We start from the raw sequence: 51,431 nt of genomic DNA, 5'->3' as shown, positions 1-51,431 counted from the left end.
GTCGGGCTTGAGCTGGATCAGGTAGCCCGAGACGAAGCGGGCCGCGAGGCCGAGGTTGCGCAGGATCTGGACGAGGAGCCAGGACGTGTCGCGGCAGGATCCGGTGCCGCGCTGGAAGGTCTCCTCGGGCGTCTGCACGCCGGGCTCCATGCGGATGACATAGCCGATCTCGCGGGCGAGGCGGGCGTTGAGATTGACCACGAAATCCACCGTGCGCAGGCGTTCGCGCGGGGTGGCGTCGAGGAAGGCCTGCAGATGCGGGCCGACCGGATCGGCGCGCCGGTAGATCACCAGGTCGTCGTGCAGCTCCTCGGGATAGTCGAAGGGCCATTCCTCGGCGCTGTCCTCCACGAAGAAGTCGAAGGGGTTGTAGACGGTCATATCGGCGACGAGGTCGACCTCGATCTTCAGCTCGCGCACCGGCTCGGGAAAGACGAAGCGCGAGAGCCAGTTGCCGTAGGGATCCTGCTGGTGATTGACGAAATGCTCCGCCGGGCCGACCCGGAGGCTGTGCGAGATCACCCGCGTGCGCGAATGCGGCGCCGGGCGCAGGCGGATGACCTGCGGCCCGAGCACAACCGGGCGGTCGTAGCGGTAGTGGGTCAGGTGATGAATGCTGGCCTTGATCGACATGGCTCCGGCCCCCGTTCGGACCGGACGACGGTTTCACACTTCGCCGCGATGCACCACGATTCCTTGGCCCCGCCTGCGCCGGTCGTGGCGGGCATGGTTGGCAAGGCGGGGCAATTCCCGATACGGGGTCGGGTCGGGCCGGCGGTCCGGAATCAAGGAGGGGACAAATCCATGGGCTTTCCCGAAGGCTATTGCGTCGCGGTCACCGGGGCGGCGAGCGGCATCGGCCGCGCCACGGCGCTCCTGCTCGCCGGGCAGGGGGTGCGGGTCGCCTGCCTCGACCACGCCGATCCGGCGGAGACCGCGGCGAGCGCGGGCGGCGGGGCGGCGGCGCATCTGCTCGACATCGCCGATGCCGCGGCCTGCCGGGCGATCCTCGGCAAGGTCATCGCGGATTTCGGCCGGCTCGACGGGCTGGTGAACTGCGCCGGCGTGGTCGGGCCGACCAACATCCGGTCGGAGGCGCTCGACCCGGCCGATTTCGAGGCGGTCTGCCGGGTCAATCTCTTCGGGGCGCTGCATGTCAGCCAGGCGGTGCTGCCGCATATGCGCGGGCGCGGCTACGGGCGCATCCTCCATGTGGCCTCCATCGCCGGCAAGGAGGGCAATGCCGGGATGGCGGCCTATTCCGCCTCCAAGGCCGGGCTGATCGGCCTGGTGAAATCCATGGGCAAGGAATATGCCGAGACCGGCGTCACCGTGAACGCGCTCGCCCCGGCGGTGATCCGCACGCCCATGGTCGCCGCCATGCCCGAGGCGCAGGTGGCCTACATGACCGACCGGATCCCGATGAAGCGCTGCGGCGAGCTCGACGAAGCGGCGCGGATGATCGCCTGGATCGTCGGACCCGATTGCAGCTTCACCACCGGCTTCACCTTCGACCTCAGCGGCGGCCGGGCGGTCTATTGAGCGGCCGTCCCCATGGGGACAGCTTGTAACAGGCTGATATCGAACGATTAAAGTGTTAACGCGGGTTTGTGTCCCCGGGTGCCGCGGCCGGGGACGCCCATCTGGGGGGCCGGGCCATGTGCAAGGCATGGTGCGGTCCGGTGCCGGACGGCGGGCGGATATGCCTGGTTTGCCGCGGGTGGCTGATGCCGACGGCCCTTCTGCCTGACCGACGCCGCGATCGCCGAGCCGGTATCTGTCCGGCTCGGGACCCCGTGCCGCAACAGCAGAGGGGCGGCGGCGAGGGCCGCTGGCATGTGCGGCAAGTCGTGCCGACGTTCGTGGAATCGGCGCGATCGGCGCCGCGCCTGCGGGGCGGGCGAAAGGGAGGGCGGAAAGTGGACATCCGCCGTATGAGGTGCGAATGGCAACGGTGCGGACGGAGCGGACAGTGCCACCAATGCCCGGCCGGAGACGCTTCCGCTCGTCTTTCCGACCCCGAGTCTCGGAACACCCCTGCCGGGAATTCCTTCCGGCGCATCAGCCCCGCGGTGTCAGGTCTTCGATATCCTGGGCCTTCTCGCGGTCGAGCGGAATGTGCCGGATCCCATTCCCGGAGAAATTCACACCGTCGAGGCTCACCTTGCGCAGCCGTCGGTCGTGCTGCGTGTGGAAGTACAGCACCCCTTCGTCGAGATCCCAGACCGTCGTCCAGATCGTCGAGCTCCGCATGTCCCCGGTGTCGCCGGCGGCGTCCGAACCCTCGGCGGCGCCGAGCGGCAGGTTGAAGTTGTCGAGGATGCGAAGCGCCTCGTAGACGGTCTCGCCCGAGTCCGGCGTCGGGCGGGCGGTCTGGGTCCAGGCGACCGCGCGGACGAAGCGGGACGGAGGTGTGTTGTCGCCCGGCAGCCCGATCATGCCGCTGCCCGCTCCGAGCGGCGCGAAGTTCATCTCGGCGATCGATCGGGTCGGCAGCGCGACCGCGGACAGGTTCAGATAGTTGCGCAGGTTCGTCATGTGCCAGTCGTAGGTCGGCGCGTTGGTGATGACGCCGAGCGAATTGTCGAAGAAGCGCACCTCGCCGCCAGCGTACTCGATGACGATCGACCGGCCGGACGGCTCGGTCACCATCCAGTGCGCCGGGTCCGGGACTCCCACGAGCGCCTCGGTGACGCCGGCCACGCGGACGTCCTCCATCGCTGCCTTCACCTCGTCGATCGTCGCGAACTGCGTGAGCAGGTAGGCGACGACATCGGGGGCGCCGATGGTGTTCGCTGCCTCCGCGGGATCGTACTTGGGATACTCGGCGAAGCCCGGATGGTAGAACAAGCCGACGGCGAGCCCCGCCTCGTTCATGCCATCGGCGAACCAGTCTTGCCCGAGCATGTCGAGGGCGACCACGCCGTACTCGGCCGTCCAGGACTTGCCGTTGAGGCCCTCCGGGGTCTGCCCGGTGAAGCTGTGGCCTCGCGGGACGATCGCGACCCGGGAGTTCAGGTCGAAGGCGCCCCATTCCATCGTGCGCCCGTAGACGGCCGATCCGTCCGCCGCGATCAGGCGGATGCCCGTGCATCCGAGGGCAGACGTTGTCGAGTATACGACCAGTGCGGCGGCCATGCTGATAAGCGCCAGCGGCATCGGGGGCGGTTTCAGCTTCATGAACATCCCTCCCAGGTTTCTGTTTGATGCCGTATCCATAGCAGATCCGGCGCCGGCCTCCTTGATCAGCGTCAAATGTAGCCCGCCCCGTAGGGCGCAGCGTCTCGTCCGCCCGAAGTGCAGCTTGGGGCTTGGAACTGCCGTTCGCCGCGGCGTGCGGCGCGGAGATTCGTCACTTCACGCGCCGCGCCATGAGGATTTCGTCGATTTCCTGGCCTTCATGGATCATCCCGGCGGGAATGAGCCCGATCCTGCGGAAATCGCTGCGCTCGTAGAAGCGGATCGCTCGGTCGTTCCGGCTGTTCACGGTCAGCTCGATCTGGGAGATCCCGTTCCGCGCGGCGAAGTCGACGACCGCATCCAGAAGGCGCCTCGCCAGTCCCTTTCCCCGCTCGCTGGCCCGCAGGTAGACCATGACGAGCGTGGATCGGTGCTTCATCTTGCTCGGCTGTTGCCGCAGCAGGCCCATGATGCCGACCGGCTCCCCGGAGCTGAAGGCGACGAAGACCGGCACCTGCAGCCTCTCGCGCCATTCCTCGTCGGGCAGGGACGCCCAATCTTCCGGCTTGCTTGCATAGGCTGCCGGCTCCAGCCGGAGCGCTTCGAGCCGAATGGCCCTGAAGGCATCGACATCGTCCGCGTTCAACTGGCGAATCTCTGTGTCGTGCATGGCCTGCTCCTGTTCGGAGCAGGCTCTATGAGAAATCGCCGTTGCGCGGCAATACGCCCTATTCGCTCTGGGCGGCGTTTCGGCCATTTGCCGCGTGAGGGGGTGAAGGACGGCGATCTGCGGGGACGGAGCGACCGTTCCGGAAGGCGATCGGGCCTCAGGCGCGGCCTGCGACGCCTACGGGGAGCGGCCTTCGGGCTCCGTCGACGCCGGCTCCGCAAGGCCGACGACAAGACAAGGCATGCGAACCGGATGGAGGCAGCGGCTGCCGCATCGTCGGCGTGATCGAGCGGGACGGCGCTGGACGGTGCGCGAAGCGCGCCGGCCCCCGGCCACGGCAGAAACGAGGACCGCGGGTGTCGTACCGGCCGAGATGACGCTGCGGTTGCCCGGTTGCCGGGCGGCCGGGCTCGCTCTACCTTCGCCCGGTCTCGCGCGTGGAGCGAATGCATGGACAGTCCGACCGACGGCGCCTCCCGGACCGAGGCGCCGCTCCATCCCCGGCAGGCCGACACCTTTCCGACGCTGAGCGGGGAGGAGGTCGAGCGCATCCGCCCCTACGGTGCGACCCGCCGCTTCGCGCCGGGCGAGGCGCTCTTCGAGGCCGGGCGACCCGGGCCGGGCATGTACCTCCTGCTGCGCGGCCAGGTGGCCGTCACCCTGCGCGACGGGCTCGGCCGCCGGCAGCCTCTGGTCGAGCAGGGGCCGGGTCAGTTCCTGGCCGAGACCGGCCAGATCTCCGGTCGCCCCGCCCTCGTGGACGCTCACGCCGAGGGGCCGGTCGAAGCGATCCTCGTGCCGCCGACCGGGCTGCGGGCGCTGCTCGTCGCCGAGGCGCTGCTCGGCGAACGGATCACCCGGGCGCTGATCCTGCGCCGCGTCGCGCTGATCCAGAGCGGCCGCGGCGGACCGCTGATCGTCGGCGCGGCCGATGACGCCGCCGTCGTGCGCCTCGCGACCTTCCTCGACCGCAGCAACCATCCCTATTCGGTCGCCGACCCCGGCGATCCGGTCGCTGCCGACCTGATGGCGCAGTACCGGCCATGCCGGGGGCCGCTGCCGCTGGTGATCCTCCCGACCGGGGCGGTGCTCCACGACCCGACGATCGCCGACCTCGGGCGGGCCCTCGGTCTTTCGGGTCGTGCGCCGGCGCGGGCGCTCTTCGACGTCGCCATCGTCGGCGCCGGCCCCGCCGGGCTCTCGGCGGCGGTCTATGCGGCCTCCGAGGGGCTTTCGGTGACGATCCTCGACGCAGTCGGCTATGGCGGCCAGGCCGGCGCCAGCATGCGAATCGAGAACTACCTGGGCTTTCCGACCGGCATCACCGGCAGGGCGCTCGCAGGCCGCGCCTTCGTCCAGGCCGAGAAGTTCGGCGCCGACATCGCCTTCCCGGCCCGCGTGACGGAACTCGTCGGTCTCGGGCCGTCCGGACCCTACCGGCTCGACCTTGCGGACGGCGGCTCCGTGACGGCGCGCACCGTCGTCATCGCCAGCGGCGCGCGCTACCGCCGCCCGGCGATCCCGGGCATCGAGCGCTTCGAGGGCCGCGGCATCTGGTACTGGGCGTCCCCGCTCGAGGCACGGATGTGCACGGGCGCCGAGGTGGCGCTGGTCGGCGGCGGCAACTCGGCCGGCCAGGCCGCGGTCTTCCTCGCGGGGCATGCCGCAAAGGTGAACCTGCTGATCCGCAGCGACGACCTGCGCCGGAACATGTCGCAATACCTTGTCGACCGGATCACCGCGACCGCCAATATCGCCTTCTGCCCCGGGACCACGGTGACCGCCCTCGACGGGGACCCGGCCGGCCATCTCGCCGGCCTGACCTGGGCCTGCCGCCGCGACGGCAGCACGGAGCACCGGCCGATCCGCGACCTCTTCCTCTTCGTCGGCGCCGACCCCGAGACGAGTTGGGCCCGTCCCTGCGCGCTCGAGCTCGACGGGCACGGCTTCGTCCTGACCGGTGCCGCCGTACCGGGTGCCGCCGCAGGCAAGCCCGCGCTCGAGGCGAGCTTGCCGGGTGTCTTTGCGATCGGCGACGTTCGTGCCGGTTCGGTCAAGCGCGTCGGCGGCGCGATCGGAGAGGGCGCCGCGGTGGTTGCGTCCATCCATGCCGCACTCGCATCCGCCGGGCATTCCCGAGCCGGCGATCGCCGGCCGACGTGAACCGGCTGGCCCGAGGCCAACCCATGCCCCCGGGGGGACGAAGCGCGCGCCGCGCCTGCTCCTCGGGACTGGCCAGCGGCCGCCAGCCGCCGGCCTGGCCGCGTTCGTCCAGGATGACGGGGTCGGGATCGTGTCGCGCGATCGCGGCGGTGCCAAGGCCCGGGCGGTCGCCGGTGCGGCGCGGGCACCTTGCACGCCTGCGGAGGGTCGTCGAGGGCCGAGAAGTGGTCGAGCAGCGCCCTGCCGGATAGGGGAAAGCTCTCGAGCTTCGGGGCTTCCCAAGGATCGCAGCGAATCCCGTGCCGGAATCCCCCGCCGCTTCGAGCGATCGTCCTGGCCAGTCCTGCGCGCCGATCGACACATCGAGGACTGGCGCCGCATCGCCACGCGCTACGGCCGAGGCACCGATCGCCTGTGCCCTCGCGGCCGTGGCGCTTCGTCGCTCTGAATCCCGAGCCCGCGTCGCCTCTTTCGAACGCTGCTTGCCGGCGTCGGCCGTCGAGTGGCCGGCTTTCGTCGAAGGCCGAGAAAAATCATCGGCGACGCCGGCGATATTGGATTAGGGTGTCGGGGCGCCACCGGTCACCGCAGCGGCAACCCGGTCGGCGCAACCCGGCAGGACCCTGGCCGTGCCGGCTCGATCGAATGGAGCACCGCAATGAACCGCATGATCGGCTGCTGCACCTGGATCTTCGGCCCGGCACCGCTCGAGGACATCGCCGTCCGGGCGGCGCGCGCCGGTCTCGACGGCGTCGAGCTATTCGGGGACGTGGAGCGGACCGACCCGGGGCGCGCGAAGGCGACGCTCGAAGGCCGGGGGTTGTCCGTCTTCTCGATCACGCCGGCGGATGCGGACATTTCGCATCCCGATACCGCGGTCCGCGAGGCGGCGCTGGCCTATTACGATCGCCTGATCGACTGGGCCATGCAGCTGGGTCGCCCGCTGATCTCCTGTCACGGGCAGGTGACCCGGATCGAGCCGGTGTCCTCGCAGGAGGAGGAGGATGCGCTGCTTCTCGATGCCGTCCGCCGGATCTGCGGCGCGGCCGAGAGGCGCGGGCTCGAGGTCGTCTTCGAGATCCTGAACCGCTACGAGACCCATCAGGTGCGAACGGTTCGGGCGGGGCTCGAGCTTCTCGCCCAGGTCGGCGCGGGCAATCTCAAACTCCTGCCGGACGCCTATCACATGAACATCGAGGAGGCCGATCCCGTCGCCGCCCTGCTGGCCGGCGGCGGGAGCATCGGTCTCTATCACGCCGCCGACAGCAATCGCTGCGGCATCGGCGAGGGCCATACCGACTTCGCGGCTCAACTGGCCGCCCTGGACCGGATCGGCTATGGGGGGCCGATCATCCTCGAGACCAATGCTCCCGGACCCGACCCCTTCACGCCGGTCAAGGGCAGCGACACTCCGGACGTCGTCGAGGCGCAGCTCGCGGCTTCGGTGCTGGCGCTGAAGGAAATGGGCGCATGAGATTCGGCCGATGGGCCGAAGGAGAGGGCCGCCCGGGCGGCCTCAAACAGCAACCCAGAAGGGGGGAAAGCATGAAGCATTTCGTCAGAGGCGCACTCGCGGCGAGCGCGATCGCCGTCGCAGCGCCGGCTCTCGCGCAGAACATCATCGTGGTGGCGCATGGACAGGCCAACGACCCGTTCTGGTCGGTGGTGAAGAACGGCGTCGACAAGGCTGCCGAGGATACCGGCGCCAGCGTGGATTTCCGCTCGCCCGAGACCTTCGACATGGTGGCCATGTCGCAGCTCATCGACGCCGCCGTGAACCAGGAGCCCGACGGGCTCGTGGTGTCGATCCCCGACGCCGACGCGCTGGGGCCCTCGATCGAGCGGGCGGCGCAGGCCGGCATCCCGATCATCTCGATGAATTCGGGATCCGACGTGGCCCACGACCTCGGCGCGCTGCTCCATGTCGGGCAGGACGAGTTCACCGCCGGAAAGATCGCGGGTGAAGCGCTGGCCGAGATGGGCGGCACCAAGGGCATCTGCGTCAACCAGGAAGTCGGCAACGTGGCGCTCGACCTCCGCTGCGAGGGCTTCATCGAGGGCTTCGGGGGCAACGCCGAGGTCCTGCCGACGGGCAACGATCCGACGGAGGTCGAATCGAAGGTCCGCGCGGCGCTCGACGCCGATCCCGAGGTCGACACGGTCATGGCGCTCGGCGCGCCGACGGCGGGCGAGCCTTCGGTCGCGGCGGTGAAGGCGGTCGGCCGCGGTGGCGGCGACGTGAAGTTGGCGAGCTTCGATCTCTCGGCCGGCTTCCTGCAGGCGATCGTCGACGGCGACGCGGCCTTCGCCATCGACCAGCAGCAGTTCCTCCAGGGCTACCTTCCCGTGGTCTTCCTGGCGCTCAACGCCCAATTCGGTCTCGTCCCGGGCGGCGACGTGCCCTCCGGCCCGAACCTGATCACCCAGGACAAGGCAGAACAGGTGATCGAGCTGTCCGCGCAGGGCATCCGCTGACCGGCGGAATCGTCTGAAACCGGGGGCGGCGCCGCGGCGGTCCGCCCCCGACCGGAAATGACGGGGGGAAACATGACCCAAGCAGATGCTCATACCGTCGACGAGCGGCTCAAGGCGGAATCGTTCGGCTCGAAACTCATGAAGCGGCCGGAGCTCGGCGCGATCGCGGGCGTGGTCCTGGTCGTCCTCTTCTTCCTGGTCACGGCCGACCGGTCGATGTTCACCATGGCGGGCTTCATGAACTTCATGACCCCGGCGGCGCAGCTCGGCATCCTCGCCATCGGCGCCGCGCTCCTGATGATCGGCGGCGAGTTCGACCTCTCCATCGGCTCGATGGTGGCCTTTGCCGGGCTGTTCTTCGCGGTCTGCGTGGTGAACTGGGGATTGCCGCTGATCGTCGCCATCCCGGCGACCTTCATCTTCGCGGCCCTGGTCGGTTCGATCAACGGAACCATCGTGATCCGCTCGGGCCTGCCGTCCTTCATCGTGACGCTGGCCTTCCTCTTCATCCTGCGCGGCCTGTCCCTGGTGGGGCTGAAGCTCGCGACCGGCGGCTCGACCCAGCTCCGCGGCGTGCGCGAGGCCGTCCAGGACGACTGGCTCGCCCCGGTCTTCTCGGGCGACGCCTTCAAGGGCCTCTTCGAGGCGCTCGGCCGCGCCGGACTTGTGGAGACCTTCAACAACGGCGCGCCGAAGGTGCCCGGCGTCCCCGTCGAGATCGTCTGGTTCATCGCGATGGCGATCGCGGCGACCTACGTGCTGCTGCGCACGCCCGTCGGCAACTGGATCTTTGCCAGCGGCGGCGATGCGAACGCGGCCTCGAACTCCGGCGTCCCGGTGAAGAAGGTCAAGGTCTCGCTCTTCATGCTGACGGCCTGCTGCGCCGCGCTGGTCGCGATCATCACGGTGATGGATTCGGGCTCCACCGACGCCCGCCGCGGATTCCAGAAGGAGTTCGAGGCGATCATCGCCGCGGTGATCGGCGGCTGCCTGCTGACCGGCGGCTACGGTTCGGCGATCGGCGCCTTCTTCGGTGCGATCATCTTCGGCATGGTGGTCATCGGCCTGACCTATACCGATTTCGATCAGGACTGGTTCCAGGTCTTCCTGGGCGCCATGCTCCTGATCGCGGTCCTGTTCAACAACGCGATCCGCAAGCGTGTGACGGGGGAGCGCTGAGATGACCCAGGACTCGACCTTCCATCACGGCGACGCGCCGAACATTGCCTCCATCATCGAAATGCGGGACATCGAGAAGCATTTCGGCAACATCATCGCGCTCGCCGGCGTCAGCTTCGACGTGCGCCCCGGGGAATGCCATTGCCTCCTGGGCGACAACGGCGCCGGCAAGTCGACCTTCATCAAGACCATGTCGGGCGTGCACAAGCCGAGCGCCGGCGAGATCTTCTTCGAAGGCAAGCACATGGACTTCGACAGCCCGCGCGACGCCATGGAGGCGGGCATCGCCACGGTGTTCCAGGATCTGGCGATGATCCCGCTGATGAGCGTGACGAGGAACTTCTTCATGGGGCGCGAGCCGACCAAGGGCAGGGGGCTCTTCAAGCGCCTCGATGCCGCGAAGGCGAACAGGGTGACGGTGGAGGAGATGCGCAACATGGGCATCAACCTCCGCGGGCCCGATCAGGCGGTGGGGACGCTCTCGGGCGGCGAGCGCCAGACCGTGGCGATCGCCCGCGCGGTCTATTTCGGCGCGAAGGTGCTCATCCTCGACGAGCCGACCTCGGCGCTCGGCGTGCGGCAGACCTCGAACGTCCTGGCGACCATCGACCGGGTCCGCAAGCAGGGCATCGGCGTCGTCTTCATCACACATAACGTGCGGCACGCCATGTCGGTGGGCGACCGCTTCACCGTGCTCAACCGCGGCAAGACGCTCGGCACCGCCAAGCGCGGCGACATCACGCCGGAACAGCTCCAGGATCTCATGGCGGGCGGCCAGGAACTCGCCCAGCTGGAGGGGTCGCTGGGCGGGACCGTATAGGACGATCGGCGCCCCGGCCGGGGCGCCGACCTCAACCAAGCGGCATCGCTTGAGCCGCGGAACATGACGGAACGCCGCCCATGGCGGCCTCACGCCGGACGCGGTCCGCCTCGACCCCGCGCCAGGGCGCCACAGCCACCCGGACCGCTCCGCCGTCCGGATGCTCCCGGCGGAGACAGAGTTCCGCCATCGACACCGAGGGCTCCTGCGATCGGTCGATGAGCCGGAGGGCGGCAGGGCAGAGGATCTCGCCGCGTGGCATGAGATCGCGGCCGCCTTCAGGTGTTTGCGGGCGGCTCGCGCTGCCCTCCGTCGATCTCGGAACGCCGACCGAGCGGTCTCGGGAGAGCGGGTGGTCAGCCTGCCTTGGGAAGGTTGCCGTAGGCGAGCTTGCCCTTGTGGAACACGGCATTGCGGACGGGCAGACGCGCCACCGCCTCGGCCGAGCAGCTGGCCGGCAGGAGGTTGAAGCTCGCTTCGTCGCCGGCCTTCGGCCACACCTGCTCGCCCGCGTCGTTGAGCGGCGTGACGAAGCCGGTCGCATAGCCGAGCGTGCGGCTGATCTCGAATTCGGTGCTGCGATACTGCATCCGGGCGATTTCGCTCGCCTTCTGCAGAATATCGCAATTGCCGAAGGAATCCCACCAGTCGATCACGCTGTCGGTGCCGCTCATCACGTTGATGCCGGCCTCGTGCAGTTCGCGCAGCGGCATCTGACCCTTGCCGATCGGCACGCCGCCGGCGAAGTCGACCCCGAGCGCCTTCATGCGGGCGGCGATGTCGGCGAGTTCTTCGGGGGAGAGTTCCGCCAGGCCATAGGCGTGGCTGAAGGTCACGTTGCCTTGCAGCTGCGGGTTCTCTTCCATGTGGTCCATGATGCGGTTGAACGCCGGAATGGCGGTCTCGCGCGGCTCGTGGACATGGATGTCGATCCCGACGTTGTAATCGACCGCGAGCTGGACCGTGGTGTCGACCGACTCCTCCATCGCATTGTCGAAGGAGGAGGGATCGACGCCGCCGACGAAGCTGACGCCGCCCGATTCCAGCGCCTCGCGCATCAGGCCGACGCTGTCGGAGGCCAGCAGGCCGTGCTGCGGGAAGATGATGATGGCGGACTGAAGCGTGTCCTGGAAGCGCGCGAACGAGTTCTTGAGATGCTCGAGATTGCCGAGCTTGCTGACCGGGTCGACGTTGCAATGGCTGCGGCAGACCGTGGTGCCCTGCGAATGCATCAGCCGGATCATCGCGGCCGTGCGCTCCTCGGCCATCGGCAGGAGCTTGAGCAGCATTTCCCGCTCCTGGGCGACGCGATCCGCCCGGCCATGCTCGGTGGGAAGCGTCGCCTCCCAGGGTCCGCCGTAGAAGGTCTTGTCCAGGTGGATGTGCATGTCGCGGAAGGTCGGCAGCATCACCTGGCCCTGCGCGTCATAGGCCGCGGCCTCGGGCGGAATCGGCGCCGCATTGTCCAGGATCTCGGCGATCTTGCCGTCGGCGATGCGCAGCGTCTTCAGTTCGGTATCGGTGTGGGTGATGACCGGCTCGTCGAGCCAGGGCTTCTCTTCCTCGACAAAGCCGGTCTCGAGACGGACGTTGGTCAGGTAATAGGCGTCCGGCAGCACCTCCACGCCGATGTCGGGGGTGGTGACGACACTGACGTCGATCATCCCAGCGGGCTCGGCCGCGCCGGCCCGCCGCGCCATGCCGGCCCCGACCCCCAAAGCGAGACTTCCGACCCCGACGCTCCCCATGAAGCCGCGCCGCGACAAGCTCGGTAGAAATCTTCCCATGCGTCTGCCCTCCCTGAGATTGCATGATATCGTTCGCAAACGATGCAGTTATTGTACACAATACGATCGGAGATTGTCAATGAACATCACGGGTCAACGCTCGCTGCGAGGCCTGGCGGTCGAGGTGCTCCGGCACTTCCGGAATTGGGGGCCAGAACGGCAGCAGCGGCGCGAGCCGATCCCTCTGGGGAAAGCGCGCGCCGCTGCGTGATCGGATGGTGCCGGTACCCGGCCCGATCCTATTCCCCGACGGGGCTGGCGGATGCCATCAGGCGCTCGTCACGCTGATTGAGATAGTACTTCAGCCCGAAGATCCCCGCGATCATGCAATAGCCATAGAGGATCGGCATGGCATGGGGTTGCGCGATTCCAACGGTATGGGCATGGATCACGCCGAGGAACGTCAGCACCGCACCGACCAGGGCCGCGATCGCGCCGCGGATGGGGCGGTCGGTGATCGCGAAGATCGCGATGCATCCCCAGGTCATGCTGCTGAGCGGCGCGCCGTTTCCGAGGTTCGACAGCCCCTGATAATAGACGCCCTTGTGAGCGAGGGTATCGAGGCCGATCGTGTTGGCGGCGGTCCCCGCGGCGGCCAGCGTATTGTTGGTCAGCGTGAGCGCCCAGTTCGCGATCCAGGGGAACATGGTGATGAAGATCACCGGCACCTCGTTCTTCGGCGATTCGCGGACCACCTGGTTGCAGGTCACCACGCCGATATAGACGAGGATCGGAACCACCGCGACCATCGGGATCAGCGCGAGCAGGAAGGCCCCGAGCCCGAAGAGCGTCACCAGCAGCATCGAGATCCCGGTGAAGAGCGTGTAGCCGGTGCCGGCGCCGATCGATTTCCAGCCGGCATGGCCGATGTAGACCGTCACCGGGAACGGGTTGCCGAACATGGCGCCGAGCGCGGAGCACAGGCCGTTGGCCATCATGACCTGACGGGTCGGGTAGGGATCGCCCGCGGCATGTGCGCTCTCGATGTTCTCGAGGTCGAAGACGTAGTTGGCCAGGCCGAGCGGAACCGCCGAGGCGAGGTAGGGCAGGGCATGCGGCAGTCCCTGGAGGAAGCTCGTGACATGCAGCGACGGCGGGTTGAAGCCGAAGGTGCTGAGCGAAGCCGCGACGGCCGCCGGGCTCTGCAGGCCGAAGACCCAGGCAAGGGTCGTACCGGTGGCGAGCAGCAGGAACCCGGTCGGGACCTTCGGCAGGATCGGCTTCTTGCCGAACCAGTTGATGAAGATCAGCGCCAGGACGGCGAATGCGACGGTCGGGGCCTCGAACGACTGCAGCATCGGGTTCATCGCCAGCAGCAGCAGCCCCAGGCCGGCGAGGCAGGACAGCAGCACCGTGCGCGGGATCGTCCGCCGGATCGTCTCGCCCACGAGCGAGCCGAGGCCGAGGATCGCCGCTTCGACCACGCACCAGACCAGCGCGATCTGGATCGCGAATTCCGGATCCTGAGTCTGCAGGTAGACGGGCAGGATGACGAGGAACGTCACCGTGAAGATCGAGGGCGAGCTCGGGCCCGACGGCAGCGCCGTGACGTCGCTGCGACCGGTGGCCTTGACCAGCCGATAGGCGAAATACGTGTAGGCCATGCTGGCCGAGAAGACGGCGAGACCGAAGGCCGGCGCGATCCGCCCGTAGACGATGTCCTCGGGGAACCCGACCACGAAAAGGAGCAGGCCGATCATCGTCAGCAGATTGGTCAGGTTGTTGGCCAGAAGGCCGAAGTATCCTCCCCAGTCCCCCTTGCGCCAGAAGAAGTTGCTGTCCATTCTTGTTCCTCCCAAGAAGTAAAAATGTTCCATGTAGCTGTGATGGGCCCACAGCTATTGATTGGAGTTTTCGGTTCCGGTGCAGGCTGGCGGTCGCTGGAGGCGAGCCGCCACAGATGGTCGTTCGTGGCCCTCAGGCGCTCAGGTCGATCTCCTGACCGAGACCCTTCTCGCGGGCTCTTTCCAGCATGAGGTTGCAGATCGCCAGGTCCTGGATGGCGAGCCCGACGGAATTGAAGAGCGTGATGTCCTCCGGGGAGGTCCGCCCCGGAGCCTTGCCGGTGACGACGTCGCCGAGCTCCGTCATGGCCTGCTCCTTGGTGATCGCGCCGTCCGCGAGAGCCAGCAGCAGGTCGCCGGAATCGTGCATCGCCATCGGGATGCTGTCGAGGACGATCCGCGCCCTGGCCATTCCGGCCGAGTCGATCTCGCGGTGATCCGGCCGCGGCGGCGCTCCGACCGCGTTGATATGAAGGCCCGGCTTGAACCAGGCGCCCTCGACGACAGGCTCGCGGGAGGGGGTCAATGTGCAGACGATGTCGGAGCCCGCAAAGACCTCGCGCGGGGATTCCGCGCCCTCCACTTCAAGCCCCGGAAACTCGCGGCCGATCCGCTCGATGAAGCGGGAAACGGTGGCCCTGGTCCGCGACCAGACGCGCACGCGCTCGATCGGGCGGACTTCGAGATGCGAGCGGATATGTTCGACGGCGAGGGCGCCGGCGCCGACCAGGCCGAGCACGCGGCTGTCGGGGCGCGAAAGATGCCGGGTGCCGACGGCGCTCGTCGCCGCCGTCCTGATCCGGGTCGGGATCTGCCCGTGAAAGATCGCCAGCGGTGCGCCGGTCGTCTGCGATACCAGCGCGATCACCGACCGCTGCACCGCGAGGTCCCGCGCCGCGTTGTCGGGGATATCGGCGAGCAGCTTGATGACGGCGAGGCCCTGGCGGTCGGCCAGCGCCGGCATCGCCAGGAAGGCCGCCGTGCTGGAGGCGAGCGACATCGCGACCGCCGCCGGCTGTGCGGCGATGCCGTTGGAGATGTCGGCGAAAGCCGTCTCCACCTCGGCGACGACCTCGGCCATCGTCACCAGGCCCTCCACCTCCGATCGCGACAGGACGAGCGTCGTGGACAGGGAATGATCGGTTCGGACTCTTGCGTCCATGGGCGCCTCCCGTTGGGGTCGAATGATGGTCATGATCCTGTTGGCCGAGGGCATCGGCTTCCTTCGGTCTTCGGCCTCTAGGTCAGATCGTAAACAATGTCAACCATAGTTGTGCACAATTTATGATCGAGGTTCGGCCCGCGTGAGCGGGACTGCAGAAAACGTCCGGATCCCAGATTCTTGACTGAACCCCGGCAATCGCTATTGTTCACATCGCGCGAGATGGTGATCGCGGATGGCCGCTCGGCATGCGCTCGGGGAATTCGCCTCGCATGGGCGGAGCACGTCGACGGAAAGGGTGGCTGACCTGTGGGCGCACATGAAGAACCGAACGAGTTCCGGTCGCCGGACGAACGCCTCCCGCCCATCGAGCAGCGAGTCCTCAACGACATCATCAAGGCGATCTACGAGCAGCGGCTTCGCCCGGGGACGAAGCTCGGCGAGGAGGCGCTCGCCTCCGCCTTCTCCGTCAGCCGGGCGCGGATCCGGCGCGTCCTCCTGACGCTTTCCCACCAGAAGCTCGTCGATCTGATCCCGAACCGGGGCGCCTTCGTCATCAAGCCCACCGGAAGCGATGCACGCGACATCTTCAACGCCCGCCGAAGCCTCGAGGATCTCGTGGTCGAGCGGGTCGCGGCCCATCCGGAACCGGCCACCATGCGCAAGCTCCGCGCGCATGTCCGGTCCGAGGTCGCGGCGCGGCACCGGGGGCAGCGGCGCGAAGCCATACGCATGGCCGGCGAGTTCCATGTCACGCTGGCGCGCCAGTCGGGCAGCCGCGTGTTTCTGAGCATCCTGGAGCCGGTGCTCTCGCAATGCTCCCTCATCGTCAGCATCTACGGCGGCGGATTGATGCCGAGCTGCCCGGTCGAAGAGCATCAGTCGATCGTCGATGCCCTGGCGCAGGGCGATGCGGAGCAAGCCCGCCACCTCATGCGGGAGCATCTGATCCATCTGGAAGGAACATTGCGACTGGAAGTCGAGGACGAGCAGGAGCCGGATTTCGCCTCCATCTTCCGATAGGCGCGCCCGGGCCGGTCATCGAGGCGTCGACGCATCGTTCCGGCGGGAATCGGTCGGTCACGGCCCCAGGGCTAGATAAGAATGCCGCGCCACCGAAGCGTGTTGCGGTAGTGGGTGCGGATCGCATCGACGGCTGCGACGGTGTCGCGGCATGCCAGGGCGTCGATGATGGCGAGGTGCTCCTCCATGGCAGAGACGAGCCGGTCGGGCAGGAACGGCCGGGCATTGCGGATCACGGCCAGACGGTCGCGGTTCGCCCGGTAGACCGCCGCCGCGACCGGGTTGTCCAGACCGGTGGCGAGCGCGTCATGGAGCCTGAGACCGGTGGCCATGGCGCCTTCGGCCATGTCTGGACGAATGCCGCTTCGGGCCGCCTCCAGAACCGCGCGATGATCGGCGCGCAGAGCATCGAGGGGCAAGGCTGCCGAGGTTTCGATCAGCCGCCGGGCGCCCTGCTCCTCGAGGATCGTGCGGAGATCCAGGCAGTTGCGGATGACATCCGGACTGGCCGTCATCACCTGCACACCGCGCTTCGGCAGGATGGACATGAGCTCGCGGGCTTCCGCGCGCTTGACCACCTCGCGCGTGGCGGCGAGCGGCAGATCGAGCAGATCGACGAGCTGGGGCATGGACAGGAACTGCCCGGCGGTCAGCGTACCGTCCCAGAGCCTGGCGACCAGCCGGGCAAAGGCAAGATCGGCCATCGATTGCTCGCAGTTCGGGGCTTGCTCGCTCATGGGGGCCTTCCGCAGACCGGCGTGTCGAGGCTCAGCCGGTCGCCGGTAGGTTCGTGGACGCAACACTTGAGAGGATCGCGACAAGGGTCCGTCTCACCCCGATAATTTCACCGCCGGCACTGAGGTTCTCCTCAAGTGTCCGTCGCATCTTGGAGCGGCCCCGATGCCGGGCGGCCCGGGGGCCGGTCGGGTAAGCGTCCCGACCGGCCCCGCGGATCGGATCCGGGGCTCAGCCGTAGCTCGCGACCGGGGTTCCGGCGAGCGCTGCCATGTTGAGCAGGCCCCGCACGGTCACCCCGGGCGTGACGATATGGGCACGGTTGCCCATCCCCATCAGGATCGGGCCGACCTCGAGGCCATCGGCGACGGACTTGAGCAGGTTGCGCGCCGCGCCCGCCGCGTCGGTGTTGGTATAGACCAGCACATTGGCCCGACCCGTCAGGCGTCCGCCGGGGAACAGCCGTTCGCGGAGCTCGGGGTCGAGCGCCGCATCGGTGTGCATCTCGCCCTCGTATTCGAAGTCCTGCGCCGCGCCGTCGAGGATCGCCAGTGCTTCCTGCGAGACCCGCCCCGACCGGCTGTCGAGATTGCCGAACTGCGAGCCCGAGCAGACCGCCACCTTGGGATCGATCCCGAACCGGCGGACATGGCGGGCGGCGGCGAGCACGGTCTCGGCGAGTTGCTGCCCGGTCGGCTCGATGTTGATGTGGGTATCCGCCACGAAGAGCGGCCCCTTGTCGAGGATGATCAGCGAGAGCGCGCCCACCGGATGCAGCTCATCCGTCGAGAGCACCTCGCGGACGTGGCGCAGGTGCCAGACATAGGGGCCGACGGTCCCGCAGATCATGCTGTCGGCCTCGCCGCGGTGCACCATCACCGCGGCGATGGCGGTGGTGTTGGTGCGCAGGATCGACTTGGCCTGGTCGGGCGTGACGCCCTTGCGGCGCATGATCTCGAAATAGCTCCCCCAATAGTCGCGGAAGCGGGTGTCGCTCTCGGGGTTGACCAGCTCGAAATCCTGGTTGGGCTTCAGCGTGAGGCCCTCGCGCTCGAGCCGCATCTCGATCACCTCCGGGCGGCCGATCAGGATCGGCCGGTCGGTGGTCTCCTCCAGCATCGCCTGGGCGGCGCGCAGGACACGCGGCTCCTCGCCCTCGGCAAAGACGATCCGGCGCTGGACCTGGCGCGCCGCCTCGAAGACCGGCCGCATGATCAGCGCCGAGCGGTAGACCTGGGTCTGCAGGCGCTGCCGGTAGGCGTCGAGGTCGAGCTCGCGCGTGGCCACGCCCGAATCGATCGCCGCCTTCGCCACGGCGGTGGCGACGGTGGGCAGCAGGCGCGGATCGAAGGGCTTTGGGATCAGATAGTCCGGCCCGAAGGTCAGCCGTTCGCCCTGGTAGGCCACGCCCACCTCGGCCGAGGTGGTGGCCCGGGCGAGCTCCGCGATCGCCTCGACGCAGGCGATCTTCATCGCCTCGTTGATCTCGGTCGCGCCTACGTCGAGCGCGCCGCGGAAGATGAAGGGGAAGCAGAGGACGTTGTTGACCTGGTTGGGGTAATCCGAGCGGCCGGTCGCGATCAGCGCCTTGGGCGAGGCGGCCCGCGCCTCCTCGGGCATGATCTCGGGCGTCGGGTTGGCGAGCGCGAAGATGATCGGCCCCTCGGCCATGCGCGCCACCATCTCGCCGGTCAGGAGGCCCGGGCCGGAGACGCCGAGGAACAGGTCGGCGCCTTCCAGCGCCTCGTCGATGGTCCTGAGCCCGGTCTCGCGGGCGAACTCCGCCTTCTCCGGCGACAATCCGCTGCGCTCGGCATGGATGACGCCCTTCGAATCGAGCATCAGGATGTTCTCGGCGCGCGCGCCCATCGCCATCAGCATCTTGAGGCAGGCAATGCCCGCCGCCCCCGCCCCGAGCGCGACGATGCGGATGTCCTCGAGGCGCTTGCCGACGATCCGGAGCGCATTGACCGCCGCCGCCGCGGCGACGATCGCGGTGCCGTGCTGGTCGTCGTGGAAGACCGGGATCGACATCCGCTCGCGGCAGATCCGCTCGACCACGAAGCAATCCGGCGCCTTGATGTCCTCGAGGTTCACCGCCCCGAAGGTCGGCGCCAGCCGGCAGACGAGATCGGCCAGCCGCTCGGGGTCGTTCTCGTCCACCTCGATGTCGAAGCAGTCGATGCCGGCGAATTTCTTGAAGAGGACCGCCTTGCCTTCCATCACCGGCTTGGCGGCCTGCGCCCCGATATTGCCGAGGCCGAGCACCGCCGTGCCGTTCGAGATCACCGCGACGAGGTTGCCCTTGGCGGTATAGCGCCGCGCATCGTCCGGATCCTTCGCGATCTCGAGGCAGGCCTCGGCGACGCCCGGCGAATAGGCTCGGGAGAGGTCGCGTCCGGTGGCCATCGGCTTGGTGGCCCGGATCTCGAGCTTCCCGGGCTTCGGATACTCATGGTAGTCGAGCGCCGCCTGCCGATCTGCAGCCACCTTGGTATTGTTGGACGACATGGATTCCCTCCCCTTTCGTGCCGGCAGAGGACCGGCGCGTTGCAACAATCATTCGTCGGCGCAATCCGGCGGAACCTCGCATTCAACCGGCACCGCCCCCGGTTCGGCGGCTGGCTCGGTTCGGCCGATCTGTTGACACAGTCACGCAAGTTTGTCTACAATCTTCTGTAGGGTTGTAGACATGTCCGCGACGATCCGAACAGGCTGCAGCGCGATTCCCCGCGCGCGCGGCCCGATGCGCGAAGCTCTCAGACCGAATGCCGGGCACTGGATCTTACACTCAACGATCGGACCTTTCCCGAAGGCGACGATGCTTGCCGAGCAGGAAGCATCATCGGACGCACAGAAGTAAAGCCACCATCCGCCATCCGCAACGATCTCTTTGTCGCGCCGGAACCGGCGGTCTTCGTCGAGAATGAGTCCCCGCCCGGCGCGAAGACCTGCAGGCCGCGATGGATGTCCGGCACCGCGAGCGGCGCGGCGGGCGCGAGGCCCGCGGCCGTCCTCGCGGAGATCCGCCACATGCTGCCCGAGGGCGATTGCTTGCGAAGAAGACGTTCGGCGTGTGGTTTCGCGGTCGATGGCGGAGCGGTCGAGTTCTTCAGGCTCACGCAGCGCGGGCGGGCAGGGGGCGTGACGGGCCTCGGCGTGAAGCCCATGGCATTCAGGAAGGGCAGGTCGCGTGACCAATGCCACGCCGGCGGCGCTCCGCCTCGGCTGTGAGTCCGCCGCCGAGGGCAAGCGCGCGAGCGAATCGTTCCGAACCTCGCGGCCGGGCGTTTCGCATGCCCGTTCCGCGGGTTAGCGGCGTGAGACCTTGCGCGGCGGGCCACCGTTCGCGGGCGCGAGGCCGGGCGATCGGAAAGGGGCGCTATGCCTGACAAAAATAGTCGAACGAACTGAAGACTCTAGGTCGTCATGCCAAACCGGGCGGCATGCACTCCCGGTCCGCTCCGCAGCGGGCGGAACGGAGCGGCCACCGGTTGGCAATCGCCGCAATCCCGACTAAAAAAGAAGGGTATACGGTTCCCCTTGGGTTCCGAAGAGTTTGCGGATGGTGCGAGGGCGCGTTGCCGGTCGACGATCTGGCTGCGACGGCCGACCTGGAGGGGACATGAGGCGGGTTGATACGATGGTGGCAGCGGGTCGCGGGCGCACGCCGTTCGGGCGGGTGCATCTGGCCGGATGCATGCTTGCGGTGGTTCTGGGAACGGCGGCCATGGCGCAGGATAGCGCCGGCCCCGGCGGTTCGGGGCAGCAGGGCGGATCCGACCCGGCGACGGCCCCGGCTGCCGCGGATCCGAGTGGGGCGGTCGGCGCGCCCGTCGATGCGCCGGTATCCGCGCTTCCGCCCTCGACCGTTCCGGCGCCACCGACCGATTCGGCCCCGGAAGGCCCGCAAGGCAGCGTCGCGCAGGACCCGATCGGATCCGAAGGGGCGCCGACGGGGGGGGCCGCCCGGGTGGAAACGGTGGAGGCCGTTGCGGATCCGCGCGCCGAGCTGTCGCTGCCGCAGGATCTTTCGCCCTGGGGAATGTTCATCGCTGCCGACTGGGTCGTGCAGGCGGTGCTGATCGGCCTTGCGCTCGCCTCGCTCGTCACCTGGACGATCTGGTTCGCCAAGAGCCTCGAGATCCTCGTGGCGGGCGCGCGGCTCGGGCGGACCCTGCCGTTCGTTCTGGCCGCCGGTACCCTCGAGCAGGCGGAATCGGCGCTGGCCGGCCGGCGCGGGCCGCTGACGGCGATGGTGCGGGCCGCCCGGCACGAGGCGACAAGTGCCCCGGCCGAGGTCTATCACGGCGAAGGCGGCGGTTTTCTGGCGCGCGTGTCCTCGCATCTGTCCCGGATCGAGGCGCGGGCCGTCCGCCGGCTCAACCTGGGGGTCGGAATTCTCGCGACCGTCGGTGCCACGGCGCCGTTCGTGGGGCTCTTCGGCACCGTCTGGGGCATCATGAACAGCTTCATCGGCATTTCCGAGGCGCAGACCACCAATCTCGCAGTGGTGGCGCCCGGGATCGCCGAGGCGCTGCTCGCGACGGCGCTCGGGCTCGTGGCCGCGATTCCGGCGGTCGTCATCTACAACGCCTTCGCGCGATGGATCGCGGGCTACCGGGCGCGGCTCGCCGATGCCGCCGCCGCCGTCGAACGGCTGGTCAGCCGCGACCTCGATCACCGGCGGCTGGTTCCGGCCGTGATCGCGCGGGCGGCGGAGTAGCGGGGATGGCGGGGAGTCTGGGGCCGAGGACGGCGGAGGACGGCTTCGAGGAAGCGCACGAGATCAACGTGACGCCGTTCATCGACGTGATGCTGGTCCTGCTGATCGTCTTCATGATCGCCGCACCGCTGGCGACGGTCGACGTGGCCGTCGACCTGCCGAGTTCCACCGCCACCCCGGCGCCGCGGCCCCCCGATCCGGTCTACCTGACGGTCGGGGGGGATCTCGGCCTCACCCTGGGCGAGCAGGCGGTCGGGCGCGACGGTCTGGGAGAGGCCCTGGAGCGCGTCGCGAAGGGTGACAGGGAGACGCGGATCTTCCTGCGGGCCGATTCGAGCGTTCCCTATGGTGCCTTGATGGAGGTCATGGACCTCATGCGTGCCGCGGGATACCTGAAGGTGGCACTGGTCGCCCTGGAGACCGGTACGGCAACCGGACCGGACCAGCCGTGAGCGCCGCGGATGCCATGTTCCTGGAGCCGGACCGGCCGGGTGCCGGACAGGCGGCGCTCTGGCTGGCGGCGGCGGGCGTGGCGGTCGCGGCGCATAGCGTGGCGGCGCTGCTGGCGCTCAGGCAGCCGGCGGCGCCCTTGCCGGAACTGTCCGCGCCTCCGGCGATCACCATCGATCTCGCGCCGATGCCGGTCGCGCCGCAGGCCGCGGACGAGCGGGTCGCCCCGGACCTGATGGACGCGCCCGAGATCGACGTGGACGCACCGGACAGCATGGCGGCGCCGGTCCCGCCGGCCCCGGCCGCCGAGGCCGCGGCACCGGATGCGCCGACGACGCTGCCGCCCCCGCCGGAGCTCCAGCCGACGCCGATGGCCGACGTGCGGCCGGCGGTTCAGCCGGAGGTGGTGCTGCCCGAGGCGGAGCCGGCCGAGACGCGCCCGCTGTCGCGCCCGGACGAGCTGCGCGTCGTCGAGGCGCCGAAGGCGCAGGAGGTCGAGGAGGTCGAGGAGGTCGACAAACCCCGCCCGGCGCAGCAATCCCGTGCCGCCGCCCGGGCGCAGGTCAGGACCGAGCAGGCCGAAGCCACCGCGGCGCCGCGCCCGGCCACCGGCAATCGCGGCGTCTCGCCGGCGAAGTGGCAGGCGCAGCTTATGGCGCATCTCGAACGGCTCAAGCGGTACCCCTCCGGGGCGCGCCGCCGCCGGGAGGAGGGCGTCGTGCTCGTGCGGTTCCGGATCGACGATCGCGGTGCCGTGCAATCGGCCCAGCTGATGCGCTCCTCCGGCCATGCCGAGCTCGACGAGGCGGTCCTGGCCCTCATCCGCCGCGCCTCGCCGGTGCCGGCGCCGCCTCCCGGCGCACCGCGCAGCATCACCGCACCCGTCCGGTTCGACGTGCGATGACCGCTCGCCACCGCAGCGTATTCGTCAAGGCTCGGCGGATCGGAAGCGCGTGCGGCGGCGCTATCGCTGCATATCCACGCGCCGCGCGCTGGCTCCTGGCCGGTCCGGCCGCCTTGCTCGCATCGCTCGCGACCATGGCGGCGATGCCGCTCTGGCTGCCAGCCGGGCCCGGTGGCGTCGACGACATCGTGCTTGCGATCGTGCTGACGCCGCTGCTCTGGGCGGTTCCGTTCTTCTATGCCTGTCTCGAGCCGGAGCTTCCGCGCTGTGCTGCGGTGCTCGCGGCCCTGACGCTCGGGCAGGGGCTTCTCGTGGCCGTGACGATGGGGTGACGCGATGAGCAGGCTCTCACAGGCGCAATTGCGACGGCTGACAGCGGTTCACGGATGGTCGGGCACTATCCTGGGGCTGCTGCTCTATACGGTGATCGCGACCGGGACGGTGGCGGTCTTCAGCGGCGAGATCGGTCGCTGGTCGGCTGGCGGCGTCCGAGCGGCCAGTCCGCTCGACGTGCCGATCGACGCCCGGATCCGGACCGCGGCGGCGGATGTCGACGCCGCCTACCGCGATGACATCGCCATCTGGGCGGGCGAGGGGCGCGACATCTTCGCCTTCTTCCACACCCACGCCGAGAACCCGAAGACCGGGGAGCCGGACGACCTCGGAACGATCCTGCGCCTCGACGCCGCCTCGGGCGAGGTTCTCGAGCGCAACGAGGGCTTCATCTGGGATCAGCCCGCGGCCTGGGAGGACAGCGCGCTCCGGCGATTTCTCGTCGACCTGCATGTCCAGCTCTATCTGCCGAGCCCCTGGGGCCTGATCGTCACCGGCATCCTCGGCCTGGCGATGATGGCCGCCGTGATCTCGGGGCTGCTCATGCACCGGCACCTGCTGCGCGACCTCTTCGTCGCCGAGCGCCCCGGCGGGCGGCTGGTCTCGGCCCGGGATCGACACGTTCTGGCCGCGAGCTGGAGCCTGCCCTTCGCCTTCGTGCTGGCCTTCACCGGATCGTTCCTGAGCTTCGCCAGCACCATCGGTTTCCCGCTGCTCGCCTCGATCGCCTTTGGCGGCGATGAAGAGGCGATGTCCGCGGCGCTCTTCGAGCCGCCGGTGGCCGAAGACGCCGCTCCCGCGCCGCTCGCGGATCTCGACGCCATCCTCGCCGAGTCGCGAAGCCGGACGCCGGGGCCGGTCACCTTCGTCGAGATCGCGCGCTTCGGCCGCGCCGACGCGAGGGTGCATGTCTGGCACGACCCCGCGGCGGGCGGCGTGCTCTATGTCACGAACCTCTACGACGGTGCGGCCGGCGCCTTCCTCGGCCGGCAGCCCCAGGTCGGTGCGGCGCCATCGGTCGGGGGCGCCCTCTACGGGCTGATGTATCCCCTGCATTTCGGCCATTTCGCCGGCGTAGTCTCGCGCATCGTCTGGGGTGCGCTCGGGGTGGCGCTCTGCTTCGTGACGCTGTCCGGCCTTCACCTCTGGACCCGCCGCCGCGCCGGCGCCGCCGTCTGGGACGGTTTCGCCCGGGCGGTCGACATCTTCGCCTGGGGTCTGCCCCTGGCGATGCTGGCCTCGGCCTGGGGCTTCCTCCTGGCGGCGCCGGCAGCGGATCCGTTCCTCTGGACGCCGTGGAGCTTCGTCGCCGGCGCGGCCGCCGTCATCGCCGTCGGTGTCGCCGCCCCGGACCGCGGGTCGCTCGAAGCCCGATACCTGCGTCTTCTCGGCATCACCTGCGTCGGCCTGCCCGTGCTGCGCCTGGCAGCCGGCGGCATGTCCTGGGCCGAGGCGATCCTCCACCGCCAGCCCGATGTCCTGACCGTCGACATCCTGCTGCTTCTCGCCGGCATCTGGTTCCTCCGGCGCCGACGCCTTGCCGGGCGCCTCGCCCTGGAAGCGGCGGAATGATGCTTTCCGTCACCGTCGCCGCGACGGCGATCAGCGCTGCCGCTTTGAGCCATCTCGCCGTCACCGATCCGAAGCGCCGGCGCGTGTTCCACCTGCCTGCACCGCGGCGGCGCCATGCCGGTGCCGCCTGGGCGGCGGCTTTCGCCCCGGGTGTCGTCGTCGCGGAGGTTTCCGGGGCCGGGGGCCTTCTCGTCTGGTTCGGCGCGATCTCCGTGCTCGGCTGGGCGGTGGCGCGCGCGCGCCCGCACCCGGAATCGCGGCTTGCCGGAACCGTCGGGAATTCCGACCCGCTTTGACGGAGGCGGCCCTCGCTCCGGAACGGTGCGGGGGCCGGCAATCGCGGGCGCATGGCGGATGACCGGAATCGGGCTGTCCGGGGCGGGTGGCCATTTGGGCGCCGCGCTCGTTCGGGCGATCGGCGAGAGCCCTCTCCGCTCGCTCTCGGGCGGGTGCGAGCGGCCTGACGCGCCGGCCGTCGGCAGGGATCTGGGGGATCGCGCCGGGCTCCGGCCCCTCGGCCTTCTCGTGACGGCCGATGCCGGTGCGCTCTGCGATGCCTCCGACGTCGTCGTCGATTGCAGCGCCGCTTCGGCGACGATGGCGCTCCTGCCCGTGGCCGTCGCGCGGCCGACGCCGCTCCTCGTCCGAACCACCGGCTTCGGCGCGGCCGAGCGGGTCGCCTTCGTCGAGGCGGGCCGTTCCCATCCCGGTCACGCTCGGGGCGAACGAGCCGATCGCTCCTGGCGATCTGCGAGCCGGTCCGCGCCGCGGCGCCGCGGCGCGAAGGCGCTGGGCGGTGTCATGGTGACGGCGCGGCATGGCGAGACCGGCAGGCGCCGGCGAGTCGGCCGGGGGGCGGCCCGGGCATCGACGGCGAGTCTGCTCGCCGACCCGGAGGTCGAGGTCGTCTATGTCGCGCTCCCGAACCACCTCCATGTGGGATTTGCGCGCAAGGCGGCGGCGGCGGGCAAGCACGTGCTGGTCGAGAAGCCGGTGGCGCTGACCCGCGCGGAGCTGGCGGCGTTCGACGGGATCGACCCGCGGCTCCGCATCGCCGAGGCCTTCATGGTCCGCCACCAGCCGCGCTGGCAGGCCCTGCGCGCCCGCCTCGCGAGCGGCGAGCACGGGGAGGTTTGCACGGTGTCGAGCCTGCTCTCCTTCATGATGACGAGGGAGGACGACTTCCGCACGCGGCCCGAATGGGGCGGCGGCGCGATCTACGATCTGGGATGCTACACGGCGATGGCCGCGCGCTTCGTCTTCGGCCGCGAGCCGCTGCGGGCGCTCGCCGAATGCCACCGCGACGCGCGGGGGATCGACATGTTCTCGAGCGTGATCCTCGACTTCGGGCGGGGGCGTCACGCGGTCTTCGCGGTCTCGCTGGCGCAGGCCTCGGCCCAGAGCCTCCAGGTCGTCTGCGAGCGGGCCTGCATCGACCTGCCGAAGGCCTATGTGCCCTCGCGGACCGAGCCGAACCTGATCCATATCGACCGGTCGCAGGATCATGCAAAATCGGACCTGACGACGCTGGAGTTCGCGGCGCTCGACCATTACGAGGCGGAGGTGACCAATTTCTCCCGCGCGGTGCGCGGCGAGACCGTGCCGTTCTACGGGCTCGACGATGCGCGGGCGAGTATGGCCGCGGTCGATGCCATTTTCGAATCCGCCCGGACGGGAGCCTGGGCTGCAGTGGAGGGAGCGTGACCATGCCGATCAATTTCGCGATCATAGGGGCCGGGCGCATCGCCAATGTCCATGCGGGCGCGATCCGCGGCAATCCGGAGGCCCGGCTCGTCGCCGTCGCCGACGCGCTGCCGGCGGCGGCGGCGGCCTTCGCCGACCGATGGGGCTGCATCGCGCGCGATCCGGGCGAGATCGCCGCCGATCCGGATGTCGCGGCGGTGCTGATCTGCACGCCGACCGATACCCATGCCGATCTGATCGAGACCTTCGGCAAGGCCGGAAAGCATGTCTTCTGCGAGAAGCCGGTCGATCTCGACGTCGGCCGCGCGCGCGCGGTCGTCGCTGCGGCGGAGGCGGCCGGGGCGAAGCTGATGCTGGGCTTCAACCGGCGCTTCGATCCGCATTTCCGGGCGGTGCGCGATGCCATCGACGCGGGGCGGATCGGGGCGGTCGAGATGGCGACGATCACCTCCCGCGACCCGGCGGCGCCGGACCTCGCCTATGTGGCGCGCTCGGGGGGGATCTTCCGGGACATGACGATCCATGATCTCGACATGGCGCGGTTCCTGCTCGGGGAGGACCCGGTCTCGGTCTCGGCGCATGCCTCGGTCCTGGTGGAGCCGGAGATCGGGAAGGTCGGGGATTTCGACAGCGTCACGGTGATCCTCGAGACGGCCTCGGGCAAGCAGGCGGCGATCAGCAATTCGCGGCGGGCGACCTATGGCTACGACCAGCGGATCGAGGTGCACGGCTCCAAGGGGGTGGTCTCGGCGGAGAACCAGCGGCCGGTGTCGATCGAGGTCGGGGACGCGGAGGGCTACCACCGGCCGCCGCTGCTCAACTTCTTCATGAACCGCTATACCGCCTCCTATGCCGCTGAAATCGCGTCCTTTGTCGATTGCATCGCCCGGGACGGGACGCCCGATCCCAGCGGCGCGGACGGGGTGGAGGCGCTCCGGCTGGCCGAGGCCTGCGTCCGGTCGGTCGCGGAGAAGCGGCGCGTGGCGCTTTCCGAGATCGCGTGACGCGAACTCCGGGCTATTCGATCGGCCGGGGACAGCCCGAACCGGCAAATGCGAGGCATTGCCTCGTGCCGGTTCGTCGGCCGCGGCGCGCGGATTTGTCACTTGCCAGATCCGCGAGGGGAAGGCGGCGCCGCCACGGGGGACCGCTCGGGTCTGGTGCGGCTCGCCGACGAGGTCGGCGTCGAGAAATACGCGCTCGAGAACTTCTCGGCGATGCGGGTCTGGAACCCCGAGACGCTGTTCCGGCTGCGCAATGGCGTCAGCGACAAGATCGGCATGAACCTCGACCCGAGCCACCTGATCTGGATGGGCGCGGACCCGATCGCCTCGGCGCGCGCGCTGGGCCCGGCGATCCACCATTGGCACGGCAAGGACACGCGCATCGAGCGCGGCCGGGCGGATGTGGACGGCCTCCTCGAACTGCGGGAGGTCACCGACGTCGCCAACCGCACCTGGAACTACGTCGCCGTCGGGGCGGGCCGCGACCCGCAATGGTGGAAAGAAGTCTTCTCGGTGGTCCGCATGATGGGCTACAACGGCTGGGTCAGTCTCGAGATGGAAGACTTCACCATGTCGACCGAGGCCGGCATCCAGTCGTCGATCGACGCGCTGCAGGCCACGATCAGCCGCTAGGGGCCGGGTGTGTACAAGGTCATCATCACCATCGAGCTCGAGCCGGGGACGCGGGACCAGGTCCTCGCCCGCGCCCCGGCGGCGCAGGCCGCCGCGCGCGCCGAGCCGGGGTGCCTCGCCTATGACTTCTTCACCTGCACCGACGATCCCGACCGCCTGGTCTTCTTCGCGGCGCGGGACCGCTACGGCGTGCGTGCCGTCATCCATCCGCATGCGGGGGGCTACATCGAATTCGCCGACGAGCTCGACCGGATCGCCGGCGACCTCGCGCCCGACCTCGCCGGCCTCTGCCTCGATACCGGCCACCTGGACTATGCCGGCATGGACCCGGTCGCGGCCGTCCGGGCCTGTGCCGACCGCCTCGACTACATCCATTTCAAGGACATCGACGCGGGCGTCCATGCCGACGCCATGACGCGCCGCATCCGCTTCTTCGATGCCTGCGCGGAGGGCGTCATGTGCCCGATCGGCCGCGGCCGCATCAACTATCCCGCCATCCACCGGCTCCTCCGCGAGATCGGCTACGGGGGCTACATCACCATCGAGCAGGAACGGGACCCGCGCAACGTCGCCGGGTCGCTCGCGGATCTCGCCGCGAGCTGCAATCTCCTGCGCGAGCAGGGTTTCTGAGATGGGGACGGAGATGACGAAGACACTCGACCTGATCACGATCGGCCGTTCGTCGGTGGACCTCTACGGCGACCAGATCGGGGGGCGGCTGGAGGACATGGGGAGCTTCTCGAAATACATCGGGGGCTCGCCGACCAACATCGCCTGCGGCACCGCGCGGCTGGGGCTGAAGAGCGCGGTGATCACCGGGGTGGGCGACGAGCACATGGGTCGCTTCATCCTCGAGCAGCTGGCGCGCGAGGGGGTCGATACCCGCGGCGTGAAGGTCGATCCCGAGCGGCTGACGGCGCTGGTGATCCTCGGCATCCGCGACGACGAGCATTTCCCGCTGATCTTCTACCGCGAGATGTGCGCCGACATGGGGCTGACGGAAGCGGACATCGACGAGGACTTCATCGCCGAGGCCCGCGCGGTGCTCGCGACCGGGACGCATCTCAGCCACCCGCAGACCGAGGCGGCGGTGATCAAGGCGCTGGAGCTCGCGCGGCGGCACGGGGCGCAGACGGCGCTCGACATCGACTACCGCCCGAACCTCTGGGGGGTCGCCTCCCACGGCGAGGGCGAAAGCCGCTTCGTGGAGAGCGCGGCGGTGACGCGCAAGCTGCAATCCACCCTGCATCTCTTCGACCTGATCGTCGGCACCGAGGAGGAATTCCACATCGCCGGGGGCTCGACCGACACCCTTGAAGCGCTCCGGGCGGTGCGCGCGGTCTCCGATGCCACGCTGGTCTGCAAGCGCGGCGCCAGGGGCGCCGTGGCCTTCGAGGGCGCGATCCCCGCGAGCCTCGACGACGGCCAGACCGGGCCGGGCTTCCCGATCGAGGTCTTCAACGTGCTCGGCGCCGGCGACGGCTTCTTCTCCGGGCTGCTCCGCGGCTGGCTCACCGGGCAGGACTGGCCGACGAGCCTCAAGTTCGCCAATGCCTGCGGCGCTTTCGCGGTGTCGCGCCACGGCTGCACCCCGGCCTATCCGTCGCTGGCCGAGCTCGACTTCTTCCTCGGCCGCGGCGTGGTGCGGCCGGATCTGCGCAACGACGCGGCGCTCGAACAGGTGCATTGGGCCACCAACCGCGGCCGCGAGCACGGCGGCGACTGGTCCGAGATGCGGGTCTTCGCCTTCGACCACCGCCTGCAGCTCGAGGAGATGGAGGGCGCCAGCCCTGCGAAGATCGGGGCGTTCAAGGCGCTCTGCCTCCGGGCCGCGCTCGACGTGGCGGATGGCCGTGCGGGCTACGGCATCCTCTGCGACAACCGGCTGGGACGCGCGGCGCTGCATGCGGCCTCCGGCTCCGGCCTCTGGATCGGGCGGCCCTGCGAATGGCCGGGATCGCGGCCGCTGACGCTGGAGCCCGAGCTCGGCAGCGACTGCGGCGGGCTCCACGAATGGGCCCGGGAGGACGTGGCCAAGGTGCTCTGCTTCTGCCATCCCGACGACGCGCCCGACCTGCGCGCCGGGCAGGAGGCGACGGTGAAGCGGCTCTGGGAGGCCTCCCGGCGCAACCGGCTCGAGTTCCTGCTCGAGATCATCCCGTCGAAGGTCGGCCCGGTCGACGATGCGACCACCGCGACGCTGATCCGGCAGTTCTACGCGGCCGGGGTCTTCCCCGACTGGTGGAAGCTCGAGCCGATGATCTCGCGGGCGGCCTGGGCATCGGCCATCGCCGCGATCGAGGAGAACGACGCCCATACCCGCGGCATCGTCGTGCTCGGGCTCGACGCGCCGGAGGCGGAGCTCGGGCGGAGCTTCGAGACCGCGGCGGGCTTCGACCTGGTGAAGGGCTTCGCGGTAGGGCGGACGATCTTCGGCGAGGTGGCGCGGGCCTGGATGACCGGCGGCATGGATGACGCGGCGGCCGTCGCGGAGATGGCCCGCCGCTACGCCCGGCTCTGCGGGATCTGGGACAGGGCGCGGGCCGCGGCGCGGGAGGCAGTGGCGTGAAGGACGACAGAAGGGGAGGCGGGCCGATGGGCAAAACAGTGCGACTGACGGCGGCGCAGGCGATGATGCGCTGGCTGAGCGTGCAGAGGACCGAGGAGGCGGACCGCTTCATCGAAGGGGTCTGGGCGATCTTCGGCCACGGCAATGTCGCCGGGATCGGCGAGGCGCTGCACGGCATCGGCGATGCGCTGCCCACCTGGCGCGGCCAGAACGAGCAGACCATGGCGCACGCCGCCATCGCCTACGCCAAGACCCTGCGCCGCCGCCGCGCCCATGCGGTGACGTCGTCGATCGGGCCGGGCTCGACCAACATGGTCACCGCCGCGGCGCTCGCCCATGTCAACCGGCTGCCGGTGCTCTTCATCTGCGGCGACGTTTTCGCCAGCCGCCGGCCCGACCCGGTGCTGCAGCAGATCGAGGATTTCGACGACGGCACCGTCTCGGCCAACGACGCCTTCAGGCCCGTCACCCGCTATTTCGACCGCATCACCCGGCCCGAGCACCTGCTGACCGCGCTGCCGCGCGCGCTCCGCACCATGACCGACCCGGTCGACTGCGGCCCGGTCTGCCTCGCCTTCTGCCAGGACGTGCAGGCGGAGGCCTTCGACTGGCCCGAGAGCTTCTTCGAGCCGCGGGTCTGGCGCATCCGCCGGCCCGAGCCCGATCCGGTCGAGGTCGAGGCCGTCGTCGCGGCGATCAGGGCCGCCCGGGCGCCGGTGATCGTCGCCGGCGGCGGCGTGCTCTATGCAGGCGCCGAGGAACTGCTCGCGGATTTCGCCGAGCGGCGCAACATCCCGATCGTGGAGACCCAGGCCGGCAAGGGCGCGACCTCCTGGGAGCATGCGATGAACTTCGGCTCGCCCGGCGTCACAGGCTCGGCCTGCGGCAACGCCGCCTGCGAGGCGGCGGATCTGGTGATCGGCGTCGGCACCCGGTTCCAGGACTTCACCACCGGCTCCTGGACGGTCTTCGCCAACCCCGACCGCCGGCTGGTCTCGATCAACGTCCACGGCTACGACGCGCTCAAGCACGGCGCGCTCGGCGTGGTCGGCGACGCGAAGGTGACGCTGGAGCGGATCGACGCGGCCCTGGGCGAGACCCGCTTCGGCGCGGCGGACGCGCAGTCCCGCATCGACTGGCACGCGGCGGTCGGGAAGGTGACCGCGGCACCTCCCGCGGATGCCAACAAGCTCCCCTCCGACGCCCAGGTGATCGGCGCGGTGCAGCGGGTGGCGACCAGAGACACCGTTGCGATGTGCGCCGCCGGCACCATGCCCGGCGCGCTGCAGGTGCTCTGGCAGGCGGCCAGGGGCGGCTACCACATGGAATACGGCTATTCCTGCATGGGCTACGAGGTGGCCGGCGCCATGGGGATCCGACTCGCCGATCCCTCCAAGGAGGTGATCTGCTTCGTCGGCGACGGCTCCTACATGATGGCCAATTCCGAGCTCGCCACCGCGGTGATGCGCCGCATCCCCTTCACCGTGGTGCTGACCGACAACCGTGGCTACGGCTGCATCAACCGCCTGCAGCAGGAATGCGGCGGCGCCGAGTTCAACAACATGTACAAGGACAGCCGCGTCGAGACGCAGCCCGAGATCGATTTCGTCGCCCATGCGGCCTCGATGGGCGCCCATGCCGAGAAGGCGGCGGATATCGCCGATCTCGAGGTCAAGATCGTCGCCGCCCGCGGCCGCGCCATCCCCAGCGTCATCGTCATCGACACCGAGGCCGTCTCCGGCACCGGCGCCGGCGGCCATTGGTGGGACGTGGCGGTGCCGCAGACCGGCGGCCCCGAGCGGCTGGAGCGGGCCCGCGAGCGCTACAACGCCAATGCGGCGTTGCAGCGCGTGGCCGATTGAGGGCCGGGGCGATGATCCTCTACGGCACCAATCCCATCGCCTGGTCGAACGACGACGACTGGAGCATCGGCGACCATCTGAGCCTCGAGGATTGCCTCGAGGATTGCCGCAGGATCGGCTTCGACGGCATCGAGAAGGGCCACAAGATGCCCGACGAGGGCACGGCGCTCCGGCGCAAGCTCGCCGAATACGGGCTGCGCTTCACCGCCGGCTGGCATTCGACCAACATCCTCGTCAACGACATCGAGACCGAGAAGGCGGCGCTCCAGGCCTGGATCGACTTCACCAAATCCGCAGGCGGCGACCACATCAACGCCTGCGAATGCTCGAACGCCGTGCACGGCAAGGACGAGGTCGCGGTGAACGACCGCCCCGTCATGTCCGACGCGGAATGGGAGCGCTTCTCGACGGGCTACGAGGAGCTCTCCCGCTTCGCCGCCGGGCAGGGCGTGACGATGGGCTACCACCACCACATGGGCACGATCATCGAATCGGGCGAGGACATCGACCGCTTCATGGCGATGGCGGGCCCCCATACCCGCCTGCTGCTCGACACCGGCCACGCCCATTTCGGCGGCGCGGACCCGGCCGCGCTCGCCGCCCGGTACATGGATCGGGTCACCCATATCCATGCCAAGAACATCCGCCCCGGCATCATGGCGGCGGTGCGCGCGCAGAACCTCTCCTTCCTCGAGGGGGTGCGCCGCGGCGCCTTCACCGTGCCGGGCGACCCGGAGGGCTGCGTCGCCTTCGAGCCGGTGCTCGAGATCGCCGCCGCCCACGGCTATTCGGGCTGGCTGGTGATCGAGGCCGAGCAGGACAGCGCGGTGCGCGACCCCTTCCACTACCAGGACATGGGGCTCAGGGCGCTGCGCGCCATGGCGCGGGCCACCGGCCTCGACAGCGCCGCCGCTCCCGCCTGAGCGAGGGAGGCCGATGTTCGATTTCAGCCATCCGTTCTTCCGCCCGCTCTGGCGCCGCATCCTGATCGTGGCGGTCGCCCTGGGCTGGGCGCTCTTCGAGGCCGTGACCGGCCATCCGGGCTGGGCGGTCGTCTTCGGCGCCCTGGGCGCCGTGGCGCTCTGGGGCCTGCTGGTCGCCTACGACCGCCCTTGATCCGCGAAGGAGGACCGAAAATGAGCCATCTGCTGCGCAGGCCGTTCGGAAGCCATGGCAAGGTGCACGAGATCACGCCCGCCTCGGCCGGCTGGCGCTATGTCGGCTTCTCGCTCTACGGGCTCAGGCCCGGCGATGCCGTCACCGAGGCCACCGGCGACCGGGAGGTCGTCCTGGTCCTGGTCGAGGGCAAGGCGCGCATCGAAGGCGCCGGGCAGGATTGGGGCCTGCTCGGCGAGCGGATGAACGTCTTCGAGAAATCCCCGCCGCATTGCCTCTACCTGCCGGACGGCAGCACCTGGACCGCCACCGCCGAGACCGACTGCCAGCTCGCGGTCTGCTCGGCGCCGGGCAGGGGCGGCCACGCGCCCCGCCGCATCGGACCCGAGGGCATCACGCTCACCGCGCGCGGCAAGGGCGCCAATACCCGCCACATCAACAATATCGCCATGGAGGCGGAGGACTGGTGCGATTCCCTCCTCGTCACCGAGGTCTTCACGCCCCCGGGCCATTGGTCGTCCTATCCGTCCCACCGCCACGACGAGGACGATTTCCCGCGCATCACCTATCTGGAGGAGACCTATTTTCACCGCCTGAACCCGAAGGACGGCTTCGGCATCCAGCGGGTCTATACCGACGACGGATCGCTCGACGAGACCATGGCGGTCCGGGACGGCGAGGTGGTGCTGGTGCCGCGCGGCCATCATCCCTGCGGCGCGCCCCACGGCTTCGAGATGTATTATCTCAACGTCATGGCCGGGCCGCTGCGCAAATGGCGCTTCGTCCCCGCGCCCGAGGTCGAGTGGATCATGAAGCGCGACGCATGAGCACCGCCACGGATTTCGCGCTCAACCAGAAGACGGTGCCCGGTCTCGGCTTCGCCGCCTTCCTCGACCTGGCGGCGGAGCTCGGCTGCCTCGGCGTCGAGCCGCGCAACGACCTCGGCCGGCCGTTCTTCGACGGCCTGCCGCCCGCCCGCGCGGCGGCCATGGCGCGGGAGCGCGGTCTGCGCCTGCTCGGCCTCAGCGAGGTCTACGGCTTCGACGACCTGACCCCCGGGCGCCGCGACGCCGTCGCCGCGCTGATCGAGGCTGCCGATGCGGCGGGCGCGGGGACCATCAGCCTCATCCCCCGGGTCGACCACCGCGACCCCGATGCCGCGGCCCGGGCGCGGAACCTGCGCGCGGTCGTCGCCGCGATCGCGCCGATGCTTGCCGGCACCGCCGTCACCGCGCTCCCCGAGCCGATCGGTTCTGCCGAATGCTCGATGAAGTTCCAGCGCGAGGCGGTCGCCGCCATCGAGGATCTCGGGCTCGGCGAGCGCTTCGGCATCCTCCACGACACCTTCCAGCACGCGCTGGCGGCGGACGGGGAGTATCTCGTCGCCCGTATCCGCATGGTCCATATCTCCGGCGTCGCCGGCGCGGGCGCGCTGACGGATGGGGAGGATGCGGCGCGGGGGCTCCTCGACGAGGGCGACCGGACCGGCGCGGTCGAGCAGATCCGCCGGCTGATCGCGGCCGGCTATCGCGGTGCCTTCTCCTTCGAATGCACCGATCCGGGCATTCGCGAGCGCAGCGACCCCAAGGCGCCGATCGCCGGGTCGATCGCCTATCTCCGCCGGACCATCTCCGGCGCCGACACGTTGACGGGCAGTTCCACCGCCCGCCTGTGACAGCAGCAAACCAAAGAGGAAACGATGACCGATCTCACCCATTACATCGGCGGCGAAACCGTCGCGGGCCGCTCCGGGCGCTTTGCGGATGTCTTCAACCCGGCGACCGGCAACGTCGAGAAGCGCGTGCCGCTCGCCTCGACCGAGGAGGTCGGCGCGGTGGTCGCCGTCGCCAGGGCCGCCTGGCCGGCCTGGGCCAGGACCCCGCCGCTGCGGCGCGCGCGCATCCTTGACCGCTTCAAGCTCCTGCTGCAGGAGAATGCCGACAGGATCGCCGAGCTGATCTCGGCCGAGCACGGCAAGACCCATGACGATGCGCTCGGCGAGGTGACGCGCGGGCTCGAGGTGGTGGAATTCGCCATCGGCATCCCGCATCTGCTGAAGGGCGAGGTCACCGAGAACGTCGGCACCAATGTCGACAGCCACTCCTTGCGCCAGCCGCTCGGGGTGGTGGCGGGCATCACCCCGTTCAACTTCCCCTGCATGGTGCCGATGTGGATGTTCCCGGTGGCACTCGCCTGCGGCAACGCCTTCGTGCTGAAGCCCTCGGAGCGCGACCCCTCGGCGCCGCTCTTCATCGCCGAGCTCCTGAGCAGGGCGGGCGTTCCCGCCGGCGTCTTCAACGTGGTCAACGGCGACAAGGCGGCGGTCGACGCGCTGCTCGCGCATCCGGACGTGAAGGCGGTGAGCTTCGTCGGCTCGACCCCGATCGCACGCTACATCTATTCGACCGGCACCGCGCACGGCAAGCGCGTCCAGGCGCTCGGCGGCGCCAAGAACCACGCGATCATCATGCCGGACGCCGACATCGACATGGCGGTGGGCGCGCTGATGGGCGCGGCCTTCGGCTCGGCCGGCGAGCGCTGCATGGCGATCTCGGTGGCGGTGCCGGTGGGCGAGGCGACGGCCAATGCGCTGATCGAGAAGCTCGTCCCCAAGATCGAGGCGCTCAAGATCGGCCCGGCGACGGACCGCGCCTCCGAGATGGGGCCACTCGTCACCGCCCAGCATCTCGCCAAGGTGCGCGGCTACATCGACCAGGGCGAGAAGGAGGGCGCGAAGCTCGTCGTCGACGGCCGCGGCTTCCGCGCGCCGCAGGGCTACGAGAACGGCTATTTCATCGGCGGCACGCTCTTCGACGCGGTGACCCCGGACATGACGATCTGGAAGGAGGAGATCTTCGGCCCCGTGCTCTCGGTGGCCCGCGCCAGGAACTACGACGAAGCCGTCGGCCTCGTCGCGCACCACGAGTATGGCAACGGCGTCGCGGTCTTCACCCGCGACGGCGACGCGGCCCGCGCCTTCGCCCACGACGTCGAGGTCGGCATGGTCGGCGTCAACGTGCCGATCCCGGTGCCGATGGCCTTCCATTCCTTCGGCGGCTGGAAGGCCTCGCTCTTCGGCGACCACCACATGCACGGGCCCGAGGGCGTGCGCTTCTACACCCGGCTGAAGACCATCACCACCCGCTGGCCCACCGGCATGCGCGCCGAGGCCGAATTCGTCATGCCGACGATGGGCTAGCAGAGGGCCCGAGACCCGCGCCCGCCCGAGGATCCTGCGGGCGCCCTGAGCGCTCCCCGGCCTCCGACGCCGATCCCGAGCCACGGGTTCGCGCGGATCATCCCCGACAGGCGATCCACATCCGCCCGGGGCCGGCCTTTCCCTGGGGGCCGGTGCGCAACGCGCGCCGTCCAGGGCCGCCCCGTCCCGATCTTCCAGCGGTGGCGACGCGGCACCCCCTCGCCCTGCGGCGCGCGCTTTCGGGGACATGCGACGCGGGCCGCGCGATGCCCGGTGGTGCACGCCGGGCGGGGTGGTGGCGCCAGGCTCGGGCGGAACTCGGCCTGACGGGATCGCGTTGCCAATTGCGATCGCCCTGCCAGAGGCCCGGTCCAGCGGCCATGGGGCAGGGCATCCGTCCGGGCCGATCACCCGCTGAGAGTATTGCCTTCCAAATCGGATCCATTCCTTTATATTATACAATATGTCGGGCGATCATGCGCTCGATAATCCGGTCGGGGGCAGCGCCGGGCTGTGCCTTCGGTCGAACAGCGCGAAGGCGTGCCATGGATGGTGTGAGCGAGAAATCTCCCCTGCTGCCGCAGCCCCTCTACAAGCGCGCGGAGATCGAGATGACCAACCGCATCGCCACCGGCCGGTGGGCGGCGGGCTCCCAGCTTCCGAACGAGTTCATTCTGGCCGAGGAATTCGGGGTCAGCCAGGGAACCATCCGCAAGGCACTGGTCGCCATGGAGAATCGCGGCCTCCTGCTGCGCAGCCCCGGCCGGGGGACGGTGATCTGCAAGACCACGCCCGAGGAATCGCTCTATGCCTTCTTCCGGCTGCGGAACGAGAAGGGCGAGATGGTGGTCCCGACGCCGATGCGCGAAAGCATCGAGATCGCGACGCCCACCGCGCGCGAGACGGAGATCCTCGGGAAAGGCTGCGAGGCGGTCGCGCGCCTGACCCGTGTCCGCCAGAACGAGCAGCGGCCCTTCGTGCTCGAGAAGATGAGCTTCGACGCCGCGAACTGCGCCGGCATGGCCGAGGATCTGCCCCTGCCCAGCTCGCTCTATCCCTATCTCCACGAGCGCTTCGGCCTCGTCATCATGACGGTGCAGGAATCGATCACCGCGGCCGTGGCGGACAAGGAGCTGGCCGAGACCCTGGCGGTCGAGCCCGGGGCGCCGCTCCTGAAGATCGTGCGCATCGCCTACGACCTGACCAACCGGGCGGTCGAGCTCCGCGACAGCTATTACCGGACGGATTTCGCATCCTACCACATCCAGCTGTCGCGGTCCGATCACTGACGGCGGCGCGCGCCTGCTGTGGCGCCGCAGCCTTCCCCCGGCGCGAGGCAATGCCGCGCGCCGGTCTGGGGTTGAGCGAGCGATTCGGCCCCGGTTCCTACGATACCGGCGGCCCACACCGTCGACCGCAGGCCCGTTCAGAGCCAGGGACCACCGGCCCTGCCAGGGGTCGGCGCGCTTCGCAAACCGTCCAGGGCCGATGCGTCCCGATCCCCAACCGACGGTGAAACCCGACCGCCCTCGCCCTGCGGCTCGCGCCTCCGGGGGAAGGCGGCGCGGGCCGCGGCCATCTTCCTGGCCGGAGGCTCGGGCCCGGGGGGCCATCGGTATGAGATCCCGGCAATCAAGGATTGACGCATCAAAATCTTGTATCTTATATAAGTAAATGGAGTCGCGCGGCAGCGGCGCGCAGGACGGCTCCCGGGGAGGATCATGTTTGCGTCAGCCTTTGCGGGGCCCGAGGCCGTGAACGGGATCCCGGTCGGGAACCGCACGCCGGTCACGGCTGGGGCTTCGGCGGCGACCGCGATGGCGAAGCCCGCCCCGTGCCCGGCACCCGGACGGGTTCCATGATCGCCATCGGCTTTCCCCTGATCTATCGCCAGGGGGCCGGCCTGCTGGCCGGGATCGGCGATCTGGTCCGGCCCTTCGGCTGCAAACCCTACATCGTCGCGGATGCCTTCGTGCAACGCACCTATGGCGCGGCCGTCCGGGCGTCGCTGCAAGCCGCCGGTCTGGAGCCGGTCTTCGACGATTTCCGCGGCGAATGTGCGCCGCGGGCGATTGCGGCGGCGGCGGCCCGGGCCCGGGAAGGGCGGCACGATTGCATCATCGGCCTCGGCGGCGGCAAGGCCATCGACACCGCCAAGGCGGTGAAGATCGAGACCGGTCTGCCGATCATCGTGGTGCCCACCATCGCCTCGAACGATTCCCCCACCAGCCGGCTCGCGATCACCTACGCAGAGGACGGCAGCTTCATCGGGCCGCGCTTCATGAAGGCCAATCCCGAAGCGGTCTTCGTCGATACCGAGGTGATTGCCCGCGCGCCGGTGCGCTACTTCTGCGCCGGCATCGCGGATGCGCTGGCGACCCGCTTCGAGGCCGAGCAGGTGGTCGCGGCGGGCAAGCCGAACTTCTTCGACGCGAGGCCCACCGAAGCGGCGATCTGCCTGGCGGAGCATTGCTACCACCTGATCCGGACCTACGGGCCGCAGGCCGTGGCCGACGTGGCCGTGCAGCGGGCCAGCATCGCCGTCGAGAAGGTCACCGAGGCGAACATCCTCCTCAGCGGGCTGGGCTTCGAAGGCTGCGGCGTGGCGGGCGCCCATGCCATCGGGATGGCGCTGTCGGTGCTGCCCGACGCGAAGGGCATCCTGCACGGCGAGGAGGTCGCGATCGGGCTCCTGGCGCAGCTGTGGCTGGAGGGCCGGGACGCCGCCTTCATGGAGGACATGCTCGATTTCTACGGCCGGGTCCGCCTGCCGCGCTGCCTCGCCGAGCTCGGATTGACGGACATCGGCGACGCGGATCTGCGCCGCGTGGCGACCTATGCCGCGCGGGAGGGCAGCCGCCTGCACAACATGAACCGCAGCGTCACCGCCGAGGACGTGGCGCAGGCGCTCGGCTTCGTCGCCGCGCTCGACCGGACCTATCCCGGCCCGCGCCGCTTCCCGGGTCCGCGGCACCGGACGCAAGACCCGTCGAGCGCACCCCCGTCCGCCGCATCCCCTGTCGGAGCCGAGCTCCAGCGGGCGCAAACTGGAGGAAACCGTGAATAAGCCACAACTTCTCGTCCACGATCACGAAGACAACGTCGGCGTCGTCGTCGTGGAGGATCTCGCCGCCGGCACCGAGATGCTCTGCGTCGTCACGGCCGACAATTCCGACTTCCGGCTGACCGCGAAGGCAGACATCCCGATCGGGCACAAGGTCGCGCTCAAGCCGATGAAGGCCGGCGATACCGTGACGAAATACGGCGAGGACATCGGGCGGATGATCGCCGATGTCGCGGTCGGCGAACATGTCCACGTCCACAATTGCAAGACCAAGAGGTGGTAGCCATGGCACTCGATTTCTCCAGCATGACCGTCAAGGCCTGGCGGCGCGAGAACGGCCGGGTCGGGGTGCGCAACCACGTGCTGATCCTGCCCGTGGACGACATCTCCAACGCCGCCTGCGAGGCGGTGGCGAACAACGTCAAGGGCACCATGGCGATCCCGCACGCCTACGGCCGCCTCCAGTTCGGCGAGGATCTGGACCTGCATTTCCGCACCATCATCGGCACCGGCGCCAATCCCAATGTCGCGGCGGTGGTGGTGATCGGCATCGAGCCCGAATGGACCCAGATCGTGGTCGATGGCATCGCCAGGACCGGCAAGCCGGTGCACGGCGTCTCGATCGAGCAGAAGGGCGATTTCGAGACCATCCGGCAGGCCAGCTGGAAGGCCAAGGAATTCGTGCAATGGGCCTCCGAGCAGCAGAAGGAGGACTGCCCGATCGGCGAGCTGTGGATCTCGACGAAATGCGGCGAGAGCGACACCACCACGGGCCTCTCCTCCTGCCCGACCGTGGGCAACATGTACGACAAGCTGCTGCCCGAGGGCATCTACGGCTGCTTCGGCGAGACCTCCGAGATCACCGGCGCCGAGCATATCTGCGTGAAGCGCGCCGCGACGCCGGAGGCGGGCGAGGCCTTCATGAAGATCTTCCGGGCCTATCAGGACGAGGTGATCGAACCCTTCAAGACCTCCGATCTCTCCGACAGCCAGCCCACCAAGGGCAACATCCTCGGCGGCCTGACCACCATCGAGGAAAAGGCGCTGGGCAATCTCGAGAAGATCGGCCGCACATCGACCTATATCGACGCGATCGGGCCGGCGGTCGCGCCCGGCAAGGGGGCGGGGCTCTATTTCATGGACACCTCCTCGGCCGCCGCCGAATGCGTGACGCTGATGGCCGCCGCGGGCTACGTGATCCACACCTTCCCGACCGGCCAGGGCAACGTCATCGGCAATCCGATCGTCCCGGTCATCAAGATCTCCGGCAATCCCCGCACCCTGCGGACGATGTCCGAGCATATCGACGTGGACGTCACCGGCGTCCTGACCCGGGAGATGACCATCGACGAGGCGGGCGACGCGCTCATCGCGATGATCCTGCGCACCGCGAACGGCCGCTGCACCGCATCCGAGGCCCTGGGCCACCGCGAATTCTCCATGACCAAGCTCTATCGCTCGGCCTAGCCGATGCGCGTCGTGGTCACGGAATTCATGGACGAGGAAGCCCTCGCGGCATTCGAGAGCGGCCTCTCCGTCACCTACGACCCGTCGCTGGTCGAGGACCGCGGCGCGACCCTCGCGGCCGTGGGCGAGGCCGATGCCGTCATCGTGCGCAACCGCACCCTGATCGACCGCGAACTGCTCGACGCCGCGCCGAAGCTGCGGGCGGTGGGACGGCTCGGGGTCGGGCTCGACAACATCGACCTCGACGCCTGCCGGACCCGCGCCATCGCGGTCCTGCCGGCGACCGGCGCCAATACGCTCTCGGTCGCGGAGTACGTGATCGGCGCCACCATGGCCCTGGTGCGCGGAAGCTTCGCCGCCAGGGACGAGATGATCGCCGGGCTCTGGCCGCGCGACGCGCTCGGACGGGGCGGCGAGGTCTCGGGACGGGTGATGGGCCTCCTGGGCTTCGGCGGCATCGCGCAGGCGGTCGCCGAAAGGGCCCGCGCGCTCGGCATGGCGCTGGCCGCCCACGACCCCTTCCTGCCCGAGGATCACCCGGCCTGGACGGGCGTCGAGCGCTGCGGGCTCGGGGATCTCCTGGCCAGGGCCGACGTGCTGAGCCTGCATGTCCCGCTCACCGGGGAAACGCGCGGGCTGCTCGGGGCCGATGCGCTCGGCCGGATGAAGCCGGGGGCGATCCTCGTCAACACCGCGCGCGGCGGCATCGTCGACGAAACCGCGCTCGTGGCGGCCCTGACCGCCGGCGCCCTGGGTGGCGCCGCGCTCGACGTCTTCGCCACGGAACCGCTGACCGCGGAGGCGGGCGCGCGCTTCAGGGATTGCCCCAACCTGATCCTCACGCCCCATATCGCCGGCGTCACCGGCGAGGGCAATGCGCGGGTCAGCCACCTCACGGTGGAGAACGTCCGGCGGGCGCTGGCGGGAGACTGACATGTCCGAACTCTTCACCGTCGATGCCGCCGAGGCGCTGATCCGCGACGCGCTCCTCGCCAGCGACGTCTCGCCCGCGAATGCCACCTCGGTCGCGCGCGCGCTCGTGGCCGCCGAGATCGACGGCCAGAAGGGCCATGGATTCTCGCGCCTCGCCGCCTATGCGGCCCAGGCCCGCGCGGGCAAGGTCGCGGGCCATGCGGTGCCGCGGATCACCCGGCCCTTCGCGGCCGCGATCCTCGTCGACGCCGGCAACGGCTTCGCCTTTCCCGCCATCGACGCCGCCATCGACGCGCTCGCCGAAACCGCGCCGGAGACCGGCATCGCCATGGCCGGCATCCGCCGCTCGCATCATTGCGGCCAGCTCGGCGCGCATGTGGAACGCCTCGCCGAGCGCGGCCTGATCGCGCTGATGGTCGCCAATTCCCCCAAGGCGATGGCGCCCTGGGGCGGGTCGCGGGCGGTCTTCGGCACCAATCCCATCGCCTTCGCCACGCCGCGCGAGGGCGCCGCGCCGCTGGTGATCGACCTCTCGCTCTCCAAGGTCGCCCGCGGCAGGATCATGGCCGCGGCGCAGGCCGGCCAGTCCATCCCGGAAGGTTGGGCGCTCGACGCCGGCGGCCGGCCGACCACCGACCCGGCCGCCGCGCTGGCGGGCACGATGATCCCGCTCGGCGATGCCAAGGGCGCGGCGCTGGCGCTGGTCGTCGAGATCCTCTCGGCCAGCCTGATCGGCGCCAACCACGCCTTCGAGGCGAGCTCCTTCTTCGACGCCGAAGGCCCGCCCCCGGGCGTGGGCCAGACCATCATCGCCTTCCGGCCGGGCGTGGAGGGCTACGGCGCGCGGCTCGAGACCCTGCTCCGGGCGATCCTTTCCCAGGAGGGGACGCGGCTTCCGGGCGCCGGCAAGGCGGCGGCACGCCGGCGCGCCGCCGAGGCGGGGCTCGAGATCCCCGAGGAGCGGCTCCGCGAGATCCGCGCGCTGCTGCCCGGGGCCCGGTGATCGACCGGAACGGAAGGGAGCCGCCATGGCCGCCGAGACTTCCATGCCCGCCAGGTTCTCGCTCCACGCCCGCGGCCTCGCGCCCGGCGTGCTGGTCTGCGGCCTGATCGCCCTGGCGGCGCAATTCCTGTCGGACCATTACGGCTCGCCGGCGATGCTGATGGCGCTGCTCATCGGCATGACGATGAACTTCCTTCTCGACCCGCCGTCGCGTGCGGCCGACGGGGTCGACTTCGCCTCGAAGGTCCTGCTGCGGATCGGGGTGGCGCTGCTCGGGGCGCGCATCGGCTTCGACGCCTTCGCCGAGCTCGGCTGGCCGGTGCTCACGCTCGTGGTGGCGGGGCTGATCGCCACGCTCGCCTTCGGCTATGCCGTCGCGCGGCTTCTCGGGCGCGGCTGGCGCCTGACCATCCTGACCGCGGGCTCGGTGGCGATCTGCGGCGCCTCGGCGGCCATGGCCATCGCGGCGGTGCTGCCGCGCAACCAGTTCTCGGATCGCAATCTGGTCTTCACGGTCTTCGGCGTCACCCTGCTCAGCACGCTGGCGATGATCGTCTATCCGCTGGTGGCGGGCGCGCTCGGCCTGGGCGAGTTCCAGACCGGCATCTTCCTCGGGGCGACGATCCACGACGTGGCTCAGGTCGTCGGCGCGGGCTTCGCGGTCTCTGACTTCGCCGGCGAGACGGCGACGACGGTCAAGCTGATCCGGGTCTCGCTGCTCGCGCCCTTCGTGCTTCTGCTGACCCTGGCGCTGCGCCACACCCATGCCGTGCCCAGTGCCGGCCTGCGCCGCCCGCCGCTGGTGCCGGGCTTCGTGCTCGCCTTCATCCTCCTCGTCATCGTCAATTCCCTGGGGCTCCTCCCCGGCCCGGTCCAGGATGCCGCGGCGGCGCTCTCCAAATGGATGATGCTGACCGCCATCGCCGCGGTCGGCGTCCGCACGGAACTGCGGCGCTTCCGGGAGATCCCGCCCCAATCCGTGCTGCTGCTCTTCCTCGAGACGGCCTTCATCGCCGGTTTCGCGCTGCTGGGACTCCGCCTGATCTGACCGCCGCTTGCGGTTCCCGGACCGATTCCCAGAACAGGGAAAAACCACTGCAAGCCCCGCGCCGATCCGAAGCCGGCGCTGAAACACATTCAGAATAAATTAAATAAAAACAAATACATAACATGCGTTTCATCGTGAAACGCCGCAATTCGCCACCCCGGCGGAAGGCCGAGCCCGGCGGCCGCGCCGGGACCTCGCACCGAATCCGGTCGATATGATCGCCAGGCCGTCGGGTTCGATCCCGGCGGGCCGGGCCGGTCGGGCGGCCGTCCCATGAGGCATTCTTGACTCTGGCGCCGGGCCGCGCCTGCCCGTAATGGTTGCGGCATGAACGGATTGCGGGTCGACCTTCCCCTGAAGGCGCTGTGCTGCCTCGCGGCACTGGTGCTCTCTGGCTGCGGCAGCGAGGCGGAGGACGCGCCGGCACCCGCCGCGGCGATCGCGAAGGGGCCGGTCGATCCGAACCATTATGCCGGGGAGGTGAGGTTCAAGCTCGCCGAGCCGCTCCCGGTCGGCGGGAGGGAGCTGCCGCTCACCCTCTATCTCGGACTGAGCCCCCAGTCGGCGACGCGGCTCGCGGTCGAGGCCTTCGTCGACCTGCGCCCGCTCCAGCAGGCGCTGCCGGAGATCGTCGCGGGCACGGTGGTGGAGAGCTGCGGCCTGGGGCTCGACCTCGATCTCGATCGGGTGGAGGCGGTCGGCACGCAGGTGCGCGGCCGGGGCAGGGCGGTCGCCCACCTCTATCGCTGCCCGGGCCGCGGCACTGAACAGGAGCGGCGGGGCATGCGGCTCCTGAGCCAGACCATCGACGTGATCGCCGTCGCGACCGCCGGTGTCGAGCAGGATTGCATCGTCTTCCGCCTCGAGGAACTGGAGCTCGCGCCGAAGGGTTTGATCGGCCGCCTGGCCGACCTCTTCGGCGTGACCGGGCGCGCAAGGGAGGCGATCCTGGACCGGGCGGGCGAGGCGCTCGCGAGCCGCCCGATCTGCCCGGACCTGCCCGAGGACGTCGCCTGGCTCGACCCCCGATACACCGATGGCGGCCCGCGCGAGATCGGCGATGGCGGCATGGGGGCCGCGCTGAGCGGCTCGGTCGATGCGAGCGCGGGCAGTCTCGTCAGGCTGGTGGATCTGGCCCGGTCCCGGGGAATCCTGGGAGGTGTCCGGTGAGAGGCGCGGGCCTGATCGCTGCCGGAATGCTCGCCCTGGCCCCGGCGGCCGGGGCGCAGCAAGCGAATCTGAGCATCGCGGAGACCCTGACCTTGGACGCGCGCGAGATCGGCTACAGGCTCGACCTCGGCCTCAGAGCGGTGGCGCCGACCCGGATCGGGGTGGCGGCCACCCTCGACCTGACCGACCTCCAGCGCCAGCTGCCGGAGCTTCTCGCGGGCCTGACCCTGGTGGACACCTGCGGCTCGCGGGTCGCGCTCCAGCGGGTCGAGGCCGAGGCCCGGGAGACGCGGGTGATCGCGACGGCACGGCTGGACGTCGAAGCCTACACCTGCGAGCGGACCGGCCCCACCGCCTGGGAGAGGGGCGCGCCGAGGTCCGAGAACGAGGTCGAGGTCCGGGCCGAACTTTCGGCGGAACTGGATGGGCCCTGCGTGGTCTTCCGTCTCTACGACGTGGTGCAGGCGGCGCCCGGCGCGCTGCCGGAGGTGGACGCGGGCAACGGCCGGCGGCAGGCGGTGCGCGGCCTCCTGATCGAGGCGGTGGGCCTGCTGCTCGAGGACAGCCCGATCTGCCCCGAGATGCCTCCCGAGCTTGCCATGCTCGACCCGGTCTATGACAGCGGCGTGCCGACCGAAATCGGCGCGGGCGGTCTCGGCATCGCCCTCAGCGGCTCGATCGACGTCAGCACCGGGACGATCCTGGCGGTGCTTCGCCTGCTGCAGGCGCGCGGGGTGCTGCCGCCGGAGCCGTGACGGCGTGATTCACCTGACCGGCTGCGGCCAGGTGTCCGAGAGCCGGTAGCCTTCGGGCCAGGGGTCGTCGGGGTCGACCATCTCCTGTCGCGTTCCGGTGATCCAGGCGCGGCCCGAGATCGAGGGGATGATCGCGGGACGGTCGGCGAGCATGGTATCGGCCTCGATGCGGCAGGAGAATTCCGAGCCGATGATCGAGCGGCCGATGAACCGGTCCCCGGCCGCCATCTCTCCGCGGGCCCGCAGCACCGCCATGCGCGCGCAGCAGCCGGTGCCGGTCGGCGAGCGGTCGATCTTGCCGGGCTGGATCACCACTGCGCTGCTGCCGGTCAGCACGCCGTCTTTCAGGACCACGGGCGCGGCGATCTGGCAGAAGGAGAAATGCGCCCAGTCCGGATTGGTCGGATGCGCGAAGCCGAGCTGTTCGTTGGCCGCGCGGGTGATGCGGATCCCGGTCGCGGCGATGTCGGCGGCCTCGTCGGGCGTGACGGCGAAGCCGAGCGCGGCGGCGTCGGCGATCACGAAGCTGTCGCCGCCATAGGCGGTATCGACCGAGAGCGTGCCGAGCCCCGGAACCTCGAGCACCGCGCCCAGCCGGTCGGCGAAGCTCGGGTGGTTGCGCACGGTGATGCGCTCGGCCTTGCCGCCCCGGCAGCGCGCCGTGACCTCGATCAGCCCGCCCGGCGCCTCCAGCACGAGGCGGGTCTCGGGCTCGGTCATCGGCAGGATGCCGGTGTCGAGCAGCACGGTGGCGACGCAGATCGAGTTCGAGCCGGACATCGGCGGCGTGTCTTCGGGCTCCATGATGATGAAGCCCATGTCCGCGGCCGGGTCCTTCGGCGGAACCAGCAGGTTGACGTGGCGGAAGACGCCGCCGCGGGGCTCGTTCAGCACGAAGCGGCGCAGGGCGCCGTCGCGGGCGATGAAGCGGGACTGCTCCCAGATCGTGTCGCCGGGGGGCGGGGCGACGCCGCCGACAATGACGTCGCCGACCTCGCCCTCGGCGTGGCAGGCGACGATCTGGACGGCGCGGCTGCTGCGCATCAGGCGATCTCCAGCGCCGGGGCGCCGAAGCCCTCGACGAGCGGCGCGATGCCGAGGCCCGGCGCCTCGCTGGTGGTCATGAAGCCGTCGCGGCGGCGGGGCGCGCCTTCGGCGAGGGGACGGGTGACGTAGCTGTTGAAATCGGTGGCGGTGAAGCAGAATTCGGCCGGGGTGGAGCGGGCGAGATGGGCGATGGCGGCGGTGGCGATGTCGCCGCCCCAGGTGTCCTCGATGGTCATGGGGATGCCCGCGGCGACGCAGAGGTCGCGCATCAGGCGCGCCTTGGTGAGCCCGCCGACCTTGGAGATCTTGAGGTTGATCACGTCCATCGCGTCGTCGGCGAGGCCGCGGACCAGCATGGCCGCGTCGTCCACCACCTCGTCGAGCACGAAGGGAAGGGCGGTCCGGCGGCGGATCGAGAGGCATTCCGCATAGCTGGGGCAGGGTTGCTCGATATAGACGTCGAGATCGGCGACGGCGGCGACCACGCGCGCGGCCTCGGCGCGGGTCCAGCCGGTGTTGGCGTCGGCCACGAGCACGTCCGAGGGGGCGAGGATGTCTCGGGCGGCGCGGATGCGGGCGATGTCCTCCTCGGCGTTGCCGCCGACCTTGAGCTGGAAGCGGGTGTAGCCCTCGGCGCGGTAGCCGGCGATCTTCGCGGCCATCGCCTCGGGGGATTGCTGCGAGATGGCGCGGTAGAGGGTGATGCGCTCCTGCGCGGCGCCGCCGAGCAGGGTGTGGAGCGGCAGGCCGGTCAGCTTGCCGAGAATGTCCCAGCAGGCGATGTCGACGGGCGCCTTGACGTAGGGATGCCCGCGCAGGGCCGCGTCCATGGCGCGGTTGAGGCCGTTGAGATCGGTCGGGTCGCGGCCGATCAGCTTCGGGGCGATCTCGGCGAGGCCCGCGCGCACGCCGGCCGCATAGGACGGCAGATAGGCGGATCCGAGCGGGCAGCATTCGGCATGGCCGGTGATGCCCGCGTCGGTCTCGACCGCGACGATGGTGCTGTCGAAGACCTCGACGAAATTGCCGTTCGACCAGCTGTAGCGGCCCTCGACGAGGGGCAGGTCGACCTGCCAGGCCTTGATGGCGGTGATCCTCACGGGCGGCCTCGCCATTGCGGATCCGAAGTGAGCGCGCGCGCACAAACGGCCAAGTTGCTGAAAAGAGGCGGTATTTCAGCCGGCGTTAACGCAATCTTCATGCCGCATGACACTGGCATGCTCTCTTGTGGCGAAACTCCGTCTGCCCGAGCTTTGGGCGTGCCTAGCGTCACCACCCCGGCCGGCGGGCACCGCCGGGCAGCGCCCGCCTTGGGGGCGGGGCAGGTGCTTCGCTTCCGCCCGGGTCGGGCGCTGCCCTCGTCCTGGAGCGGGACGGTCGAGGAAGGAGGAAGGAACTCCAGATGCGATCTCCCTGCCGGTGTGACGGGGGGCTGGCGACTGCCCGTGCCGAGGCACGGGCAAAGCGGCGAAAACCTCCCGTTCATGAACTCGTGCCTTTTCGTCTGCGCAACCTTCACCGGATCGCTCCGCACCTAGACCACCTGGAATCCGTGCCGGAACGGGTCGCGGTCGTCGATGAAGATCGTGTTGAAGCCGGTCTGCCGCGCCCAGCCGCCGATGGAGGGCACGATGGCCTCGCGGTCGCCGATGCGGGTGGCGCGCTCGACACGGCCCTGGAAGACCGAGCCGATGATGCTTTCATGGGCGAAGGCGTCGCCGGGCTTCAGCTTGCCGCGGGCGGTCCATTGCGCCATGCGGGCGGAGGTGCCGGTGCCGCAGGGCGAGCGGTCGATGGCCTTGTCGCCGTAGAAGACGGCGTTGCGGGCGGTGGCGCCGGGGACCGTCGGGGCGCCGGTCCACATCAGGTGGCTGAGCCCGCGGATGCCGGGATGCTCGGGATGCACGAAGTCATGGGCCTCGTTGAGCCGCCGGCGCAGCACCGGGCTCCAGCGGATGAAGTCGGCGGCGCTATGATCGGCCATGTCGCGGAAATTTGCCTGCGGATCGACGATGGCGTAGAAATTGCCGCCATAGGCGACGTCCACGGTCAGGCGGCCGAGATCGGGGCAATCGACCTCGAGCCCGGCGGAATGCAGGAAGGAGGGCACGTTGGTGATGCGCACCTCCTCCACATGCTCGCCCTCCTGCCGGAATTCGGCGATGACGAGGCCCGCGGGCGCCTCGAGGCGCAGGATGCCCGGGGTCTTCGCACGCACGAGACCCTGCTCGATCGCCATGGTCACGGTGCCGATGGTGCCGTGGCCGCACATGGCGAGGCAGCCGGAGGTCTCGATGAAGAGGATGGCCGCGTCGTTCGCCGGGTCCGAGGGCGGATAGAGGATCGAGCCCGACATGACGTCGTGGCCGCGCGGCTCGAACATCAGGCCGGTGCGGATCCAGTCGTATTCGGCGAGGAAATGCGCGCGCTTCTCCAGCATGGTGGCGCCGGTCAGCGCCGGCCCGCCGCCGGCGACGAGGCGGACCGGGTTGCCGCAGGTATGGCCGTCGATGCAGAAGAAGGTGTGGCGGGCCATTGCGTCAGAACCTTTGCGGGCTGAAGGGGGCGATGTCGATGGCGGGCGCGCGCCCGCAGAGCAGGTCGGCGACGAGCCGGCCGGTGGCGGCCGATTGCGTCAGGCCGAGATGGCCGTGGCCGAAGGCATAGACGATCCGCGGCCCGGCGCGGCTCGCGCCGATGACGGGGAGACTGTCGGGGAGCGAGGGGCGGAAGCCCATCCATTGCGTGCCGCCCTCCCTGCGCAGGCCGGGGAGAAAGGCCGCGGCCTTCGTCAGCATCGCCTCCGAACGCCGGTAGTCCGGCGGCAGGTCGAGGCCGCCGAGTTCGACCGCGCCGCCGATGCGGATGCCGGTGGAAAGCGGCGTCACCACGAAGCCGTGGCCCCCGAAGACGAGCTGGCGACGCAGCGCGAAGGCGCCGGGGGGCAGGGTGGTGTTGTAGCCGCGCTCGGTCTCGAGCGGGATGCGGTCGCCGAGCGGATCGGTCAGGCGGCGGGAGAAGGCGCCGGCGGCGACCACGGCGGCGCGGGCGGCGAGCACGCATCCGTCCGCCAGCGTGACGGCGACGGTCTCGCCCTCGGGACGGAGCGCCGTGGCCTCGGCTTCGACGAGCTCCGCGCCCGCGGCGATGACGTGATCGGCGAGGCGGGTCGCGAAGGTGAAGGGGTCGTCCACGGTCTGCCATTCCGGGACGAAGGTGCCGACGGGGAAGCGCGGCGAGAGGCCCGGCTGCAGCGCGGCGAGGCGCTCGCCGCGGACATGCTCGAAGGCGATCCCGGCGGCGCTGCGGGCCTGCCAGCCGGCTGCGCTCGCGGCGAGCTCGCCTTCGCTCTCGTAGAGCTCGAGGCTGCCTTCCTTCCGCACCATGCCGGCGAGGCCGGCGGCGGCGGTCAGGGCGGCCATCTCGCTCTCGGCGAGGCGCATCAGCGCGGTCTGGGCCATGGTGCTCCGGGCGATCCGGTCCGACCGGCCGGCGCGCCAGAAGCGCAGGAGCCAGGGCAGGATCCTCGGCAGATAGGCCGGCGGGATGGCGAGCGGGCCGAGCGGGTCGATCAGCCAGCGGGGCAGCCGGCTCAGCCGCACCGCCGCCGCCAGCGGCAGGATGTCGGAGAAGGCGAAGGCGCCGGCATTGCCGAAGCTGGCGCCCCGGGCGATGCCGGCGCGCTCGATCAGGGTGACGCGCCGCCCGGCCGCCTGGAGCCGCTCGGCCGAGGCGAGGCCGACGATGCCCCCGCCGATGATGATGACGTCCGCGGGCATCCGGGCGGCTCAGCGGGCGGGGCGGGGCCCCGTGGCCCGGGCGGGCTCCCGGGCCCCGGAGGGAACAGCCAGGGGCCCGCCGGCGCCCGGCCCCCGCCGCCCCGGGGCGGGCGCC

Annotated in this window: 45 protein-coding genes; 33 read left to right on the top strand and 12 right to left on the bottom strand. The window is 69.9% G+C overall.

Features of this window, described 5'->3' with window-relative positions; translation table 11 throughout:
• Positions 1-633: transglutaminase family protein (locus V7050_RS00535; protein ID WP_324410164.1), on the bottom strand; the 633-nt coding region annotated here is incomplete at its 3' end.
• Between the two features lie 171 nt (positions 634-804).
• On the opposite strand from V7050_RS00535, the gene V7050_RS00530 reads away from it, so the two are divergent.
• Positions 805-1,542, top strand: a complete 738-nt coding sequence (locus V7050_RS00530; RefSeq protein ID WP_324365176.1) for an SDR family NAD(P)-dependent oxidoreductase — start codon at positions 805-807, stop codon at positions 1,540-1,542.
• A gap of 519 nt (positions 1,543-2,061) precedes the next feature.
• Here V7050_RS00530 and V7050_RS00525 read toward each other — a convergent pair.
• Together V7050_RS00525 and V7050_RS00520 are read right to left on the bottom strand one after the other, a co-directional pair.
• The gene (locus V7050_RS00525; protein ID WP_324365175.1) at positions 2,062-3,255 is read right to left on the bottom strand and encodes a choloylglycine hydrolase family protein; all 1,194 of its coding nucleotides are present in this window, start codon (positions 3,253-3,255) and stop codon (positions 2,062-2,064) included.
• A 97-nt stretch (positions 3,256-3,352) separates the two neighbouring features.
• Positions 3,353-3,937: a GNAT family N-acetyltransferase gene (locus V7050_RS00520; RefSeq protein WP_324373678.1), complete on the bottom strand. Its 585-nt coding sequence runs from the start codon at positions 3,935-3,937 to the stop codon at positions 3,353-3,355.
• 363 nt (positions 3,938-4,300) lie between these two features.
• On the opposite strand from V7050_RS00520, the gene V7050_RS00515 reads away from it, so the two are divergent.
• The 5 genes from V7050_RS00515 to V7050_RS00495 all read left to right on the top strand — a co-directional run bounded on the left by V7050_RS00515 (position 4,301) and on the right by V7050_RS00495 (position 10,487).
• A complete protein-coding gene (locus V7050_RS00515; protein WP_324365173.1) occupies positions 4,301-6,013 on the top strand; it encodes an FAD-dependent oxidoreductase in 1,713 nt (570 codons plus the stop codon).
• A gap of 658 nt (positions 6,014-6,671) precedes the next feature.
• Positions 6,672-7,487 (top strand): sugar phosphate isomerase/epimerase family protein, encoded by an 816-nt coding sequence (locus V7050_RS00510; RefSeq protein ID WP_324365172.1) that lies wholly within the window; start codon positions 6,672-6,674, stop codon positions 7,485-7,487.
• A 71-nt stretch (positions 7,488-7,558) separates the two neighbouring features.
• Positions 7,559-8,488: a sugar ABC transporter substrate-binding protein gene (locus V7050_RS00505; protein WP_324365171.1), complete on the top strand. Its 930-nt coding sequence runs from the start codon at positions 7,559-7,561 to the stop codon at positions 8,486-8,488.
• A gap of 72 nt (positions 8,489-8,560) precedes the next feature.
• On the top strand, positions 8,561-9,667 hold the full coding sequence (locus V7050_RS00500) for an ABC transporter permease (RefSeq protein WP_324365170.1): 1,107 nt from the start codon (positions 8,561-8,563) through the stop codon (positions 9,665-9,667).
• Position 9,668: 1 nt separating this feature from the next.
• Positions 9,669-10,487: an ATP-binding cassette domain-containing protein gene (locus V7050_RS00495; protein WP_324365169.1), complete on the top strand. Its 819-nt coding sequence runs from the start codon at positions 9,669-9,671 to the stop codon at positions 10,485-10,487.
• A 356-nt stretch (positions 10,488-10,843) separates the two neighbouring features.
• Here V7050_RS00495 and V7050_RS00490 read toward each other — a convergent pair whose 3' ends face one another.
• From V7050_RS00490 to V7050_RS00480, 3 genes are all read right to left on the bottom strand, one after another.
• Positions 10,844-12,274, bottom strand: coding sequence for an amidohydrolase (locus V7050_RS00490; protein ID WP_324373677.1), 1,431 nt, complete (start codon positions 12,272-12,274; stop codon positions 10,844-10,846).
• Positions 12,275-12,513: 239 nt separating this feature from the next.
• A complete protein-coding gene (locus V7050_RS00485) occupies positions 12,514-14,058 on the bottom strand; it encodes a hypothetical protein (RefSeq protein ID WP_324365167.1) in 1,545 nt (514 codons plus the stop codon).
• 133 nt (positions 14,059-14,191) lie between these two features.
• On the bottom strand, positions 14,192-15,220 hold the full coding sequence (locus V7050_RS00480) for an ornithine cyclodeaminase family protein (protein WP_324365166.1): 1,029 nt from the start codon (positions 15,218-15,220) through the stop codon (positions 14,192-14,194).
• Between the two features lie 309 nt (positions 15,221-15,529).
• On the opposite strand from V7050_RS00480, the gene V7050_RS00475 reads away from it, so the two are divergent.
• Positions 15,530-16,243, top strand: a complete 714-nt coding sequence (locus V7050_RS00475) for a GntR family transcriptional regulator (RefSeq protein ID WP_324365165.1) — start codon at positions 15,530-15,532, stop codon at positions 16,241-16,243.
• Positions 16,244-16,314: 71 nt separating this feature from the next.
• On the opposite strand, the gene V7050_RS00470 is transcribed toward V7050_RS00475, so the two are convergent.
• Both V7050_RS00470 and V7050_RS00465 read right to left on the bottom strand, forming a co-directional pair.
• On the bottom strand, positions 16,315-16,980 hold the full coding sequence (locus V7050_RS00470; RefSeq protein WP_324365164.1) for a GntR family transcriptional regulator: 666 nt from the start codon (positions 16,978-16,980) through the stop codon (positions 16,315-16,317).
• Between the two features lie 229 nt (positions 16,981-17,209).
• On the bottom strand, positions 17,210-19,489 hold the full coding sequence (locus tag V7050_RS00465) for an NADP-dependent malic enzyme (RefSeq protein WP_324365163.1): 2,280 nt from the start codon (positions 19,487-19,489) through the stop codon (positions 17,210-17,212).
• Positions 19,490-20,960: 1,471 nt separating this feature from the next.
• Between V7050_RS00465 and exbB the strand changes: the two genes are divergently transcribed.
• The 26 genes from exbB (at position 20,961) to V7050_RS00335 (ending at position 46,490) form a co-directional block, all read left to right on the top strand.
• On the top strand, positions 20,961-21,704 hold the full coding sequence (gene exbB, locus V7050_RS00460) for a tonB-system energizer ExbB (RefSeq protein ID WP_324365860.1): 744 nt from the start codon (positions 20,961-20,963) through the stop codon (positions 21,702-21,704).
• A gap of 5 nt (positions 21,705-21,709) precedes the next feature.
• Positions 21,710-22,156: a TonB system transport protein ExbD gene (gene exbD, locus V7050_RS00455; RefSeq protein WP_324365859.1), complete on the top strand. Its 447-nt coding sequence runs from the start codon at positions 21,710-21,712 to the stop codon at positions 22,154-22,156.
• Complete coding sequence (locus tag V7050_RS00450; RefSeq protein WP_324365858.1) at positions 22,153-23,058, top strand: energy transducer TonB; 906 nt, start codon at positions 22,153-22,155, stop codon at positions 23,056-23,058. The genes exbD and V7050_RS00450 overlap by 4 nt, the downstream gene beginning before the upstream one ends.
• A gap of 113 nt (positions 23,059-23,171) precedes the next feature.
• On the top strand, positions 23,172-23,390 hold the full coding sequence (locus V7050_RS00445) for a hypothetical protein (protein ID WP_324365857.1): 219 nt from the start codon (positions 23,172-23,174) through the stop codon (positions 23,388-23,390).
• A 4-nt stretch (positions 23,391-23,394) separates the two neighbouring features.
• Complete coding sequence (locus tag V7050_RS00440; protein ID WP_324365856.1) at positions 23,395-24,963, top strand: PepSY-associated TM helix domain-containing protein; 1,569 nt, start codon at positions 23,395-23,397, stop codon at positions 24,961-24,963.
• The gene (locus tag V7050_RS00435) at positions 24,960-25,259 is read left to right on the top strand and encodes a hypothetical protein (protein ID WP_324365855.1); all 300 of its coding nucleotides are present in this window, start codon (positions 24,960-24,962) and stop codon (positions 25,257-25,259) included. The genes V7050_RS00440 and V7050_RS00435 overlap by 4 nt, the downstream gene beginning before the upstream one ends.
• Before the next feature lie 58 nt (positions 25,260-25,317).
• Entirely contained in the window at positions 25,318-26,667 is a 1,350-nt protein-coding gene (locus tag V7050_RS00430; protein WP_324365854.1) for a Gfo/Idh/MocA family protein, read from the top strand.
• A 2-nt stretch (positions 26,668-26,669) separates the two neighbouring features.
• A complete protein-coding gene (iolG, locus tag V7050_RS00425) occupies positions 26,670-27,671 on the top strand; it encodes an inositol 2-dehydrogenase (protein WP_324365852.1) in 1,002 nt (333 codons plus the stop codon).
• Positions 27,672-27,773: 102 nt separating this feature from the next.
• Positions 27,774-28,304, top strand: a complete 531-nt coding sequence (locus tag V7050_RS00420) for a sugar phosphate isomerase/epimerase family protein (RefSeq protein ID WP_324365851.1) — start codon at positions 27,774-27,776, stop codon at positions 28,302-28,304.
• Between the two features lie 9 nt (positions 28,305-28,313).
• The gene (locus tag V7050_RS00415; protein ID WP_324365849.1) at positions 28,314-28,934 is read left to right on the top strand and encodes a TIM barrel protein; all 621 of its coding nucleotides are present in this window, start codon (positions 28,314-28,316) and stop codon (positions 28,932-28,934) included.
• 13 nt (positions 28,935-28,947) lie between these two features.
• Entirely contained in the window at positions 28,948-30,873 is a 1,926-nt protein-coding gene (locus V7050_RS00410) for a bifunctional 5-dehydro-2-deoxygluconokinase/5-dehydro-2-deoxyphosphogluconate aldolase (protein WP_324365847.1), read from the top strand.
• A gap of 26 nt (positions 30,874-30,899) precedes the next feature.
• Complete coding sequence (gene iolD / locus V7050_RS00405) at positions 30,900-32,735, top strand: 3D-(3,5/4)-trihydroxycyclohexane-1,2-dione acylhydrolase (decyclizing) (RefSeq protein ID WP_324365845.1); 1,836 nt, start codon at positions 30,900-30,902, stop codon at positions 32,733-32,735.
• An 11-nt stretch (positions 32,736-32,746) separates the two neighbouring features.
• Positions 32,747-33,658 carry a myo-inosose-2 dehydratase gene (gene iolE, locus V7050_RS00400; protein ID WP_324373676.1) on the top strand — a complete coding sequence of 304 codons (912 nt, stop codon included), beginning with the start codon at positions 32,747-32,749 and terminating at the stop codon, positions 33,656-33,658.
• 13 nt (positions 33,659-33,671) lie between these two features.
• Positions 33,672-33,851, top strand: a complete 180-nt coding sequence (locus V7050_RS00395; RefSeq protein WP_324365841.1) for a DUF3329 domain-containing protein — start codon at positions 33,672-33,674, stop codon at positions 33,849-33,851.
• Positions 33,852-33,871: 20 nt separating this feature from the next.
• Positions 33,872-34,678, top strand: coding sequence for a 5-deoxy-glucuronate isomerase (gene iolB, locus V7050_RS00390; protein ID WP_324365839.1), 807 nt, complete (start codon positions 33,872-33,874; stop codon positions 34,676-34,678).
• On the top strand, positions 34,675-35,526 hold the full coding sequence (locus tag V7050_RS00385; RefSeq protein WP_324373675.1) for a TIM barrel protein: 852 nt from the start codon (positions 34,675-34,677) through the stop codon (positions 35,524-35,526). Before iolB ends, V7050_RS00385 begins: the two co-directional genes overlap by 4 nt.
• A gap of 24 nt (positions 35,527-35,550) precedes the next feature.
• On the top strand, positions 35,551-37,050 hold the full coding sequence (locus tag V7050_RS00380; protein WP_324365835.1) for a CoA-acylating methylmalonate-semialdehyde dehydrogenase: 1,500 nt from the start codon (positions 35,551-35,553) through the stop codon (positions 37,048-37,050).
• Positions 37,051-37,595: 545 nt separating this feature from the next.
• Positions 37,596-38,339 carry a GntR family transcriptional regulator gene (locus V7050_RS00375; RefSeq protein WP_324365833.1) on the top strand — a complete coding sequence of 248 codons (744 nt, stop codon included), beginning with the start codon at positions 37,596-37,598 and terminating at the stop codon, positions 38,337-38,339.
• Between the two features lie 569 nt (positions 38,340-38,908).
• Positions 38,909-40,117: a glycerol dehydrogenase gene (locus V7050_RS00370; RefSeq protein ID WP_324365831.1), complete on the top strand. Its 1,209-nt coding sequence runs from the start codon at positions 38,909-38,911 to the stop codon at positions 40,115-40,117.
• Positions 40,110-40,397, top strand: a complete 288-nt coding sequence (locus V7050_RS00365) for a UxaA family hydrolase (RefSeq protein WP_324365829.1) — start codon at positions 40,110-40,112, stop codon at positions 40,395-40,397. The genes V7050_RS00370 and V7050_RS00365 overlap by 8 nt, the downstream gene beginning before the upstream one ends.
• 2 nt (positions 40,398-40,399) lie before the next feature.
• Positions 40,400-41,581 (top strand): UxaA family hydrolase, encoded by a 1,182-nt coding sequence (locus V7050_RS00360; RefSeq protein ID WP_324365827.1) that lies wholly within the window; start codon positions 40,400-40,402, stop codon positions 41,579-41,581.
• A gap of 3 nt (positions 41,582-41,584) precedes the next feature.
• Positions 41,585-42,514: a hydroxyacid dehydrogenase gene (locus V7050_RS00355; RefSeq protein WP_324365825.1), complete on the top strand. Its 930-nt coding sequence runs from the start codon at positions 41,585-41,587 to the stop codon at positions 42,512-42,514.
• A gap of 1 nt (position 42,515) precedes the next feature.
• Positions 42,516-43,517 (top strand): Ldh family oxidoreductase, encoded by a 1,002-nt coding sequence (locus V7050_RS00350; RefSeq protein WP_324365823.1) that lies wholly within the window; start codon positions 42,516-42,518, stop codon positions 43,515-43,517.
• 43 nt (positions 43,518-43,560) lie between these two features.
• Positions 43,561-44,565, top strand: a complete 1,005-nt coding sequence (locus V7050_RS00345) for a YeiH family protein (protein ID WP_324365821.1) — start codon at positions 43,561-43,563, stop codon at positions 44,563-44,565.
• Positions 44,566-44,892: 327 nt separating this feature from the next.
• Complete coding sequence (locus V7050_RS00340; protein WP_324373673.1) at positions 44,893-45,735, top strand: hypothetical protein; 843 nt, start codon at positions 44,893-44,895, stop codon at positions 45,733-45,735.
• Positions 45,732-46,490 (top strand): hypothetical protein, encoded by a 759-nt coding sequence (locus tag V7050_RS00335; RefSeq protein WP_324369841.1) that lies wholly within the window; start codon positions 45,732-45,734, stop codon positions 46,488-46,490. Before V7050_RS00340 ends, V7050_RS00335 begins: the two co-directional genes overlap by 4 nt.
• A gap of 9 nt (positions 46,491-46,499) precedes the next feature.
• Here the strand turns inward: V7050_RS00335 and V7050_RS00330 are convergent, their stop codons facing one another.
• The 4 genes from V7050_RS00330 to V7050_RS00315 form a co-directional block, all read right to left on the bottom strand.
• Positions 46,500-47,534, bottom strand: a complete 1,035-nt coding sequence (locus V7050_RS00330) for a trans-3-hydroxy-L-proline dehydratase (RefSeq protein ID WP_324369839.1) — start codon at positions 47,532-47,534, stop codon at positions 46,500-46,502.
• Positions 47,534-48,637, bottom strand: coding sequence for a cis-3-hydroxy-L-proline dehydratase (locus V7050_RS00325; RefSeq protein ID WP_324369837.1), 1,104 nt, complete (start codon positions 48,635-48,637; stop codon positions 47,534-47,536). Before V7050_RS00325 ends, V7050_RS00330 begins: the two co-directional genes overlap by 1 nt.
• 434 nt (positions 48,638-49,071) lie before the next feature.
• Positions 49,072-50,073, bottom strand: a complete 1,002-nt coding sequence (locus V7050_RS00320; protein WP_324369835.1) for a 4-hydroxyproline epimerase — start codon at positions 50,071-50,073, stop codon at positions 49,072-49,074.
• 4 nt (positions 50,074-50,077) lie between these two features.
• Positions 50,078-51,316, bottom strand: coding sequence for an NAD(P)/FAD-dependent oxidoreductase (locus V7050_RS00315; RefSeq protein ID WP_324373672.1), 1,239 nt, complete (start codon positions 51,314-51,316; stop codon positions 50,078-50,080).
• Positions 51,317-51,431: the final 115 nt, after the last annotated feature.

The organism is Amaricoccus sp. (genome assembly GCF_036846665.1).
Classification (GTDB): Bacteria; Pseudomonadota; Alphaproteobacteria; order Rhodobacterales; family Rhodobacteraceae; genus Amaricoccus.
The sequence above is the reverse complement of the archived record's forward strand: the minus strand, read 5'-3'. Positions and strand labels throughout refer to the sequence as shown.

What these genes read in the sequence shown, in the direction of transcription:
- V7050_RS00530 (WP_324365176.1), top strand. Translation starts at nt 805, where the DNA reads ATGGGCTTTCCCGAAGGCTATTGCGTCGCGGTCACCGGGGCGGCGAGC.
- V7050_RS00520 (WP_324373678.1), bottom strand. Translation starts at nt 3,937, where the DNA reads ATGGCCGAAACGCCGCCCAGAGCGAATAGGGCGTATTGCCGCGCAACG.
- V7050_RS00515 (WP_324365173.1), top strand. Translation starts at nt 4,301, where the DNA reads ATGGACAGTCCGACCGACGGCGCCTCCCGGACCGAGGCGCCGCTCCAT.
- V7050_RS00510 (WP_324365172.1), top strand. Translation starts at nt 6,672, where the DNA reads ATGAACCGCATGATCGGCTGCTGCACCTGGATCTTCGGCCCGGCACCG.
- V7050_RS00505 (WP_324365171.1), top strand. Translation starts at nt 7,559, where the DNA reads ATGAAGCATTTCGTCAGAGGCGCACTCGCGGCGAGCGCGATCGCCGTC.
- V7050_RS00500 (WP_324365170.1), top strand. Translation starts at nt 8,561, where the DNA reads ATGACCCAAGCAGATGCTCATACCGTCGACGAGCGGCTCAAGGCGGAA.
- V7050_RS00495 (WP_324365169.1), top strand. Translation starts at nt 9,669, where the DNA reads ATGACCCAGGACTCGACCTTCCATCACGGCGACGCGCCGAACATTGCC.
- V7050_RS00490 (WP_324373677.1), bottom strand. Translation starts at nt 12,274, where the DNA reads ATGGGAAGATTTCTACCGAGCTTGTCGCGGCGCGGCTTCATGGGGAGC.
- V7050_RS00485 (WP_324365167.1), bottom strand. Translation starts at nt 14,058, where the DNA reads ATGGACAGCAACTTCTTCTGGCGCAAGGGGGACTGGGGAGGATACTTC.
- V7050_RS00480 (WP_324365166.1), bottom strand. Translation starts at nt 15,220, where the DNA reads ATGGACGCAAGAGTCCGAACCGATCATTCCCTGTCCACGACGCTCGTC.
- V7050_RS00470 (WP_324365164.1), bottom strand. Translation starts at nt 16,980, where the DNA reads ATGAGCGAGCAAGCCCCGAACTGCGAGCAATCGATGGCCGATCTTGCC.
- V7050_RS00465 (WP_324365163.1), bottom strand. Translation starts at nt 19,489, where the DNA reads ATGTCGTCCAACAATACCAAGGTGGCTGCAGATCGGCAGGCGGCGCTC.
- exbD (WP_324365859.1), top strand. Translation starts at nt 21,710, where the DNA reads ATGGCGGGGAGTCTGGGGCCGAGGACGGCGGAGGACGGCTTCGAGGAA.
- V7050_RS00440 (WP_324365856.1), top strand. Translation starts at nt 23,395, where the DNA reads ATGAGCAGGCTCTCACAGGCGCAATTGCGACGGCTGACAGCGGTTCAC.
- V7050_RS00435 (WP_324365855.1), top strand. Translation starts at nt 24,960, where the DNA reads ATGATGCTTTCCGTCACCGTCGCCGCGACGGCGATCAGCGCTGCCGCT.
- V7050_RS00430 (WP_324365854.1), top strand. Translation starts at nt 25,318, where the DNA reads ATGACCGGAATCGGGCTGTCCGGGGCGGGTGGCCATTTGGGCGCCGCG.
- iolG (WP_324365852.1), top strand. Translation starts at nt 26,670, where the DNA reads ATGCCGATCAATTTCGCGATCATAGGGGCCGGGCGCATCGCCAATGTC.
- V7050_RS00410 (WP_324365847.1), top strand. Translation starts at nt 28,948, where the DNA reads ATGACGAAGACACTCGACCTGATCACGATCGGCCGTTCGTCGGTGGAC.
- iolD (WP_324365845.1), top strand. Translation starts at nt 30,900, where the DNA reads ATGGGCAAAACAGTGCGACTGACGGCGGCGCAGGCGATGATGCGCTGG.
- iolE (WP_324373676.1), top strand. Translation starts at nt 32,747, where the DNA reads ATGATCCTCTACGGCACCAATCCCATCGCCTGGTCGAACGACGACGAC.
- V7050_RS00395 (WP_324365841.1), top strand. Translation starts at nt 33,672, where the DNA reads ATGTTCGATTTCAGCCATCCGTTCTTCCGCCCGCTCTGGCGCCGCATC.
- iolB (WP_324365839.1), top strand. Translation starts at nt 33,872, where the DNA reads ATGAGCCATCTGCTGCGCAGGCCGTTCGGAAGCCATGGCAAGGTGCAC.
- V7050_RS00385 (WP_324373675.1), top strand. Translation starts at nt 34,675, where the DNA reads ATGAGCACCGCCACGGATTTCGCGCTCAACCAGAAGACGGTGCCCGGT.
- V7050_RS00380 (WP_324365835.1), top strand. Translation starts at nt 35,551, where the DNA reads ATGACCGATCTCACCCATTACATCGGCGGCGAAACCGTCGCGGGCCGC.
- V7050_RS00375 (WP_324365833.1), top strand. Translation starts at nt 37,596, where the DNA reads ATGGATGGTGTGAGCGAGAAATCTCCCCTGCTGCCGCAGCCCCTCTAC.
- V7050_RS00370 (WP_324365831.1), top strand. Translation starts at nt 38,909, where the DNA reads ATGATCGCCATCGGCTTTCCCCTGATCTATCGCCAGGGGGCCGGCCTG.
- V7050_RS00360 (WP_324365827.1), top strand. Translation starts at nt 40,400, where the DNA reads ATGGCACTCGATTTCTCCAGCATGACCGTCAAGGCCTGGCGGCGCGAG.
- V7050_RS00355 (WP_324365825.1), top strand. Translation starts at nt 41,585, where the DNA reads ATGCGCGTCGTGGTCACGGAATTCATGGACGAGGAAGCCCTCGCGGCA.
- V7050_RS00350 (WP_324365823.1), top strand. Translation starts at nt 42,516, where the DNA reads ATGTCCGAACTCTTCACCGTCGATGCCGCCGAGGCGCTGATCCGCGAC.
- V7050_RS00345 (WP_324365821.1), top strand. Translation starts at nt 43,561, where the DNA reads ATGCCCGCCAGGTTCTCGCTCCACGCCCGCGGCCTCGCGCCCGGCGTG.
- V7050_RS00340 (WP_324373673.1), top strand. Translation starts at nt 44,893, where the DNA reads ATGAACGGATTGCGGGTCGACCTTCCCCTGAAGGCGCTGTGCTGCCTC.
- V7050_RS00330 (WP_324369839.1), bottom strand. Translation starts at nt 47,534, where the DNA reads ATGCGCAGCAGCCGCGCCGTCCAGATCGTCGCCTGCCACGCCGAGGGC.
- V7050_RS00320 (WP_324369835.1), bottom strand. Translation starts at nt 50,073, where the DNA reads ATGGCCCGCCACACCTTCTTCTGCATCGACGGCCATACCTGCGGCAAC.
- V7050_RS00315 (WP_324373672.1), bottom strand. Translation starts at nt 51,316, where the DNA reads ATGCCCGCGGACGTCATCATCATCGGCGGGGGCATCGTCGGCCTCGCC.